The sequence below is a fragment of the Alicyclobacillus fodiniaquatilis genome, from assembly GCF_042678105.1.
GTDB lineage: Bacteria > Bacillota > Bacilli > Alicyclobacillales > Alicyclobacillaceae > Alicyclobacillus > Alicyclobacillus fodiniaquatilis.
This window is the reverse complement of the sequence record NZ_JBHUCX010000024.1, coordinates 115,343-158,873: the sequence shown is the minus strand read 5'-3', so window position 1 is coordinate 158,873 and position 43,531 is coordinate 115,343. Positions and strand designations below refer to the sequence as shown.

Below are 43,531 nucleotides of genomic sequence, written 5' to 3'. Positions count from 1 at the left end.
TCGACGTGACCTATAAAAACCTGATTAGACTGCACTTCGTGGTTGATTCCAGGCTGGATGCATGAGCCACGGAGAAAAAGAAGGTACAACTGCGTGTTCATCTCTTGTCTGTTGCAGCATCCACATGGCGTACACACCATATCCACGAGTCGGATCAGACACGAACACATGGGTAACCGCTCCGATGAGCCGTCCGTCTTGCAGAAGCGGACTGCCGCTCATGCCTTGAATAATGCCGCCCGTTTCGGCCAATAGGCGTGGATCTGTGACTTTGATGATCATGCTTTTGGTGGCAGGTGAATGTTGATGCGCCACATTGTCCACACGCACATCAAAGGCTTCCACCTTGTTTCCATGTACGACCGTGTACATTTTTGCGGGTCCCTCGTGCACTTGCTCTGGCAAAGCCACCTGCACTAATGAGGAAGGAGTGTATGGCAGTGGCGCGCTTGGCATAGAACCAAACACACCGTAATCTGTATTTTCCGATATGAGTCCGATTTGTGATTGTGTACCTGCCGATGAAAACGTTCCTCGTTTTTCGCCCGGAGCGCCAATTTGACCACGCTTGAGTCCTGTAATCATGGCTTCATACAATTGCCCGCTGCCGTCAACCCGCTGTCCTGTATCAATATCTGTAATGACATGACCGAGTGCGCCAAAGGCGTGGTGAACCGGATCATAGAAGGTCAAAGTCCCAACGCCAACTGTTCGATCCCGCACATATAAACCAAGTTGACGGTGACCTAATCCATCATCCGGCACATTGACTGACAGCTGGCGCTTCGTATGGCCGCGCTGGATGGTCAAATGGATTTGTTGCGGAGCTTGACGCAATACTTGCTGTAAATCGCTTGAAGAATGTACTGCGTGTTGTTCAATCGAAACAATCATATCCCCGATTTGAACATGGGCACGGGCGCTTGGCGATGAACCATCGGACAATCGGCGAAACCCAACCACCACTGGACCTTTAGACTCTAAGCGAATCCCGACTGCCTGCCCGCCAACCACCACTTTGGCGCCAGGCGTCACGTGGACATGTGTTTTCCAAGGGATAAATCCGAACAATTTGCTTGCGATATCAAAATTGCCTGGGTCATTTGACTTGACTGTTGTCCCTGTTGTTGTTTCACTGGTGGTGGCCACCGCATGATTCGACGATGTTGGCGCTTGATGTGGTTTTACGATTGGCAATGAAACGGTATCGCCTGCAGCCATGTTCAACTCGGTTGGCGTGCTGGCCAACTTTTGCGCTGCTGGAGTAAAGCAACTTGCAGTGATCGCAAGAAGACCGACGAATTTTAATGTACGTAGGCGACCAGCCATAACTGCGTTCCCCCCTCGACCATGGCACCTCATTGAAGCGTAGTCCTAAGGTTCCCGCAGTGCGCCGTCTTATAATGCAAAAAAGCTCCCACCTAGGGCCTTGTGCTGGGTTCAATGCGGAAGCTTTCCAGCAGTGCATCCGCATGGAGCAACGCTGTATTATCCGAAACACTGGCACCAAGCAGGCGGCCAACCTCCAAGCGGCGCTTTTTCGTGTTCAAAGCGTAAATCCTGGTATGCGCGCGTCCATCCACGTTATCCTTGACAATCTGAAAGTGGGCATGCCCAGCTGCCGCCACTTGCGCAGCATGCGTGACACAGAGAACTTGCCTGTCTTCGCCCAGTTGACGCAACATCACCGCAACGCTTTGGGCCGCTTCACCGCTCACGCCAGCATCGATTTCATCAAAGATGAGCGTGTCGATCTGTTCGAGATCCGCAACTACAACTTTCAATGCCAATAGTGTGCGCGATAATTCCCCACCCGATGCAACTTTTTGCAATGGCATCAAATTTTCGCCAGGATTGCCGCTGAACAAAAAATCCACCTTGTCATAGCCATCTTCACTGCATTGATTCTCATCGGCCGTCACCTCGACGACAAAGCGCGCGTCTGTCATTTGCAAACGATGCAGTTGCGCCTGCACTTGCGCCTGCAGACCCGAAGCGGCCTTCACCCGACACTGGTGCAATTGCCGCGCCATTTGCAGATAATCGCTGCGGCTTTGTTCAACCTTCATGCGGTGTCGTTCCAACAGTTCATCATGCGCCAATAATTGCGCATACGTCGCTTTGGCCGTCGCCAAGTGCGCCAGGATCTCTTCGCTGCTCGCGCCATATTTGCGCATGAGCGTCCGCAATGCCGCAATGCGCGTTTCAATTTCATCAAGTCGCCTTGGATCCGCCTCAATCTGCGCGGCGTATTTATTCAGGCCAAATGAGGCCTCTTCGGCATTCACACGCGCGCTTTCCACCATCTGCCGGATATCGTCCAAGGCATCAACACCAGCCGCAATCTCCCTTGACGCCGCTTCAGCCGCAGACAACTGCGCAATTGCGCCAAAGGATGGATCTTCGAGCGCCGCCAACAGTTTGTCCAAATTGCTCTTCAATTTGTCAAATGCAAGCAGTTGATGCCGCTCCTCGCGCAAAGCGTCCTCTTCACCCGGCGTCAAGTTCGCGGCTTCAATCTCCTCAATTTGAAATCTGAGCATGTCGATTTGGCGAGCGCGCTCCTGCTCGCTCACCTGCGCTTGCTCCAGCGCTCTGATGTCGTCCTGCCACGTTCTGTAGCACGCGGCCGTCTGAGCAGACAGATGCGTGTGTTGGCCGTACAGATCTACAATATTTCGCTGATACCTGTTGCTCAACAGTGCGTGAGACTCATGCTGCCCCTGCATTTCAACAAGTGTGTCCCCCAGTTGTTTGAGCATTTGCACGGTGATGGTCCTGCCGTTTACACGACAGATGGAGCGGCCGCTCGTATACAATGTCCGCGATACCACAACCGTGCCTTCGTCCACAGTGATGCCCCAATCCTGCAAATATCCATATGCAGGATGGGTCGGTGGGACGACGAAAACCGCCTCCACAAGCGCGTGATCGAACCCGCGCTGCACGTTGGCGGCAGAGGCCCGATCCCCCAAAATCAGACGTGTCGCGTCGAGGAGCAGGGATTTTCCGGCGCCCGTCTCGCCGGTGAAAACATGCAGCCCCTGGGTAAACTGCAGACGGAGGGCATCAATCAAAACAAAATGTTCAACGTATAATTCAGTCAACATGACAGGTTCACCGCCTTTTAATACGTGGCTGACGTGTACGCTGAATTGTGCAACTTACTTCTTAAAACATCAAAAAATTCGCGATCCGGCAAGTGCACGAGCGTCGTGTCATAAGGCGCTTGACGCACCACAATCTCATCGCCGCTTTCGAGCATCATCCCGTCCTGACCGTCCACGGCCAGGGCGACGTCCTTATGCCGTGCACGCACCTTTACCCGCACGGTCTGGCTGGCATCAATGACACACGGTCGTGAAAACAGCGTATGGGGGCATACCGGTGTAATGACCATGACCTGCAATTGCGGGGAGACAATCGGTCCGCCACACGACAAAGCGTATGCGGTTGATCCAGTTGGTGTGGAAATGATGACGCCATCCCCGCTATATGTATCCATATACACGCCGTCCACGTGAACATCAAGCGTGGCCATGCGCGCGAAAGAAGCTTTACCAATGCCCGCCTCATTGAGCGCAATCAATTTTGCAATTTCCTTGCCTTGTCGATAAACAAATACTTCAAGCATCATTCTTCGCTGCAATTGATAATCATGCTTGATGATCCGTTCAATTGCGGGTCCCAATTGCGAGGGATCCGATTGGGTGAGAAAGCCCAGATGGCCCATATTGATGCCTAAAAGTGGAATGTGGTGCGGCGCAAGTTGCCGAGCAACCCCTAAGAGTGTACCGTCGCCGCCGAGGACGATGGCCATCTCCACGGTTTGTACACTTGGTTCCACCTGTAAAATTTTTGTGTCATAGTCGACTGCTACATGTGTGACGGAAATTTCTGCTGCTTGCAGCAATTCGTCAATTTCTTCTCGAACCGAGCAAGCCAGCGTTTTATGCGGATTGAACAACAACGCCATGTGCCGCAAGTGCACACCTCCAACTCACATGCGGTGTATGCAGGCAAATGTGAATAACATCCCACCAGCGAACCACAAGCCACGGTAAAACATGTGGCGTACGTGATAACGGCGAGATCGAAACACAGTGAAATCGACATGATGAACGGATTCATCCGTCAAGTTCAGAAAAATTAACCCGTGCACACCCAAAATTACAAACAACGGAAAGTAGCGTTGGCAAATTTCTTCTCGGCTGGGACAATCCAGCCCCACAAACACAGCATACTCGTGCCCATCTTTGCGCGCAATAAAATGCGCCTTTTCGCGATAGGCGATGGACGCCGCATCGACATAGCCAATATACTTCGCTTCATTTTCCGCCTGCAGCACCTCATAGCCGTTTTTGACCAACCAACGCGCTCCAGCCTGGGGCACACCCTCTGGGGTGGACTCATCGACTTTTTCCAATCGCTGACTGATCATTGATTTCCCAACGAAGTAAACAAGCAAGGCGGCAGCCACGATGCCGAGTACCGTCAGCATCCTTTGGACACCTCATCTTGTCACGTGATTATCCATGTGTCGCCAGTTTGTCGCGTACATCAGTGTCAGCCAGTTTGGCCCATGCGTCAATGACTACTGTTTTGGCAACTTCTTTCCATTCATCAATGGCAAGCATCTGTCCGGCATGCCACCAAGCCAAAAACTCAATATTGCCATCGCCGCCGGAAATCGGCGAATAGTCGAGGCCCTGGCACGACCAGCCCATGGATGTGACATGATCCAGCATGTCCATTAAAACGGCATAATGAACCTGTGGGTTGCGAACAATTCCGCCTTTGCCCACTGCTTCGCGCCCTGCCTCAAATTGCGGTTTGATGAGACTGACCACATCAGCTGCTTCTGTGCAGACTGTCTGCAGCTTTGGCAACAGCAACCGGGTCGAAATAAAAGAGACGTCCATCACCGCGAGACTCGGTTGCGGATGAAACTGCAGTTCATCCACATGGCGAAAATTTGTCCGTTCCAAGACAGTCACGCGCTCATCCTTGCGCAAAGACCACGCCAATTGACCGTACCCGACATCGACTGCGTAGACATGCGCTGCGCCATGCTGCAATAGGCAGTCCGTGAAACCACCCGTAGAAGCACCGACGTCGATGGCAATCCTGTCCTTGACCGCCACGTTGAATCTGGCCAGCGCCCGCTCCAACTTGAGTCCACCCCGCGACACATATTGATGCTCCGGCTTTTCGACAGACAAAGGGATGTCCACATGCACCTTTGTCCCCGGTTTGTCCAGACGCACCCCTTCGGACATCACCAGACCGGCCATCACAGCGCGCCGCGCCGCTTCGCGGCTCGGATACAATCCGCGCTCATGCAGTAACATATCCAATCGCATTTTTTGCATGCCGCTCTAGTGCGCCTCCGTTTGATCAATTTGGCGGCACAACGATTTTGCCGCCTGCACGACACCATCCACCGTGAGTCCAAGCTCTTTCAACATATCGCCGCGGCTGCCGTGCGCCACAAACGCATCTGTGATGCCGAGGCGCTGCACTTTTGCGCACACATGCGCATCAGCCAGACATTCGACGACAGCAGCGCCCATGCCGCCAATCAGCGCGGCCTCTTCCACCGTCACAATCGGCATGTTCCGAGCACAGGCGAGCACACATTCTGTATCCAACGGTTTGACAAAGCGCATGTTCACCACCTGGGCGCGAATGTCGTGATCAGCCAGCAATTTGTCCGCTGCTTGCACGGCGATCTCGACCATAGGCCCCAATGCCAACAGTGCGACATCTGTCCCTTCCCGCTCGATCTTCGCTTTTCCGACTTCAAGGATTTCCAGCGGTTTGGCCGGCTCCTCTGTCATTTCTTCACCGCGTGGATACCGTACGACAACCGGGGCGTTCAGCGTGAAGGCCGTGGCCAACATTTGGCGCAGTTCGATTGCATCCTTTGGCATCATCACCGTCATATTGGGAATCGTGCGCACAAAGGAGATGTCAAACGCGCCCTGATGCGTTTCGCCGTCAGGACCGACAATGCCGGCTCGATCCACCGCAAAAACGACGGGTAAATTTTGAATGGCGATATCATGAATCAACTGGTCGTAAGCGCGTTGCAAAAAAGTCGAATACACGGCAAAGACCGGACGCATCCCCTGTGTGGCAAGTCCTGCGCAAAACGTCGCTGCATGTTGTTCGGCAATCCCCACATCAAAGCACCGATCCGGGAAATCCACAGCAAAACCAGTCAGACCTGACCCCGGCACCATGGCCGGCGTCACAGCCACAATCGACCTGTCCGCACGAGCCAAATCACTTAAGGTCTCAGCAAAAATCTGACTGTACGATTTTAGCCGCTTATCCCCTTTTTTGGCACTCGGCCAAGCGTGGAATTTGTCGGGGGCATTTTCCGCCGAAGGATACCCTTTGCCTTTTTCCGTCACCAGATGCAGCAGCACCGGTCCCTTCAACTGTTTGGCATCTTCCAACGTGTTCAACAACAGCGGCAGGTTGTGCCCATCCACAGGTCCGAGGTAGCGAAAGCCAAATGCCTCAAAAAATTGTCCAGGCACGACAATATTCCGCAAACCATCCTTGAATCGCTCAATGGTATTCGTCAAACGATTGCCAATCGCCGGCACACGCCGCAATAACTGTTCGACGTCTGCCTTCATGCGCGCATAGGACGGGTCTGAGCGCAGTTTCGTCAAATAGCGCGACAATGCGCCGACATTTTCTGAGATGGACATCTCGTTGTCGTTTAAAATCACCATTAAATTGGTGCCGAGGTGCCCCGCATGGTTGAGCGCCTCCATCGCCATGCCGCCAGTCAACGCGCCGTCCCCAATCACTGCGACGACGTGATGATGTTGATGTTTCAAATCACGGGCAACCGCCATACCCAACGCGGCCGAAATCGATGTGCTGGCATGTCCAACCCCAAACTGGTCGTGATCACTTTCTTCACGTTTGGGAAAACCAGCCAAACCATCCTTTTGCCGCAACGTCGGGAAGAGCCCTTGGCGTCCCGTCAACATCTTATGTATATAAGCTTGATGACCAACATCCCAAACAATCTTGTCATTCGGACTATCAAATACGCGGTGCAAAGCCAGTGTCAATTCAACCACACCAAGGTTAGCACCAAAATGCCCACCTGTCTCAGCGATGGACTTGACGAGAAATGCGCGCACTTCCGTAGCCAACACCAGCAATTGTGAAGTATCGAGCGCCTTCAATTGTTTTGGGTCATGTATGTGTTCCAGTAGCGTTGTCAACACCCCATATGAAAAATGGATGTCCGTCAGAGATACATTGCATGTACCCTGCCGGATATTCCTTACTTCTGCCGTTTTCTCTGCCCCCGTTTAAAAAAGAGCGCAGACTCCAAGACGCGTGCAGCCACCAGAATGATTGGCGTCGGCGAATGAATGGCAATGGTTTTGCCGACCGCCTTGCCACCGACTGTCAACGATGTAATCACGGCCGTAATGGCAATCTTGACAGCCTCTTGCCGCCATCCTTCGGTGTGAATGGTCGCGAGCAATTGCACACTGACGGCAAGCGCTCCAGCGCCACTCAAGACGCCTGCAATATCACCGACCACGTCACTGCAGATACTCGACACTTTTTCAGCGTTGCGAACGATCATAATGGCGCGGCGTGCGCCAAAAACACGTTTAGATGCCATTGCGTGAAATGGCGTCTCACGTGCTGCAGCAGCTGCCATGCCCAACATGTCAAATAACGCACCCACAAAAACAATAAATACAACGACAATCGCGCCGATAAACCACGCAGTTGTATTGAGAAATATGGTCGCAGTATCGAAAACCGCACTGATAGGTAGCGTCAGTGCGGCAATGAAAAAAACAAACCCGTAATTTGATTTGTGATTAGACGATTTCTTCATTTAAACCCCACAATTAAATATGAAAGGGTGGCAACTCCTTGAGTAAACGCTGTGGCTTAGGTCTAGTAGGTTTTCCCAGACGCGCACCAAAACGTCGCCGTTCTGGCGGTTACCCTTTAAGCACGTCTTGACAGCGTCACCAACTGTCAGACTAGATTACCACTTAGTCCACACTATAATCCCCAAGGCGTCTCGCTTTATAGCGAACAGTCTAGGCGTTTTCCGCAACAGCCGTTACCGCGCCCTAGCCTCTTTTGCAGTACGGATTTCACCCGGCACCAGCAATATGACCGTGGCCGCGGCATACTGCCTGTTTCCCAGGATCCTTCAGCACCACTCAAGGCAGGCTACGCTGCACACAGATTGCCTCCGCATGCAGGTTCATACCCCAAGCCGTAACCCTTCCACCTCTCGGCAGACTGCGAGCCACGCACTTGGGCCTCCGCGAGAGCTGGGGTAGGTTCCGCATGCCATTGCAGATTACCCAACTCTCTTAACTCCCAGCATAAGCCCAGGGCTGGGCGCCCCAAGCCAACACCAGGAACTTCATCGATGTGCCCTTTGACGGATTTTTAGCCCCGCCTTCAGGCGCGGACGGCTGACTAGAATACTGCGCCACCGTGATGAGTGACCTCAAGTTAATACCAGTATACCATATGCCAAATAAATCGCTAGGATTCCTTCTCACCAGAATAGACATTCCTTAGATCTAGATGCAAAGGCATGGTGATTTAGCGGGATCGTTCCAAAATGGTGGTCTGCAGTTCGAAGAGATATGGCGATGTGATCCCCTCGCTTTGCAGCGCTTTTTGTCCATTTGAAATGATTTCCTGTGCGCGGCGAAGGGTCTCCTCCACGCCAATAAATTTCGGAAAGGTCAACTTGTCCACCAGTGCGTCTTTTCCTGGCGTTTTCCCCAATTCTTCCGCAGAGCCGACCACGTCAAGGACGTCATCTACCATTTGAAACGCCAGTCCCAATGCTTCTCCATATACGCTTAGCGCATTTCTTTTCGCTTCTGATATGTCAGGAAAAAGCGCACCCAATTCTATGGAAGCTTGGATGAGCCGCGCCGTCTTATGTAAGTGAATAAAGGCGACATCGTCCAATGTACCGCCTTGTCCCGTCTTCTCAATATCGACGGTTTGACCACCCACCATGCCCGCTGCCCCAGCGCGCTCTGCGACGATTTGCACCATTTTCAATTGTCGATCCGGCGGGATTCCTGGGGTTCTTTTCGCCAACTGAAAAAACGCCTCTGTCAAAAGCGCGTCTCCCGCCAAAAGCGCCACAGCTTCGCCGAACACACGGTGGTTGGTCGGTTTCCCGCGGCGCAAATCGTCGTCGTCCATACAGGGCAGATCATCATGTATCAGAGAATAGCAATGGATGAGCTCCAATGCGACTGCAACGGGCAGCACCTGATTGCGTGCGATACCGAATGTCTCTGCTGTCGCCAGACAAAGTGTCGGGCGCAACCTTTTGCCATCTGTGAGCAGACTGTAATTCATCGCATCATAAAGGACTTTTGTGGGTCCCTGTGCAGGATATAACGCCGCCAAGAACGTATTGACTTCAGATTTGCACATTTCTAAGTAGGACGTCATTCATCTTCCTCATTCTACAGTGAAAATATGTTTTGCCTGCCACCATCCGCGCTCCTGCATGTTTCTATACAGTGCGAGACGCATGACAGGCTTCACTTTTTTAAACCTCTTCCTGAACAGACGCTGCACCTTCATCAAATGACAATTGTTCCAATTGCAACTCTGCTTTGTCAAGTTGCTCTCTGCAAAACTTGACCAATTGCATCGATTCTTGATAGCGCTCCAGAGACTCAGCCAAGGGCAACTCGCCCGCCTCCAATTGGCGCACGATTTCCTCAAGCCGTTTCATCGCCTGTTCAAATGTCCAATCTGGTTTGTTCTCCACTTTGGTATACTCCCCCATCTGTGACTTTCGCACTCACCAATCCATCTGCAACCCGCAGACGAATGGGTGTTCCCACAGGTAAATCCTTGGTGCTTGAAAGAATTTTTTGTTCACTTTCATCATAAACAACACTGTATCCGCGCCGCAAAACAGCAAGTGGGTTCATGGCCTCCAGCATGCCAATCTGCCTGTCCAGACGATGGCTCTGCCGTTCGATGATGCGTCGCGTGGAATCGATGCTGGAACGTGCCAAAGCCTCTGTCTGAAATCGTCTGGCGACCAGGCTCTTGTGCAAGTCAATGCCAGCCAAACTCCGTTCCGCATCACCTAGGCGACGCTCTGCCGCGCGAAGCGGGCGCATCATGGCATCACGCAACCGCCCCTCGATGTAATCGATGGTTTGGCGATGGACCTGCACGATGCGCGCAGGCTGCCGCAAAACAGGCCGCTCGCGCAATGATTTGAGCAATTCCTGCCGCGTTGTGACGCGGTGGCGAATCGCGCCAAAGGAGCGCGAGAGCGCTTGGCTCAACTGATATGCGATGTCCTGTCTATGCGGCGCGACCAATTCAGCCGCCGCCGTCGGTGTGGCAGCCCGCACGTCAGCGACGAAATCGCAAATGGTGACGTCCGTTTCGTGCCCGACCGCTGAGACGACCGGTACAGGGCTTGCGGCCACAGCACGCGCGACCATTTCTTCATTGAACGGCCACAGTTCTTCCAGCGATCCGCCGCCGCGCCCGACAATGATCACATCCACCGGCTCACGCAGCGCAGCCAACCGCCGCAAACCACGCACGATGGTCTCTGCCGCCCCCGGCCCTTGCACAAGCGCTGGCGCTAAAATCAACTTCGCCAAGGGAAAACGACGTTCCAAGGTGGTGTAAATATCGCGAATGACAGCCCCCGTAGCTGAAGTGACAACCCCGATGCGTGTAGGATAGACAGGCAGAGGACGCTTTTTGTGTTCTGCAAACAGCCCCTCAGCCTGCAGACGGTTGCGCAATTGCTCGAATTGAACATACAAAGCGCCAATGCCATCAGGCTGCATGTCGTCTATGTACAATTGATACGCGCCATCGCGATCGAACACGCCGATGTTGCCGATACACACGACGCGCATGCCGTCTTCCGGACGAAAGCGCAAACGTCGATTGCGTCCCGCAAACATCACTGCCCGCACCCGGCTTTGCTCATCTTTGAGCGTAAAATACATGTGACCACTCGAATGATGCTTAAAATTCGAGATTTCACCAGTCACGTGGCATTGAGCAAGCACTGGATCAGATTCAAGACGCGTTTTGATGATGCGATTCAGATCACTGACTGTGTAAATGGTCGCCGTTTGCGTCATAGCACTCCATACCTCAATTCTTCAACCATATCTACCGAAAAGCACATCTGTGCAATTGGCCAACAGTGAAGTTGGTTCGTCGTATTTTGTCGATTCCACGCACATATCGATACACTTGATTACAGTCTATCATATCTATCGACATACAGCTGAATACAAAAGAAAGGACTGCCCCGCAGCTTACGCCACTTGGGACAGCCCTCTCCAGAAAGAGATCAGTGCTTCATGCTGGTACTGTGACCAGGGAACAATCTTGCTTTTGGATCAATAAATGTCTTGGCATTGTTGACTGCAGTCGGCGCCTCGCCAAAGCCTGTCGCAATCAGTTTGACCTTGCCAGGGTAGGTGACCACATCGCCCGCAGCATAGACACCAGGAATGTTGGTCTCCATTTTGCTGTTGACGACGATGTCGTTCTTCTCAATCTCCAAGCCCCATTCCTTAATCGGGCCCAGTGAAGCTGTGAAACCGAGGCCGCTGACGATGGCGTCCAGCTCAATCTTTTCGGTTTCTTTTGTCTGGTTGTTTACCAATACCGCTGATTCTATCCAGTTATCGCCGTGCACCTCGGCCAACTCGCAAAACGTCTTAATATGAACGGAGGATTCGTGCAGCTTGGTGACACTTTCTTCATGTGCCCTAAACTGATCCCGGCGGTGAATCAAGGTGACAGATGCCGCGACCTCTTCAAGCATCAGCGCGTAGTCGACAGCCGAATCGCCGCCGCCAACCACCAAAACCCGCTTGCCGCGATAGCTTTCCACACGATTGATGTAGTAAGCCAGTCCGCGCCCTTCATACTCGTGTGCCGTTGGCGCAGGCAATGGACGAGGTGTAAAAGCGCCAATCCCAGCACAGATGATGACCGCTTTGCCGAGGTGAACCGATTTGTCGGTGTGCAATTCGAACAGTTCATCCTCCCGCTTCACCAAAGTTTTCACGGCTTCATCCAGATGAATGCCCGGCTTGGATTGCATCGCCTGTTCAATCAGTTGGCTGACCAGCGTACGCGCTTGAATCTTCGGAAAACCTGCCACGTCGAAAATGTATTTTTCCGGATACAAAGTGCTCAATTGGCCGCCCAATTCCGGCAGACTATCAATAATTTTACAAGATGCACCACGCATTCCACAATAGAATGCAGCGAATAGTCCAGTCGGACCACCGCCGATAATCAGCATGTCTGTAACCTGCTCAAGCACAGGTGCTTGTTGCTCCACCAAGCGTAAAACCTCCTAATAATTTGATCGCGGCAGAAAATTTGATAACCACGATTTTTTCGCTCCATTATACAGTAGAGAAGATAAAATGACTATAAATAAAATTCATTTATATGAATATTTACGCAACCACCCATTCCTATCGAGAAAGAAAGCGCTCGGCAATGACGGCCACACCCAACGCGTTGTCGCGCGCATACAGTGGCGGAGCGAATTGAACGGAGACTCCGCGCACGCGCTTTTTCAGGCGTTCGACCACGCGCTGGCGAATGGTGGCATTGGCTGCGACGCCACCTGCGACGATGACATCACGTGTAGGGACAGAGGCGTTTCGCACTGCATATTCAATCGCTTTCGACACATTTTGCGCAACACACAATTCCACCGCGCGAGCAATATCCGCCGGATTCTCGCCTGCTTCAATCGCTCGTACGGCCGCGCTCAGTGGGCCCGAAAAGCTCATCTGTGCGCCGCGAACAGCGCTCGGCAACAAGAGCGCTGTTCCTTCAGCGGTAGACGCCAGCGCCTCTAACGCCGGGCCAGCTGGAAACGGCAAACCGAGTTGGACACCAACGCGATCGACAAATTGCCCTGCGTGTAAATCTAGCCCTTCGCCGACAAGTTGTATGGCATAGCCGAAATCTGTCCGTCGGGCCAGCATCACATCGGAAGTCCCGCCGGATATATGTACTGCCACGAATGGCCCCATATTGGGTCTGAGAAAGTATTCCGCCGCGGCGATGTGCCCCTCCTGATGCGACGTCCGCACAACTGGTATCCCCAGCGATTGGGCGAAGACAACCGCGTAATTGGCCCCTGCATGAAAAACGGGCATATACGAAGTTGCCTGCGGTCGAGGACGCACGGAGGCGCCGACCCCCACCCAGTCAGGGTGAATCTGTTGCTCGTGCAATTGGCACATCAAATCAGCCATCACATCTGGCAACTGTCGCACATGAAAAAAGAGCGCATCGGACTGTCGAAGTCCTCTTTGCCCCTTTGTCACAGGCAACATACATCTCGCAGAAGCCAGTAGCCGGCCAGTCCCCGCACTGACCACTGCAAGTGATGTCGTATAATTGCTGGTATCAATTCCTAAGATGCACTCCATGTTACCCTTGTGTCTTCCTGTCTGTCTGCGTTTTATCCGTATCATTTGGTCGTGCCACAGGCAACAACTTGGCCAATACACCATTGACAAATTTGCCGGATGTGTCTGTTGCAAACGATTTAGCCAAACGAACTGCTTCGTCGACAATGGTCGCCGTGGATAGGGATTCATCGTGCAACAACTCATATAGGGCCAAACGCAACACGTTTAATTCAACACGGCCAATCCGCTCCGTGGACCAACGCTCCATCACACTGGTCAACTGCTCGTCCAATTCAATCAGATGTGAACGCGTTCCTTCCACCAGCGTGCGAACATAGGCCAAGTCCGCCTCGTTGACCTGCCGTTCCTCTAGAACGTACACCAACGCATCGTGAATTTCGCCATTACTGACATCAATCTGGTACAGCGCTTGAAGCGCGCATTGTCTTGCCTCATGTCGGGTCAAACTTCAATCACTCCGTAAATCGTTCTGACAATAGTTTTTCCAGCACCTCACGCCAGGACTGATTCGCCTCAAGAACGCGGCCGACAATGTAGCCTACAGCACCAAGAACCAGCAGTAACAGCGTACGCCAGAAGCCAAAGATCATCCAAAAAAGCCAAAATGCACAGCCCACCATCAAGCCGTGATAACGGCGCGGCAAATTCACAAAGACGAGGAGTGCGCGCCGAAGCCAGCTCATGCTCCATTCCACGCTTTCCCCTGTTTTGATGCATTGGAAAGTTCGGTTACATGAACCAGTACCTGTTCAACCGTGACACCCGTCGCTTTCTCGACGTAGTCCTTGATGGACGACTGCACCTCACGGCTCATAGCAGCAATATCGACATCTGGCAAGGCTTGCATACGCGCAAGAACGACGATGCCCTCTTGCCCTTGACGGATCCTTGTGTCAAACCCCTCGGCACCTTTGATTTGGGCGCCGCGACGATTTGCCAGTTGACGGAATGTGTCATAGGAGATGCGAATATGGCCATGTTCGCCAGTCAGTGCGACAAAATCCGAAACAGGTGAGGAACGGCTGATGCGATAAAACAAAAACCGGAGGGCAATGAGCACAATGATAATGCCTGCGACAATTGCAACAATATTCGTCGGATATGTCTCAACATCGAACACATACGCAGGGCCGAATACGTTTGCGCCAATCAATGCCAAGGCAACCCCTAGACACAGACTTGCCACAGCAAGCAAGAATAGAAGAATTCGATCCAATACGCTCACATTATCCCTCCGCCAAAGGTTTCCTATCGCTTACAATTGAAGACTTTGCTCAATGTTCGCGACTTGATCCGCATCTTCCAGTTTATCCTTTTCTGACTGGAAGACAATGCCCACAACGTGGATATTGACGGAACTGACACCCAATCCCGTCATGTTTTCAATCGACTGCTTCACCCGTTCTTGAATCTGATAGCTGGTGTCCGGGATACTGACGCCAAACTTGAGCACCACTGAGATATCGATAAGACAATCGCGACTGTTCTCGGTAAACTGTACTTTGACCCCTTTGGCCAGGTTTTTCCGACCTGTCAAGGATTCTGTCAGCCCGCCAGCCAGAGAGCCGCTCATACCAGCGACCCCTTCCACCTCATTGGTTGCCAAACCGGCAATGATCTGTATTACCTCGTCTGCAATATGGACAGTCCCATGTTCGGTCAATTCATATTCCATGTCCGCCACGCGACACTCACTCCTCACCATCGTTGTCTAACATCATATGACAAGCAGTGCGAAGGATATGACTGGCTGTCCGCCGCTTGCCTTTACATTATTTGATTTTCTTCTAAAAAGCGAGTCGTTATATCCCCATTGCGGAATTTCTCGTTCTCCAACAGTGCCAAATGGAATGGAATGGTGGTTTTGACGCCATCGATGACAAACTCGTCGAGCGCCCGCAACATGCGCGCGATGGCTTGCTCCCTGTCCGGCGCCCAAACGATCAGTTTAGCGACCATCGAGTCGTAAAACGGTGAGATGCGATAGCCCGCATAACATGCCGAGTCAATCCGAACGCCGTTGCCGCTCGGCGGCAAATAGGATGTAATCGTCCCAGGTGAAGGCATAAATTGACGTTCAGGATCTTCTGCATTGATGCGGCATTCAATTGCATGGCCGCGCAAGACGATATCTTCCTGCCGAACCGAAAGTGGTTCTCCGGCAGCTGCCAATATCATTTCCCGAACCAAATCAACACTCGTAATCCATTCTGTGACCGGATGTTCAACTTGAATGCGCGTGTTCATTTCCATGAAATAAAACGCGCCGTCATCCGTGTAGATAAATTCAATTGTGCCAGCCCCGACGTAATCGACCGCCTTAGCTGCGGCGACAGCAGCTTCGCCCATACGGTTGCGCATTTCTTCACTTAGAACAGGACAAGGCGCTTCCTCAACCAATTTCTGCAGACGCCGCTGTACCGAGCAATCCCGTTCGCCAAGGTGAATCACATTGCCATGTTTATCCGCCAAGATTTGAATCTCGACGTGCCGCATGCGTTCAATGTACTTTTCGATGTATACGCCCGCGTTGCCGAAGGCTGACTCTGCTTCACGCTGGGCGGTGACGACCGCCTGACGCAAAGCAGCCTCATCGTGCACCACGCGAATGCCCTTGCCACCGCCGCCGGCCGTGGCCTTGATGATGACGGGAAAGCCAATTTTTTGTGCGATTTCGACGGCTTCATCAACACTCTCTATAAGTCCATCACTGCCTGGCACGGTGGGTACACCGGACGCTTTCATCGTCTCTTTTGCAATCGCTTTATCGCCCATTGTATCAATGGCGCGCGGGCTAGGCCCAATAAACGTGATGCCGCAAGCCTCACAAGCTTCTGCAAAATCGCTGTTCTCTGCAAGAAACCCATAACCAGGATGGACCGCATCGACATCGCGCAAGGTCGCTACAGACATGATACTGGGAATGTGCAGATAGCTTTGCTTTGCCGGAGTCGGACCAATGCAATATGCCTCATCTGCCAAACGAACATGCAACGAATCTCTGTCCGCAGAAGAATAGATGGCCACTGTTTCGATCCCCAACTCGCGACATGCGCGAATAACCCGAACAGCAATTTCGCCGCGGTTGGCAATCAATACTCGTTTAAACATCGTGCGAATCTGCTCCTTATGACAACCGGATTTTAAACAGTGGTTGACCGTACTCTACAAGTTGGCCATTTTGCGCCAAAATTTCTACGATCTCACCGTTCATTTCAGCTTCAATCTCATTCATCAGCTTCATGGCCTCCACGATGCAAACGACCGTCTTATCGTTCACCTTCGCGCCGACCTCAACAAATGAGGGCGCATCTGGAGAGGAAGCACGGTAAAAAGTTCCGACCATCGGTGATGTAATCACCTGAACGTTCTCGTCTGCTTTGCTTTCGTTCACCACAGTTGCTGGCGCAGTCGTTTGCACCGTTTCGACAGGCGTCGTTTCGGCAGATGCCTGCGACACTGCGACTTGAGGCATCTGATTTGATGTTGGCTGAATGCTCAAAACCCGTTCGGATTCCGGTTTTTTCAAATGCAGCTTCAGGCTGTCTGATTCCAAATGAATTTCAGACAGGCTCGTTTCATCAAGCAAGCGAATCAATTCTCGAATTTCACCAATTTTCAACACGCGTATGGTCACTCCTCGACAACACATCGAACAAATTGCTCGTCCTAGTATACCATATCGTTGACAACCGCTCTAGGAAGGTCGGTAGAAACGCAATCATCACAATCTTCCCACTGACAACGGCGCATATTCAGCCATTTTCAAAATGTAGATTCGGAGCGCAACCTCGTAAATTGGTGAGTAGTTGGAAATAACAGGAGACAAAAATACCCCGCATCACCTCACCTGCAGTGATTTGGGGCATTTTGCCGGTTGATCTTCCAGTCTCCAGAGGGGGCATGCGGCGCTCCCCCTCGCGCGTTATCTAGCTTACGCATGTGCCTTTACAGATATATCTAGCATCGAGATATCCAACTGTTGGCTGACAATATTCATAATCTTGATAGCGTCGTCCTTTTGCAGGCTGTTTGCTTCCACCCACACCGTGAACTTCTCCTGGTTGTTGTCGGGTACAATCACTGCGGATTTATATCCATCCGCTTTGATGGCGTCGATTGCGTAATCCATGCCGCCATCCAAGCTCTGCAGTTTCTGCAGTTGGTTTGAAGCTTTGGTAATCTGCGCGTCAGAAGCTTTGGTGTTCGTCATTTCGGCTTTCAGGTTGCTCTCTTGTTCCGAGAGCTGTTGTTCCACACTGGTCTCTGTGTTCGTAAAGAAATCACTTGCGGAGGTCGTGGTCACATCACTGCTCGTTGCCTTTGATGTCTTCGACGACGGCGCTGTATTTTTCTTTGTGTCTGACGTCGATGAATTGCTCGTGTCATTCGCTGGCGGATTGACTGCAGCCGTGGAAATCGATTGATTGTCCGCCGTAGACGACGCTGGGCTTGTCTGATTGTTCATGGTGTAGTACCCAATCAACATGAGTGACAGCACCATCATTGTCGACAGCCATACAGTTTGACGTTTTACCATATTTGGCATCCTCCTAGTTTCGCATCTAGTTTTCCTTTTGAGGCTCTACACTTATCTTATATGCAGGCACGTCCAACACATTCGTAATTGATTCAATAATTTCTGCTTTTGCTGTCGCAAAATCATCTGCATTGACCGTGACCAGCACGCCGCGAACGCTTGGTTGCTCATTGCCCACCACAAAAGGAGAGGAATCGCCCTCACCGTTATTGGCGCTGTAAACTTGATCATTCTCGGTCGTTGTCGTGGAACCGCCGCTATTGGCCGTTTTCGTAGATTGGCGATTTTGCGCAACTTTCAAGGTACCCGTAGAGTCGACAGTCACCATCACTGTAACAGCGTTGATCCCCTGAATTTGACCCAATATCTGTTCCAGTTGTTGATCATAACTTTGCTCGACAAGCGCAGCCTGAGTTGGTGTGTTGCTACTCCCATTATCACTCGTTTCGGTTGAATTGTTCTCCTGCCCCGTACCGCTTGTCATGGCCGATACCGTCGGTTTTGCTTTTTGTGGGGGGAAGAAAGAGCCAATGAGCAACAACAGCATGCCAATGGCCGCAATGGCAAGCAACCATTTGTTTTTCGCAAGCGTCTTCCAATCCATATCAACCACCTCCACCGATTTGCACCGTCACCTGACGACTGTCGACGTGCAACGTACGAGCCAACGACTGTACAATCGCTTGTGTAATAGCGTGATCACTCGTGTCAAGTTTGACTGTCACAATCATTTCATCAGGATTTTGCGCATTTTCAATTTGTAAATGCGTGACATGCGCACGTTCAGATGGCACCAGCGCAGCACTTGCGGCATCTGCGAGCAGTCGATCAGATTCGGCCGACGTTTGCGATTGCAATTGCTGACGGTACGCGGCAAACGATGTATCCTCGTTCGCAGACGTTCCCCCCAGTACGCCCGTTGAACCATTTGCACGTGTAATTTCGTTTATCGCCTGCTCCGCAACCTGTTTCGCCCAATCGCGCTGATACATTGGCGCCAGCGGCTGAATCATCGCAGCAATAATCGCAATGCCTAGGACTGCGCGAACGTATTTCTGCATCGATTTTGTCGGCAGCAACAGGTCAGCGATGACGCTGACAAGCACAATCAGGATAATGTGTTTCAACCACACGCCAATTGCAATCATGCCGTAATCACCGCCAAATTTGCCGTGACAAGCAGGATGCAGATGGCAAAGAAGAACATCAACCCTACCGCTGCAACACAGGCAAACACCAACACGAGCGTCTTGCCAAGTGTCGCAAGACAATCAATCATCGGCGTATCGCCCAAAGGTTGCATGAGGGCGGCGCTGCCACCATAAATCATCGAGACCGCCAAGATCTTCAATGCCGGGAATACTGCTATCAACGCCAGAATCACAAGCCCCGCGATGCCCACCGCATTTTTCACCAACAGTGACGCGCTCAACACGGTCTCTGCCGCGTCGGAAACCGCTTTGCCGATGACGGGAACAAACGTGGTGAACGAGAATTTCAACCCACGCAACACGACGCCATCCGCAACGCCTTTACCCGCCCCTTCAACAGTCGTGATTCCAATGAAGACAGCCAGCGAAAAACCGAGAATCGCAATGCCCACTGCGCGCAACAGCCCCGCCAATCGCGTCAACTGATAGCGAACAGATAACGTGCTCGTCAAATCCAACACCGCCGAGAAAAAAATCAGTGGGAAGACGATGACAAAGACAATGCTGCTGATAAAGTGGATGGCAAACAGCAGAACTGGCTGAAAAAAAGCAGCTGATGCAATCGCCCCCGACGCGGCAAGCAACGTGACCGTCAAGGGAATGGTAGCCAACATGAAATCGTTCATCGTCTCTATGGCATGTCTTGCTGCACCCATCGCCTCCATGAAAGAGTGCACCGCCAGCATCATAAGCACAAAGAAGACAACCATATAAGCGACTTGACTTACCGTCTGCCGTTCAAAGGCGCTCTGCATCGATTCCAATACCGCCGCCACCACGGACAGGACGAGAATGCCGCCAAGCAACTTCGCATCATCGAACAATTCCGTAAAAAAGTACTGCAATAACCCATGTGTGATGTTGGCAAACGACGGACCACCATTGCCAAGGATGGCGCGAACGAGACTTCCCCCAGACAAATCTGGCAAATATCCGCCATATTGCGCCTGTAAATCATGCCAATAATCATCAATCTTTTCGGTTGGCAGATGGTCCAATTGTGACTCCGCCGCTTTTTTAATCGCGTTTCTGGCCGCTTGTTCCATACCGCCACTGACGCCGGTTTGCTCAGCCCCCGCGCCATCCGCAAAGGCAGACGCATTGCCAGTATCATTGCTTGTCCCGTCTGTCGATGGAGCGCTGACTGGCGGTGGCGGTACACCTGATAAGGTAGAATCGGCCGATGCATGCGGCACCTGCAAAAAGCAGATGAAACATGTAAATAGGAAGATGATGGCATATCCGATGCGACGCCGCACGCCGGTGACCTCCTTCATCACGGCAACAAATGGACAAGAGATTCGACAACATCCGTAATGATGGGCATCGCCAGAACAATAATCCCAATTTTGCCAGCGAGTTCGATTTTGCCGCCAAGCGCGCTCTCGCCCGCATCTCGCGCCACCTGAGCTGCGAACTCCACAATGTAGGCAATGCCGATGATCTTTAGGACGATCGCGATAAAGCCGTGATCGAGCTTGGCCAAATTGGCTAGGTTTGATAGGCTTTGAACCACGCCGCTCATGTTGTGCACAACCATCGTCAAGAGAATCGCACCGGCTAAAATCGATACCAGCATCGCGAATTGTGGCGCCTGTTGGCGGAGCACCGAAACAAGCACAGTTGCGGTTAATCCAATGCCAACGAGCTGAAAAATGTGCACAATCTCACCTACTGAAATAAAGTCGATACCATCTATGTGCGCCATCCGCGATGCCCGATTGACTGGCATGTTCACGGTCCCTGTTGATGCCAAACAGGCGCATGAAGTTCTACTGAATCAGAAAAACACTGGTGATTTCGTGGTACAGATTGTCGACGTAGCCAATGACGATGGCGAGTACGCCGATGAATCCTGCCAGTGTCGCCCAATGTGCAAAATCCTCTTTGCCGCTTTGTTTAAGCACAGTGTGTAAAATCGCTGCGATAAATCCCACGGCGAAGATTCGAAACACGTCTCTCATCTCCGGAGACATTGTCCGCCCTCCTCGATAACCACGAGGTCACATGAATTGTGCTGTCCTACTGAAATCAAATCGTATGTTTTTTATCTGCGCCTACCCTGTAAATAAGGTCGGCACCTTTGCATGCGCCATCCGCGATGCCTCGATTGACTGGCAGTTTCATGACTCTGCTGGTACGGAACGCATCACGCATGGCGGTCTAATAAAGCAATATCACGAGCAGCACCCCTGATAAGACCCCAAGGTATTGCCACAGTCGGGCGTTTTTCATCCCTTGTTCGCGAGCGTCTTCCTCCGCTTGACGCAAGTGGTCAATCGTAAATTGAAACTGGGTATCCAGATGCGCCCTGTCGGTGGTTGCCAGTGTTTCCGCCAGCATTTGAACCAACTCACAATCGCCCGCCTTGAGCGCGCTTTCGGCCTGCAACCAGGAAAGCGCACTGCGAAACGCTTCGGATACGCCCTCGTTTTCTGCAGCCAACCTTTCACCGGCTCGCTGAAACATCACACCGCATGGCGGCGAGCAACGGGCGGCCACATGCTGCAAAGCACTCGGCAATGGCGTTGTCTGATACTCCACTTGCGCCTGCAAATGGGTCACGGCGCGGATGAGTGCACGCAACTGGCGGGTTCGATCCCGATAAGCGCCTGCCATCTTAAATCCCACCAGCGTCGTCGCCAGCACAAGCAGCATCGCACCGACCAGCTTCAGCAAAGCCAAACCAATCCTCTCCTACCCTGAAAATAATGCGGCACCCTGGTGCTGCGCCATTCGCGATGCCTTGATTGGACTGGCGTTTTCATCATTCTGCTGATGTGGAATGCATCACGCATGGCAGTCTATAAAAGTGCTCGCCCACCCTCATCCAAAATGGCCTCGATTGTCCCTGGACCTCGTCGTCGGCTGAGGATGACATAGCGCGAAAAGGCGCGCGCTGCGAACAAGGCATCCATATGCGGCCGCTTGCGCCAATCCTCGATAGAGAGCGCGTGCGCGCTGGTGATGACTGCCACCCCCGCATGCGTGGCTTCCATAATGGCCACTGCGTCATCTTCTCGCCCAATCTCATCTGTCACGATGACATCCGGCGATAAACTGCGAATGGCCATCAACATCCCCTCTGCTTTCGGGCAGGCATCCAAGACGTCTGTACGTGGCCCCACGACAAACTGCGGGATCCCTTCCACGGCGCCGGCAATCTCAGAACGTTCATCGACGATGGCCACTTTGACGGGCAGGTCGCGGCGCGTGAGCAAATTTTCGCTCCACTGGCGGGCGATGTCGCGCAACAGCGTGGTTTTCCCACACTGAGGCGGTGACAAAATCAACACGTTCTGTGGTTGGCCGTCTGTCTTGCGGTAAAGATAAGGCCGCAAGTTGTTTGCCACGCCAGGGAATGCCCGCGCGATGCGGATGTTCAACGATGAAATCGCGCGAATGGACTTCACTTGACTCCGCCCATCCACCACGACGCGCCCTGCCACTCCCACCCGATGCCCGCCAGGAATCGTGATAAAGCCGCGACGCAACTCTTCTTCCACCGCGTAAAGTGAATGCTGCGAGACGTTCTGCACAGTTTGAGTCAAAACATCGTGCGTGGTGATGAACCCATCTGCTGCGTGCTGTGTAATCCCATCTTTTTTGTGTAAAAAGCAGCTTCCATGTTGCCCGCAAAGTTCCAATGGCTGTCCCACGCGCAAACGAAGTTCCTCGGTCCCTCGCAACAAGGTCGGATCAAGTGTCAACAAACGTTTTTGAACCTCTTGAGGCAAAATCCCCATAGCGGGCCATCCCTGTGTTGGTGGATGCATCTGTGTGCGAGTTGTTGTCACAGTGTTTGTCCACCTCCAAGGTCGTTCAACTGTACTGGCCGGATCGACATGTTTACTGGTTTAGGAAACAAAACAGCGTGTTATAGTCCATGTATATGGACAACCAGAAGCGCGTATGCGAAGTTTGCACGCTTTCGAAACGGAACGTTTTACTGTCCTACTGCATTCACTGAGTGAGGATCTTGCATGAGGAGGGTCGACAAATGGATATATCGATAATGATCCGATGGATTGTCGTGTTCCTCGTGATTTTTGTGTTACTGATGGCATTGGTGTTTAGCTTCATCCGCAAAAAATCATAAAAACCACGCTGGGACAAATCGCGACGCGAGGTGGCATTCTAAGAACGAGACGCATATAGAATCAGGCCAACGCCAATGAGCAGCAGCACAATGCGACGAATGTTCACCGCCTCGCTCGCAATCCCGACAACGCCAAAAGCGGTCACGCCCACAAGGACAAACGGCCCGACCAGGGCGAGTATGCCATTGACTTGCAGTGCACGTTCGGAAGTTCCGAAATACAGCATCAAGAGCCCACCCGTCAATTCGCACAATCCGGACAGGAACCTAAGCGAAGACATGGCGTAAACCCACTTATCAACGACATGAAACATGATTCGCTTCCTCCTACCCCGAAAAGAATACGGTACCTTTGCGCACGCCATCCGCAATGCTTCGATTAACTGGCATTTTCTTGATTCTGCTGGTTTGGGATGCATCACGCATGGCGGTCTAACGCGTGCTGTCTCGCTAGTTGAATATGCGAAAGGAAGACAAGCCAGAACCCGATTCTGCATATCAGGCTGTTTTATCTTAGTGCTGCGACATTTGCGCTGCCTTGATTGACGGGTATTTTCTTGATTTTTGCTGTGGGGCGCATTAGGCACGGTGAGCTTAGTGGGAAAATGTGCGGAAAAACGTAAAATCGCGCGCCAAGCAAGGATACTTGGCACGCGATTTTCACGAACATCTATAAGTGATGGTTTACGCGCGGGAGACGTACGCGCCAGAACGCGTATCAATCACCAATTTATCACCGATATTGATGAAAAATGGCACTTGCAATGTATAGCCGGTTTCCACCGTAGCTGGTTTGCTGCCGCCTGTCGCGGTATCGCCGCGAATCCCCGGCTCGGTTTCCGTGACTTCCAGCGTAACGCTGTTTGGCAAGTCGATCCCGATGGTTTGACCTTGGTACATGACGATATAGCAATTCATATTCTCTTTCAAGAAGTTGAGCTCATATTCCAGTTGGGCGCGCCCAATGGTAATTTGCTCATATGTCTCGGTGTCCATGAAGGTGAACATGTCGCCATCGTTGTACAAATATTGCATTTCACGCGTTTCAATGCGTGCGCGTGCCACTTTTTCGCCGGCGCGGAACGTCTGCTCTTTCACTGCGCCTGTTTTGACATTTTTCAACTTGGTGCGGACAAATGCAGCACCCTTGCCAGGCTTGACGTGCATAAATTCGATGACACGGAAAATGGAGCCATCATATTCAATGGTTGTACCTGTGCGAAAATCGTTGCTTGAGATCAATATCTGGTCCCTCCACAATCTGAATTGAACAATTTATATTTTCCACACGAACGCGCTTAGTCAATCCGTAAGACTGCGCTGCTGCTGCCAGCGTTGGCACAATGCCTCCGCCGCATATCGATAGCCATCGGTCCCCAAGCCGACGACTTGTCCCAAGACGACGTCCGACAGTACAAGCTGGTGACGAAATGACTCTCGTTTATGCACATTGGAAATGTGTACTTCAACAGTAGGCCTATCGATGTCTTCTAAGCAATCGCGCAGTGCGTAACTATAATGACCAAATGCGCCGGGATTGATGAGAATCCCCACCGCTTCTGGACCATGTTGTTGCAAAAAGTCGATGAGTGCGCCTTCGTGGTTTGACTGTACATCGCGTACATCAAGGCCGTATGCATCAGCCACCGTCTGAACCATGGCAATGACATCTGGCAGCGTTCGTCGGCCGTATGTGTCTGGCTTGCGAACACCTAGACGATTCAAATTTGGTCCATGCACGACAATCAGATATGGCTTTGCCATCCGTACGCCTCCTTGCTCAATCCGAAAAGACCGCCAAAACCTGACTTATTGTACCATAGGTGCGTTCAGCTTGCTATACTAGGAATGTAAAGCAAAGGAGGTCTCGGTATGGATATCTGGCTCATCCGCCACGGCGAGACGGATTGGAACATACAAAAACGTGTGCAAGGATGGACGGACGTACCGCTCAATGCGACAGGCCACAAACAAGCAGAACTGCTTGCTGCAAGTTTAGAGGGTATCCCATTCAAACATATCTATTCAAGTGATTTAATCCGCGCACACGATACGGCAAAAGCCATCGCACGCCGCACGGGCGCCGCAATCACGACGACCAAAGCGCTCAGAGAACAGTATTTTGGTCAAGGTGAAGGTCTGTTGGCCAGTGAAAAGGAGCGTCGTTTTCCCAACGGCGCGCCTGACGAGGAAAGCAGACAAATGCTTGAAGCGCGGATTGGACAATTTCTCCAACAAGTTGCAAAGGCCCATCGAACAGGCCGCATCATCCTCGCAGCACACGGACGCGTCATTGGCGCAGCGCTGACGTGGCTTGGCCACAAGCGGGTCATCATGAACAATACGAGCATCACGCGACTTCGTGTGGCAGACGGCGAATTTCAAATCATCGCCGTCAACACCACACCGCACTTGGATACAATCAACACCGATACACCCGGAGATGAACCGTTACCGGCTGCAAAAATGTCGTAAAATTGGCGTCCTGGCCGCACTCACCTCGTCTAATCGACTGACGATGGTGTTGTGCGGTGCCGCCAATACATACGCTGGCTGCTCCGCAGCTTCCCGCGCAACCTGCCGCATGATGGAAACAAATTGGTCTAGCGTCTCCTTGCTTTCACACTCGGTTGGCTCAATCATCAAGCACTCTTCGACAATCAGCGGAAAATAAATGGTCGGCGGATGAATCCCGAAATCGAGCAAGCGTTTGGCGATGTCCAATGTCCGCACACCATTGGCCTTCTGGCGATTGCCTGACAGCACGAATTCGTGTTTACAAGGCCCAGCAAATGGCGCATCATAGTCCTCTTTCAGCTGGGACAAGAGATAATTTGCGGCCAACACAGCCGATTCCGACACTTGTTTCAGCCCGTCCGGCCCCATCGTGCGAATGTAGGTGTACGCGCGAACAAGAATGCCGAAGTTGCCGTAAAATCCCTTGACCTTCCCAATCGACAGCGGCCTGTCCCAATTGAATTCAAATCGCCCTTGACGCGCTTGAATGGTCGGTTTGGGCAGATAGGGTTCCAAAAACGATTTGACGCCAACGGGGCCTGCGCCAGGGCCGCCGCCGCCATGCGGTGTCGAAAACGTCTTGTGCAAATTCAAGTGAACGACATCAAAGCCCATATCTCCCGGACGGGCGTAGCCTAAAATGGCATTCATGTTCGCCCCGTCGTAATACAGCAAACCGCCTGCCTCGTGCACAATGCGCGCAATCTCCACAATTTGCGATTCAAATAAGCCAAGCGTGCTTGGATTGGTGAGCATCAGCGCCGCTGTATCCTCGCCTACAGCTTGCTGCAGCGCTGCCAAATCAACACTGCCATCGGAGTTCGAAGGAATGGTCACTGTCTCCAACCCAGCCATGCTCACACTGGCCGGATTGGTTCCATGCGCGGAGTCCGGCACAATCACTTTTGTCCGCTTCGGCTCGCCCTTTTGCACGTGATACTGACGAATCATCATCAGACCCGTCCACTCGCCCTGCGCACCCGCAGCCGGTTGCAGGCTGACATGGTCCATACCCGTGATCGCAGCGAGATCGAGCTGTAATTGATAGAGAAGCTCAAGGGCGCCTTGAACGGTTTCTTCCGGTTGCAGCGGATGAATTTTGGCGAACCCATCCAGTCTAGCCGCGCGCTCGTTGCGTTTCGGATTGTACTTCATCGTGCATGAACCAAGCGGATAAAATCCCGAATCGACACCGTGGTTCTTTTGGGACAATGCTGTGAAATGGCGAACCAAATCCAGCTCGCTCACTTCCGGCAAAAGCGCTGCATCTGTCCGAATCAGCCCGGCCAACTCTCCCATATCCGCTTCAGGAACATCCAAATCTGGCAGGCTGTACGCCCTTCGGCCCGGCTGACTGATCTCAAATATGAGCTTTTCTTCGCCTTCGCGTTGAATGGTCATGCAAGCACCTCCCGTAAAGCCTCTACCATCGCGTCCATTTCGTCTTTCGTGCGCACTTCCGTCGCATTCAACAGGACAGCATCCCCCAGTTGCGGATGACTTTTTCCTAAGTCATAGCCAAAAAGAAAGCCCTGGTCGAGCAGCCGTTTTTGCACACTGGCCACAGGTTGCGGCAAGCGGATGACAAACTCGTTGAAGAATGGCGACGTGAACAACGCTTCGACACCTGGCAGTTGGACAAGGGATTGCTTGAGGTAATGTGCCTTGTGATAGTTCTGCAAGGCCAGTTCGCGCATCCCCTGTTTTCCCATATAGGCAAGAAATACAGTCGCCGCGATGGCGCACAACGACTGATTTGAACAGATGTTCGACGTCGCTTTTTCACGCCGAATATGCTGCTCGCGCGCCTGCAAAGTCAAAACAAAACCGCGTCGACCCTGCTGATCTTTTGTCTGGCCGACAATCCGCCCCGGCAGCTTGCGCATCAACGCTTGTTTCGCTGCCATGATGCCGAGATATGGTCCGCCATAAGCGATGGCGTTGCCCAGCGACTGCCCTTCCGCGACAACAATGTCCGCGCCAAGCTGCCCCGGCGCTTCAAGCAGGCCCAAGGCAATCGGATAGGTGTTGACGATCAACAGCGCACCTGCTGCATGAGCCGCTTCCGCGATTTGCCTGACGTCTTCCACGGCGCCAAAGAAATTCGGGTACTGGATGAGCACGCCCGCGATGCTGTCATTCAATTGCGCCGTCAAGGCGTTCATATCAAGACAGCCATTTTTTTGCTCGATATAGCCAATTTCCACACCCTGCCCAGCGGCATACGTCTCCAAAACCGCGCAGTATTCGGGATGAACGCTGTCCGCGACGAGCAGCCGATTGCGCCTTGTGTGCGCACAGGCGACCAAACCTGCTTCGCCAAAGGCAGTTGGCCCGTCGTACATGCTGGCATTCGCCAAATCCATGCCCGTCAATTCGGCAATCATCGATTGATATTCAAATGTTGCCTGCAACAACCCCTGGCTCATTTCAGGTTGGTAAGGGGTATAGGATGTATAAAACTCCGAGCGACTGATGATGGCATCGACCACGCTCGGTTGATAGTGTTCATAGGCGCCAGCCCCCAAAAAACCAATGACTTTGCCCAGGTGCTGATTTTTATCTGCTAACCTTTGCAAATGGCGCATCAAATCTAACTCGGACATCGCTTTTTGCAGCGGCAAACCGCCCTGTAATCTGATCTCCTCCGGAATGTCCGCAAAGAGCGTTTCGACACGTTCAATGCCCAGCGTTTCCAGCATGGCTTTTCGATCCGCCGCTGTATGTGGGATATAGCCAAATTCGTTCAACAACGATTGCCCCTTTCGTAGACATCAGACCTCATGACTGATGACGCTTGTAAAACGGTGTCGGTATGACGTGCGCCGGATGGCGCTTCCCACGGATGTCAATTTCTAGTTGCTGTCCAACCTCTGCCCGCGTTGCGTCAATCAGCGCCAACCCCAGCGGAAACTGCAAGGTTGGCGAGAGTGTGCCGGACGTCACCGTCCCGACGACGTCGTCACCTACAAGCACTTCGTAGCCGTGCCGGGCAATCGCTTTATCATCCATGCGAAAACCAACCAGTTTGCGCTTGACGCCCTGCTCTTTTTGCGCCGCCAGCGCATCGCGGCCGATAAAATCGCCTTTTTTCAACTTGACAAACATACCAAGTCCCGCTTCGTACGGCGTCACATCGCGAGACAACTCGTTGCCGTAGAGCGCCAACTTTGCCTCTAAGCGCAGCGTGTCCCGTGCGCCAAGCCCGCAAGGGGTAACGCCGGCATCGAGCAGCAATTTGAAAATATGTGCCGCATCTGCCGCCGATACGTACAGTTCAAACCCATCCTCCCCGGTATACCCTGTACGAGAGATGAGCGCCTTCTTTTGCGAAACCTGGCTAATGGAAAAAGAGAAAGGTTTCAATTCGTCCAACGGCAACGGTGTAAACGCCTGTAAGACGCGTGTTGCATCTGGCCCCTGCAGCGCAATCAGTGCAACCTCTGCTGAGATGTCCGACAGCTTTACGTCAAAATGTCCTTGATGTTCTGCAATCCACTCGTAGTCCGCTTGAATGTTGCCCGCATTGACGACCAACATGAACCGATGGGGCTCCAACTTGTATACGAGTAAATCATCCAACGTCTTTCCATGCTCATCTGTCATCAGGGTGTACAAAGCTCGGCCGTCAGAGAGACGTGTGACGTCATTGGTCACCATATGTTGGATGAATGCCTCTGCATCGGGGCCTTCCACCAGAAACTCCCCCATATGAGACACATCAAAAACACCCACATTTTTCCGTACAGCATGATGTTCGTGCACGATACCTTGGTATTGTACGGGCATTTCCCAGCCATGAAAGTCAATGACTTTCGCTTGGCTCGAAACATGTACATCGTACAACGGAGTGCGCTTTGCAGCCACGAATTCTCCCTCTTTTCAACATAACTTCGTCGACTTTTTTCGACACAATGAAAAAAAGCAGTCCACTTGTCACATACTACATAGGTAATGTGAGAGAAACAAGCATGTCGGAGGAAACTAAGTGGACAGCCAAATCATAAGTCGCCATCATTTTAACACAAACATCACCCCATCAAGCGAGATGCTTGCCGTACCTGACATCGCTTGGAGCGGTGAGGAGATACCAGCGGCAATTGAGTCATTTGTAGTAGAAAGTGCAAATAAGCAAACAGACGTCGACAGCCGTCAGTGGGATCTATTTCGTTTGGCGGCGACAGCGGCACAATCGCGCATGGCGCCAACGTTTGAATCCCTGCTCGTGATGGATCACATTCATGGCTTTACCCCCTTGCCACACCAGATTGAGACCGCAAAACGCGTGCTACAGGAATTGCGCGGACGCGCGATCCTCGCCGATGAAGTCGGACTTGGCAAGACGATTGAAGCTGGTCTCATTCTCAAGGAGTATTTGCTGCGTGGCCTTGTGCGCAAAGCGCTCATTCTCGTACCTGCGTCGCTTGTATTGCAATGGACACGGGAATTGAACGAAAAATTTCGCATCCAGGCAACACCTCAACGCAATGTCTGGACATGGGAGCAGTACGAGTTGGTCGTCGCCTCCTTGGACACGGCAAAGCGCGAACCCCATCGCGAAGCCGTGCTTGCCCAACCGTGGGATCTCGTCATTGTAGACGAAGCCCACAAACTCAAAAATCAGCGAACGAAAAATTGGCAAATGGTGAATCAAATTCCCAATAAATATTTGCTGCTGCTTACCGCAACACCAATGCAAAACCAGTTAAAAGAACTGCATACTTTGGTCACACTGCTCAAACCCGGTCATTTGGGGAGTATGTCGGAGTTCTCTTCCAAACACATGGCGACCAGGCGAACACCGCGTGACGCGGATCGATTGCGGGAGACGATGGGTGACGTGATGATTCGCAACCGACGCAAAGACGGTGGCACCACGCTGCCGCCACGCAGTGTGCAAGTGGTCTCTTTAGAACTGAGTGACGCCGAACGCGTGTTTTATGAAGAAGTGCAGACACTGCTGAAAAAAGAATATGATTTGCGCAAATCAACCAGAAGTTCGATGTTGCCCTTGCTGACATTACAGCGAGAAATATGCAGTTCTCCCTACGCCGCCTTGATCTCACTCGAAAAAATGCAAAAAAAGGCGTCGAGCGAACAAGCAAAAATTCATTTAAGCGAATTGATTGAGCTCGGCAGCCAGATTTCCAGCTACACCAAAGTCAACAAGGTGATTGAACTGGTCCAGCAAATTGACGACAAGTGCATCATTTTTACGGAATATCGAGCGACACAAGATTTTATTTTGTACTTGCTCAAGAAAAACGGCATTTCAGCTGTCCCGTTCCGCGGCGGCTTTAAACGCGGGAAAAAAGATTGGATGAAAGATTTGTTCGAGAAAAAAGTCAAAATCCTGGTGGCGACCGAGTCAGGCGGAGAGGGAATCAACTTGCAATTTTGTAGTCACATGATCAACTTCGACCTGCCGTGGAACCCCATGCGCCTTGAACAGCGCATCGGCCGCATTCATCGCCTGGGTCAAACAAAAAATTGCCATATTCACAATCTCGCGACAAAAAACACCATTGAAGAACATATTGTCGCGCTGTTGCACGAAAAGATTCGCATGTTTGAAATGGTCATCGGCGAGTTGGACTATATTGTCAGCGAACAGCAATTTGCCGATTGGGAAAAGAACTTGTTCGAAGTTGCCATGACAAGCAAAAATAAAACGGATTTAGCGGCGCGGATCGAACAGATAGGCGAAGCGTGGCGTCCGAGCGACCAGAAAGCGCGAGGTGTAGACAAATGAAACAGATTCCACTGCGCACAGCAGATGAATGTTTCGCGTTTTGCGACACGTATTTTCAGGCCGTCGGCGCAAAAGCGCGTCAGCACAGCGATATGTACCAAGAATACGTGCTGCCGCTGGATATCGATAAAGAACTGACCGACAGGCCGTTCTACTGGATGTGGGTTGAGAAAACCAATCAAACCGTCGAACCGACGACACTGCGCTTGGCCTTTACCGACGCGGCGAAAATGCGCGAAGACGAGCGGATGATGCGCGAACACCAATTGGAATTGGAAAACCATCCACCACAATCCCCCTATGAGCGGATGTTCAAGCGCGCGCCGCAGGCAGAACTCGTCAACCTCGGTTCGTTTCGCTTAAATAAGATCTGTGAAAGCGCGATGACCCGCGGTCAATTCGCCTGCGTCAAACCAGCGCACGCCAGCCCACTGACCCAAACGATTCCCTGGCTGATGCTCAACGGCATGATTCAATATGTCACAGATTCCATGCAGGAAGAATGGTTCTCTGTGGGTGTCTGCCTGCTCAATCGACAAACGTTGTGGAATTTTTACGATCACGTCCAGCACATCGAAATGAACAGTTGCACCCCAAAGCCCTTGCTTGACCAGGCTTCGATCTCGCCCGCAGACGCGACGCGCATCGCCAAACAGGCGGTGGAGCATCGACTACAACTGCGTGAGCACACATGGGCGCAGGATGCACAGACCAAATTAGTCGATGACTTGGCACAGCTCGACACGTATTACACGAGTATCCTGCCGGATCATCCGTCAGAAGAACAAGCGCTGATTCGCGCTGAACACGCGCGCAAACGGGACGAACTGATTGCCAAAAGCAACCCCCACATCAATATCGAGTGGACACAGATGGCGCTCGTCGGCCTCTCTTTACGCAACCATCAGGTCAGTGACTGAAGATTTTTTTGCCGTGCGTCAGGGCCGTCCAACCTCGCCATTTTGCACATTTTCATAATGCGCGAGCGCAGCGGATCAACCGTATCATTCACGTCGTCGCCGCCTCTGCGATACGCCTGCGGCGGCGCATAATTGCTCGTAAACCATGTGGGCAATTTTGCATGAAACCGATGGTTGACAATGCGGAACAGCTTCTCCATCGTAAAATCGTTCGCTCGCTCTTGGGCGAACTCGTCCAAGCCGAGGACAGGCACTGTTGACAAGGTTTCCAGGAACGGTTCGAGATCCTGATTGTCAGCAATCAAATGGCGCATTCGATCAAACAAAGAATCTGACCGCACCACAAGGCAAGGTATATTGCGAGCGCGCAACTGATTGAACACGGCAAACATCAGGTGTGTCTTTCCCACGCCCGGGGGTCCAAAGAGATATACGCCTGCGCGAATTTGCTCGGCTGCTTCATTGGGATCATACTGGCGTGCAAAAGTTGTTGCGTAACGCATCAAATCCGGGTATTTTTTCATCTGTTCGGCTGGATAATTTTGAAACCGAAAATCTTCATCCAGTTCCATCATGCCTGCCAACGACACAAAGCGTTCGACACGTCGTTTGGCCATCGCTTCTCGATATGGCTGACAGCGCTGGACACTGACAGCAAGCTGATTCTTATAGGGTTCCAGCACTTGCGTAAACCCCTGCATATCATCCGCTTTACCACACTTTGCGAATCCTTGGCAGGCAGCGCAAATTGCATCTTGACGCAAATACTCCAACAGTGTCGCGCGATAACGAACAATAAACGCGTCAGAAATTTCATAGCGGTTCAACTCTGGGATCCGCTTGCGAAAATAGGCAGCATCATAGCCTCGATCACGGCCCGCAAACGCCTTTGGTATGACATTCTGAATATGCTGCATCAGGGGTCACCTTTCCAATCTCGTAGTTCAGCGCTCTGCAAAACGCGCATCCAACCAGTCTACGATATACTGAACGATCATCTCGACGCTGAATTCGTCTACTTCTATTGTGACATCAGCCACTTCTTCATACCAGTTCTGGCGCTGTGCCATCAATGTGCGAATACGCACATCCGGATGCTCATCTTGCAGCAATGGGCGTTCTGTGGCGTCTTGCAGGACGCGCGCAAGGATGGTTTCTGGTGTGGCGCGCAGATAGACGGCCTGCCAAGCCTCTTTGAGCAGCGCTCGACTCGGCGCTTGGGTAACAACACCACCGCCCGTGGCGAGAACAACACCCCGCGACTGGTTGCCTAAGGCGTTCAATGCCTCCTGTTCACACTGACGAAAGTGTGCCTCTCCCCCGGTGGCGAAAATGTGTGGGATGGACATTTGCGTACGATTTTCGATAAAAGTGTCGAGATCGACAAATGTATAATCCAATTTTTCTGCTAGCTGCGCGCCGACGGTAGATTTGCCGCTTCCCATAAATCCGACCAGCGCAATTCGCCCCATTGTCACTTGCAATCACTCCACGATGCCTGGACTATTATCTTGCCAGTTGCGTAATCTATGAGCGATTGTATCATAAGTGAACGAAATCGTATTGGTGACATTGCCCTCTACCGCCTGGATTTTTACATCTAAGACGCCACTTTGTTCCTGCTCGGCGTCAATTTGCACAGGTACGCCGTGAAAAACTTGAGTCGTGGAGGCAATCGTATCCCCTGTTGCAAGTTGTTGCAAAATCATGTTTGCCACACTTTTTGTCAGCGCATAGCAGGCGGTTTGTGCCAAATATCGTGTACCGACTGCCAACGATATTTGGGCTGCGCTCACCATCGACGTCAATAAGAGCGCCATCGCGCCAACCCAAGTTAACACCGAAACGAGCGTAAAGGCCTTTTCCTGTTTCAGCAATTGCATCACTGTGATGCAGCTCCTAACGCGTTCGCTTGTAATGCATCAAAAGATGACGTTGTGCCATCTGCCAGTTGCAGTTGTAAATGAACCATTGCCCCCTGTACGTCAGCGTTCAATTGTACAACGTGGGCGGCGACGACCGCATCGCCGCCGCCCGCCTGCGTTCGAATCAGTTGATCTTGTTGATTGACGTAATAAGTGAACTGCCTTGCGTCGGCCATTGAGACAAACAGCTCTTGATTGTAAAACGCCACACGTGTTGAACCATGTATGTCCTGTCCAATTGTCTGTAGTGCATGCTGAAACATGGCGTCATCTTCCAGGTTGATGGACTGGTGTTGATTCAACTGCCATACAGTCAATAAACCACTGACGCCAACGACAATGCAGATGGATGCGAGTGCGATGGACAAACACACTTCAATCAGTGAAAACCCCGCTTGGGCAAGCTGGTATTTCAATCTTTTCCTTTGGCGCCTGTGACGATGGAAGCGAGATCTCTGCCGAAATATATGTGCACACACCATCACCTGACCGCGTGATGGAAATGGTGTACATTTGATGATTCTCTTCCATCTGCGCAGGGACAGATTCCCCAGCGAGCAATCTATCGAGAACGCTCCTTGCAACCATATTTTCATTGAGTGTTTGCGCCCCTATTTGCAATGCATGCGTGATATTTGTCTCCGAAATGGCAATCAACGGCACAGCGCAAGCGAGTACGAAGATGGCGACGATGTTCTCCCATAAACTCATGGCTGAATCCAACCGGACACCTGCAACCCGGTTCCCATGTAGAGATGAATATCACGTTCTGCACCATCTGATGTCAGACGAATCACACCCGCAACCTGCGAATCGCCCAAGCTGTCGTAAGCGATAGTGGAATGGGGCAATTGCAGATAGCCGTCGAAATACTGTACATCGGGCGCATTTTGATACGCCCCCAACCATGTGATCCCCTGTGACAAGCGATAGCCTGTATCATATGGATCCATCCAGATGATCCCATCCTCGGATGAAGTGGTGCCAAGCATTTGGGCGAAGCGCATTCGACCAATGAGCAACTGTGCCGATGCGTTCAAATTGGCTGCGTGCATCAACGGCAAGCCAACTGCAAGCGCTGAGCACAGCGCCATTGCCGTCAAGGCCAACGCGACAAGTGTATCCAGATAACCAAAGCCACGTGCATCATCATGCAGGGCTTTGCGGCGTTGAACATGATGAGCAACACGTTTAATTCGCTGTCTCATTCGTTGCATCCCCCGTGCAGGTTACCGTGATATTGTCGGGATCGGTATCATCGATGGTAAACTGACTGCCATCCACATCTTTGTCCAGCAAGTGATCCGCTACAAGCGCCTGAATCTGTACAACCGTGTCCCCGGTCGGAAGTTGTTGATGAATCAGGTCGTATTCAGCCAATGCCGCTTCAATCGTCTTTTCATTACTTTGGCAAGCAGTGTCAGTCGCCTGTTTAGAGGCCCCTAATAGATGTGGTGTCAATACCGCAATCATGATGGCCACAATCGCCACCGCCACCATCAGTTCCAGCAATGAAAAACCTTGTTGACCGCGTATTTTTCGCAATTGTCGCTGTTCTTGAGACATCATGCGTCCCTCTTCGATATAAGCCATACGCAAACCACTCCTAAACTCCTCATCACACCATCGCGCAAACCTTGCGCAGCAGACAAACTCACCTCACATGGCTGTCCACCTATGTAAGTGAAGACCCGTTGGACAAATCTGATACGGTACTGTACATCGGACCAAACACACTGTACATCGTCGCGGCGACGACCACCCCCATCATCGCCATTGCGCCAGGTTCCAACCATGCGGTGAACTGTTGCAATTGCCGCATCAGTTGCGCTCGCAAAACTGTGCTCGTCCGCTCGAGTGCACCTGCAATGTCACCGGTTTGCTCGCCTGTGAGACATAGCTGCAACAATATGGGATGGCAGCCTGGAAAGAGTGCGTCCACAAACCGTTCGCCAGCCAAAATCTTGATTCGCATGTAGGCGCTGTGTACACTGACTCCCCTTCCTTGGCCTGCCGTTTCCATGGATTCCAGCGCTTCCACAACAGATAATCCCGCCGCAAGTTGCACATGCAATAAATAAGCAAGACGTTCGCTATGTACGGCCCGGAAGTACATATCGCCAGGCAGCGCAAACGAAAGGTGGAATCGTGTTCTGAGCACCCGCAAACCAATGTATGCCAGCGGCAACACCACAACGCCATCTACAACGAGCAAAGGCAAATTCGTGGCGAATTTTGTAATCATGGATCCGTGCGTTTGCGGTGAAGCGATTTGCAATTGAAGATCACGCAGTTCAGGCTGTATTTGAAATCGCACAAACACAGCTAGCGCAAGGCAGGCGAACAACAGCAACACAGGATATACGAGGGCTTTGACACACTGCTGGCGCCAGTTGCGACGCGCCTTGTCCCTTTGGACATAATCCCCCATCGCTTCAGGCAACGAACCGATTTCTTCCGCCAAAGACAGCACTGTTAAAGTAATCGGATCCACATAGGGCGCAAAGATAACTGCAAGGGGCAGCCCTCGTTCCAGCCGCTCTAAGCCACGTTGACCTAAGACGCGTTCCGTTTTCCTCCCTTGACTGGCCAACGTCGTAAATGCGCTTGCCAAATCTACGCCGGCTGTCAACATGTCCGCCAACTGCTCCAAAGCAAAGGTGGCGGTCACGCCACGCTGGCGCATGCGCTTGATGAGTTGCACGAAGCGTTTAAATAGCATCTTTCCTTGTTGAGGTGACAGTTTGGCGCTCTTCCCTCCAAACGGCATAATATTCACCACCAGACACGCTTCCCTCTTCAATTTGAAACTCGTGTTTATATCGCCGGGATTCCAACCGACTACGGTGTACATTTTGTATGATGACTGCACGTAACACGTCATCAAGCAGGTGAGCTGGCACTCCTAAATCGACGAGACGGCTGACTGTAGCTTGAAAATTGGCAGCATGGGTTGTCGCCAACACGAGGCGTCCAGTCAGCGCCGCACGAACCGCCACACGCGCTGTCACTTCATCACGAATTTCACCTATCATCAACACATCCGGATCTTGGCGCAACAGTGACCGCAGGCCAACCTCGTAAGACAAGCCTGTTCTTTCGCGCACTTCCACTTGTCGGCAATGTGGAATTGGCACTTCTACTGGATCTTCAATGCTGAATACCTGACGACCCTGATTGGCCAAATGGTGCATCATGGCATAAAGCGTAGTCGTCTTGCCCACACCAGTCCGCCCAGCCACCAAAACGAGGCCAACTGGCTCTTCAAGTAAATGAACAACCTCATAGAACTGTTCCGCTGTCAGTCCCACTTGGTGCAACTCCAATACCCGCAGAGGCTGCTGGAGCACGCGCAAAACAACCGACTCACCGCCGTAAATCGGCAACGACGACACGCGAATCCGCACAGATCGTTCACCATTCCAGGAAAAGACACCTTCCTGTGGCATTTGTCGATCCGTCACATCCATCCGGGCCATGGCCTTAATACGACGCACTATTTCCTCCGCTCTGTCCGTCAACTGTACAAAAGGACGAAGCTCCCCTGCGACGCGTAAATCGACTTGCAACTGTTTTCCAGTGCTGCACAAATGAATGTCGGTTGCGCCACAATCAATGGCATAATCCATCATTTGTTGCAGAATACGGGCTGTCGTGAACACTTCCATGCAAAGTCCCCCTTTGCATAAGAAGATTCGCTGCAACACAATGAACGCCTGTTCACTTGACGCGTTAAGCTATGTAGTTTTGCATAAATTATCCAAAATGATGATGAACTGTACGTGAAGGGAAGACAAAATACATGGACAGAAACGGTCAACCCGTTCGTCTTGATCACTAGAGTGAAAGGTGGCGGCAGCATGCGCTCACGACTGGCATATGCCGGCATCCTCGCAGAAAATGAGACTGCCACCCACGGTGCTACCGGCAACAGAAACACGAACATGCCATTCAATCCGGACACCGTAGGTGGAGCATTCGAAGAAACCATTTTATTTTGAAGGGAAGTAATGCACAGTACTAATCAACAAAGTCAAACACCATGTCGGCGATGCGAATGCTGTCGCCACTTTTGGCGCCGCGTTTGCGCAGTGCATCATCGACGCCTTTTTGTTTCAGAATGCGCTGGAATCTTTTCACAGCGTCAAATTGCTCAAAATTCGTCATCGCCACCAACTTCTCGAGCTCTTTGCTTTCGACGATGAACTGCCCGCCATTATGGAGAATGACAAATGGTTGAATCGTCTCCAAACGATAAACCTTGTGTGTCTCCTCTTCAACATCCTCCACTGGCTCCAAATCTTCTGCAGGCAACGAATCCAGCACATCGGCAATCCGCTGCAACAACAAATCCAGCCCCTGATGCGTGGCGCCCGAAATGCGAAAAACCTCAAGTTCCGGATAAGCTTCCTCAAAACGTTGCAATCCTTCTTGGGCGTCCGGCAGATCCATCTTGTTCGCTGCGATCAATCTCGGTCGTTCTGCAAGTTTTTCATCGTACGCCGACAACTCGTTTTCAATGATTTGAAAATCCTCGACCGGATCGCGCCCGTCGACCGATGCCATATCAATGACATGGACAATGACCTTCGTTCGCTCAACATGACGCAAAAACTCGTGGCCTAGTCCATGTCCCTCGTGCGCGCCTTCAATCAGCCCCGGCAAGTCAGCCAGGACAAAAGATCTCCCGTCTGCCACTTCAACGACACCGAGTTCAGGACTGAGCGTGGTAAAGTGATAAGCGCCAACTTTCGGTCTCGCTCGTGTCACTGCGGCGAGCAAAGTTGATTTTCCGACAGATGGAAAGCCCACAAGCCCGACGTCCGCCAGCACCTTGAGTTCCAATTCAATCCATCGCTCTTCGCCCGGTTCACCTTTTTCCGCCATATCGGGCGCTTTGTTTGTCGCAGTGGCGAAGCGCGTATTCCCGCGACCACCGCGACCACCGTGCGCCACAATCAGCTTGTCGCCGTGGCGTGTCAGATCACCGAGGAAAACGCCACTGTTCACATCTTTGACAAGTGTCCCTGGAGGAACTTTGATGATCATATCATGCGCATTGGCGCCATGCCGATTCTTTGTGCCACCGTGATCGCCGCGCGTCGCCTTAAAATGGCGTTGATAGCGAAAGTCGACCAATGTCCGCAAGCCTTCATCGACAATCAGGACGACATCCGCGCCATTGCCTCCATCGCCGCCAGCCGGGCCACCCAATGGAACATATTTTTCTCTTCGATAGGAGACGATCCCGTTACCACCATCGCCTCCTTTAACATAAATCGTTGCGTGATCTGTGAACATCAGACTCACCTCCCAAAGTTCGCAAATTTTCATCCCAGTCACTTCTTCAAAGCGTGTTGAAGTGCAAGGTTTCGTACGTATTATGCCAGACTTCAAGTGGCAGGTTTGGCGCTTGCGAATCCAGCAGAATCGCAAAGCCCTTACCCTGAGCCGAAATGGACAGATACACATTGCCGCCTTGCTGCGCCAACAAATGCTGCACCGCAACCAGCCAAGCCTCAAGTTCCGTTAGACATTCATCCGTCAGCTCCAATTCCGATGCCACGTCCTTTAAATACACATTGGGACATGTCGCCGCAACCCACATCAGACGCTCGCCAAAGTATCCAAAGTTAATCTGCCACAATGCCAGTGATTGCAACCACTGTGCAGTCTGATCAATCATCGTGATGGCATCTTCTGTACGCTCCATCTGAAGATAAGCTCGTACCAATTGCAGCTGATTCAATACATCATGTCGATGACGTCGAAACGAAGTGGCGTTAAATTCATCTGAATCTGTCGAAAGCACCCTTTACCGCCCACCTCTCAAAAAGGGTCTGGCACGAGTGCCAGACCCCTGTGTATTTCTTTGATAAAAGAACAAGCAAGTATCAGGTAGTCCTATCTCACTCCAACTGAAAAACAGAATCAGCATCACGTACCAGCCTGCGTTTCTCAATACGGACCAAGATTGAACACCAACGCAAAGACAATTATTGCGCAACTTCCTCGACTACAGGATAGATGCTAACACGTTTGCGCTTGTGACCAAATTTTTCAAAACGTACGCGACCTTCCACCTTGGCAAACAAAGTGTCGTCCTTGCCAATCCCGACATTTGTACCTGGGTGAATTTTCGTTCCGCGTTGGCGAACGAGAATGCTGCCAGCCGATACAACCTTGCCGTCGCCTTCCTTCACGCCAAGGCGCTTCGAAACGCTATCGCGGCCATTTCGTGTACTTGATACACCTTTTTTATGCGCAAACCGTTGGAGGTTTAACATCAACATGCGAATTCATCCTTTCCATATTCATCAAGCATTCATCGTCTTTATGCGGACATATTCAGGATACTGCTCCGCAACTTGTTCAACACCGTAAAACAAACTGTTGATAAGCAAGCGCACTGCATCTGTAGGATGCTTGGGCAATCGACAGATGAGTGTGTCGCCCTGGTCTTGTACGTCTAGCGCCAGGTCTGCAAAGCGCTCACAACTGTTAATCGCATTATAGACCAGCACAGAAATTGCTGCACAAACAATATCTGAGCCAGACTCTGCATAACCGGCGTGGCCAGTTACTCGAAAACCGGAAACTCGATTCTGCTGTTGCGCAATTTCAAACGTGACCATCCGCGTTACGCTTCAATCGCTTCAATCGTCAACTTGGTGTAAGGTTGACGATGACCTTGCTTCTTGTGATAGTTTTTCTTGGACTTGTACTTGAACACCACAATCTTTTTGCCGCGGCCATGTTCAATCACTTTGGCCACAACTTTGGCACCTTCGACATATGGGCTGCCCACGCGAACGGACCCGTTGTCCTGAACCAGGAACACCTTGTCCAACGTCACAGTCTCGCCCACCTCATGTGCCAATTTCTCGACATAGATGGTGTTCCCCTGACTGACTTTAAATTGCTTGCCGCCTGTTTCAACAATTGCGTACATCAACAAATCTCCTTCACTCAGACTCGCTGCCTAAGGTATGGACAAATCCATTTAAAACCTGTTCAGCATGCGGTTGTAGTGCAATACACACGTTCATTATTTTAGCATGGCAACCGATGCGGTGCAACCGCCCTGCACTATTTATCCAAGAGTGCGCCTACAGGCTCCAACCAACGCCCTTCAAACACGGCGTCCAGCAGTTCAACTTCTTCGATGACCGCGACCACCAACCCGTCTTCCGCCAACACATATACAATATGATACCTATCAGGAGAAAATTGAACCACAATCTCACGGATCTTCGTGCTGCTTGAGACCGCGAGCGAATGAATTTTTAGCAACGAAGTGCTTTGGCGGCGTTTTGCATCTAAAAAACGCATGGTTTCTGAACGCACATCGCGCCGACCGCGAACCGCCGTGACCAAAAGGAATAACCCAAGCAGCATCATTCCAAGGTGAGGATGACCGATAAACAGCGCCAGCACACCTGTGCCCATCAGCAAAATTGCAAGTGCAAACGCCACTCTGTACGCCTCCAATGTCGCGCGTTCGTAGCCCACTTGTCGAGATCTCGCAGCACGCAAAATTCGTCCGCCGTCAAGCGGCAATCCCGGCAATAAATTAAAAATGCCTATCCAGCAATTCAGTTGCATCCACTGTTGATAAAAATCGGCATTCATAAGATGGATCGCATATAAGACGGTCGCCAAGATACATAGCAGGAAATTCACAAATGGGCCAGCGATGGCCACCACCGCTTCATCCCGCGGCGAAAACCCGAGTCTCGCATAAGAAAGTTTGGCAACCCCACCGAACGGAAGCAAAGATACCTCTTCGACCTCATAGCCCAGCCACTTGGCTGTCAACGCATGACCAAACTCATGCAGGATGACAAAAGTGAACAACAGCAGTGCAGCGTTCAATAAACCGACAAAGTACGCTGCGATAAGCAAGGCGATAAAAAGCGGGTGCACCCGCACCCGCCCGACCCCGAAAATATACCCTATCTTCTCTTCAAGTCGGCTGACAAAGCTCATTGTCCATCTCCAGGAAAATCAATGAATTGATGTGGATTTTCGTATTTTCCGTTTTTAAGCATGGAAAATTGCAGAATAGGATGGCTTGGTTTTGCCGGCAACTTGCCAACCACCTCGCCGGAACTCACATATTCATGCAGCTTGACATTGATACTGCCAAGTCCTGTGTATACCGATGTACCAAAATCACCGTTGTCGATTTTTAAAATTTCCGCATTGCCGCTCTTGGTCACTGCGGTGACCGTGCCCGAGCCTGCCGCTTTCACAGCTTGGTTCGCACTTGCTGAAATCGAGATTTCTGGATGGTTTGAAGAATAATCTTCCGTGATATCACCGGCGATGGGCGTGTGCAATTGAACCGCGCTGCCGCCAAACGAAGGTACAGTGACGTGTAAATCCTGAAAAGCCTTCGTGATTTCAGGCTGCACTTTCGCCGTATAGTCCGTTTGAAACACACCTTGCGATTCGGATGCGATGGTTTGGGCAAGTGGCTGTGGACTATGCTCTACAAAGTATCCAATGCCAACCAGCATCGCGGCGCAAAAAGCCTGCCAAAGCAACGTGCTCGCATAACTCTTCTGTTTCACCCCCCCACCAGTTCCTGACGGTGGTGAAGTAGAGGTCGTTCGAGCGACAAAACGCTTTCCGGTCGGCTGAGGGCGTTTGGCGCCAAATGCATTGCGCCATGTTCCACTTTCCACCTGTCGCATCCCGCCATCCTCATCGACGAATCCATACGGAGACAAGTCCCCGTTCCCCTCGCTCACCCAACGTGAAGGTGCAGGCATTGAGTCGTCAATGGCTTCAACTGAGGTGGTATTTGGCTCATCTGATGCGGAAGTATCAGAAAACCGACGCCTGGACGAGGTGTCTGCATCTATCTCCGAACGACTTTGTAGGTTGGCCCCCGTTGTATGCTTCGCTTGCCACGGCCACTTCCTTTTGACATCGGCCATCGGCGCAGCCTCCTCTCATTCTCACCACATGGTTATGAACGAAAGTGGACAAGTATGATCAAAAAAGTGGACTGGCCATTCACCAGTCCACTCGACACACATTCGGCGACGCCT

General features: G+C 51.7%; 53 protein-coding genes and 1 other annotated feature (1 of these 54 only partly in view). Of the genes, 4 read left to right on the top strand and 49 right to left on the bottom strand.

Annotated features, from left to right (window positions below; all coding sequences use genetic code 11):
• Positions 1-24 precede the first annotated feature (24 nt).
• From spoIVB to ACFSB2_RS09975, 29 genes are all read right to left on the bottom strand, one after another.
• The gene (spoIVB, locus tag ACFSB2_RS10115) at positions 25-1,329 is read right to left on the bottom strand and encodes a SpoIVB peptidase (RefSeq protein WP_377942914.1); all 1,305 of its coding nucleotides are present in this window, start codon (positions 1,327-1,329) and stop codon (positions 25-27) included.
• Between the two features lie 92 nt (positions 1,330-1,421).
• Positions 1,422-3,110, bottom strand: coding sequence for a DNA repair protein RecN (recN, locus tag ACFSB2_RS10110; RefSeq protein ID WP_377942913.1), 1,689 nt, complete (start codon positions 3,108-3,110; stop codon positions 1,422-1,424).
• Positions 3,111-3,127: 17 nt separating this feature from the next.
• Positions 3,128-3,976: an NAD(+)/NADH kinase gene (locus ACFSB2_RS10105; protein ID WP_377942999.1), complete on the bottom strand. Its 849-nt coding sequence runs from the start codon at positions 3,974-3,976 to the stop codon at positions 3,128-3,130.
• A gap of 24 nt (positions 3,977-4,000) precedes the next feature.
• Complete coding sequence (locus ACFSB2_RS10100; RefSeq protein WP_377942912.1) at positions 4,001-4,501, bottom strand: hypothetical protein; 501 nt, start codon at positions 4,499-4,501, stop codon at positions 4,001-4,003.
• 28 nt (positions 4,502-4,529) lie between these two features.
• Positions 4,530-5,372 (bottom strand): TlyA family RNA methyltransferase, encoded by an 843-nt coding sequence (locus tag ACFSB2_RS10095; protein ID WP_377942911.1) that lies wholly within the window; start codon positions 5,370-5,372, stop codon positions 4,530-4,532.
• Positions 5,373-5,378: 6 nt separating this feature from the next.
• Positions 5,379-7,256: a 1-deoxy-D-xylulose-5-phosphate synthase gene (dxs, locus tag ACFSB2_RS10090; protein ID WP_377942910.1), complete on the bottom strand. Its 1,878-nt coding sequence runs from the start codon at positions 7,254-7,256 to the stop codon at positions 5,379-5,381.
• A gap of 59 nt (positions 7,257-7,315) precedes the next feature.
• Entirely contained in the window at positions 7,316-7,888 is a 573-nt protein-coding gene (locus ACFSB2_RS10085) for a CNNM metal transporter family protein (protein WP_377942909.1), read from the bottom strand.
• A gap of 731 nt (positions 7,889-8,619) precedes the next feature.
• Entirely contained in the window at positions 8,620-9,495 is an 876-nt protein-coding gene (locus tag ACFSB2_RS10080) for a polyprenyl synthetase family protein (protein WP_377942908.1), read from the bottom strand.
• 100 nt (positions 9,496-9,595) lie between these two features.
• The gene (gene xseB, locus ACFSB2_RS10075) at positions 9,596-9,820 is read right to left on the bottom strand and encodes an exodeoxyribonuclease VII small subunit (protein ID WP_377942907.1); all 225 of its coding nucleotides are present in this window, start codon (positions 9,818-9,820) and stop codon (positions 9,596-9,598) included.
• The gene (xseA, locus tag ACFSB2_RS10070) at positions 9,792-11,174 is read right to left on the bottom strand and encodes an exodeoxyribonuclease VII large subunit (RefSeq protein WP_377942906.1); all 1,383 of its coding nucleotides are present in this window, start codon (positions 11,172-11,174) and stop codon (positions 9,792-9,794) included. Before xseA ends, xseB begins: the two co-directional genes overlap by 29 nt.
• 215 nt (positions 11,175-11,389) lie before the next feature.
• Positions 11,390-12,355: an NAD(P)/FAD-dependent oxidoreductase gene (locus tag ACFSB2_RS10065; RefSeq protein WP_377942998.1), complete on the bottom strand. Its 966-nt coding sequence runs from the start codon at positions 12,353-12,355 to the stop codon at positions 11,390-11,392.
• A 178-nt stretch (positions 12,356-12,533) separates the two neighbouring features.
• Positions 12,534-13,505: a Kae1-like domain-containing protein gene (locus ACFSB2_RS10060; RefSeq protein WP_377942905.1), complete on the bottom strand. Its 972-nt coding sequence runs from the start codon at positions 13,503-13,505 to the stop codon at positions 12,534-12,536.
• 1 nt (position 13,506) lies between these two features.
• Entirely contained in the window at positions 13,507-13,953 is a 447-nt protein-coding gene (gene nusB, locus ACFSB2_RS10055; protein ID WP_377942904.1) for a transcription antitermination factor NusB, read from the bottom strand.
• A 7-nt stretch (positions 13,954-13,960) separates the two neighbouring features.
• Positions 13,961-14,191 (bottom strand): DUF2273 domain-containing protein, encoded by a 231-nt coding sequence (locus tag ACFSB2_RS10050; protein ID WP_377942903.1) that lies wholly within the window; start codon positions 14,189-14,191, stop codon positions 13,961-13,963.
• Positions 14,188-14,733, bottom strand: a complete 546-nt coding sequence (gene amaP / locus ACFSB2_RS10045) for an alkaline shock response membrane anchor protein AmaP (RefSeq protein ID WP_377942902.1) — start codon at positions 14,731-14,733, stop codon at positions 14,188-14,190. The genes ACFSB2_RS10050 and amaP overlap by 4 nt, the downstream gene beginning before the upstream one ends.
• Before the next feature lie 30 nt (positions 14,734-14,763).
• The gene (locus ACFSB2_RS10040; RefSeq protein WP_377942997.1) at positions 14,764-15,183 is read right to left on the bottom strand and encodes an Asp23/Gls24 family envelope stress response protein; all 420 of its coding nucleotides are present in this window, start codon (positions 15,181-15,183) and stop codon (positions 14,764-14,766) included.
• Between the two features lie 92 nt (positions 15,184-15,275).
• Positions 15,276-16,619 carry an acetyl-CoA carboxylase biotin carboxylase subunit gene (accC, locus tag ACFSB2_RS10035; protein WP_377942901.1) on the bottom strand — a complete coding sequence of 448 codons (1,344 nt, stop codon included), beginning with the start codon at positions 16,617-16,619 and terminating at the stop codon, positions 15,276-15,278.
• A 16-nt stretch (positions 16,620-16,635) separates the two neighbouring features.
• Positions 16,636-17,133, bottom strand: coding sequence for an acetyl-CoA carboxylase biotin carboxyl carrier protein (gene accB, locus ACFSB2_RS10030; protein WP_377942900.1), 498 nt, complete (start codon positions 17,131-17,133; stop codon positions 16,636-16,638).
• 309 nt (positions 17,134-17,442) lie between these two features.
• A complete protein-coding gene (locus ACFSB2_RS10025; protein WP_377942899.1) occupies positions 17,443-18,048 on the bottom strand; it encodes a SpoIIIAH-like family protein in 606 nt (201 codons plus the stop codon).
• A gap of 25 nt (positions 18,049-18,073) precedes the next feature.
• Entirely contained in the window at positions 18,074-18,652 is a 579-nt protein-coding gene (locus ACFSB2_RS10020; protein ID WP_377942898.1) for a hypothetical protein, read from the bottom strand.
• Position 18,653: 1 nt separating this feature from the next.
• Positions 18,654-19,196, bottom strand: a complete 543-nt coding sequence (locus ACFSB2_RS10015; protein WP_377942897.1) for a stage III sporulation protein AF — start codon at positions 19,194-19,196, stop codon at positions 18,654-18,656.
• On the bottom strand, positions 19,193-20,518 hold the full coding sequence (gene spoIIIAE / locus ACFSB2_RS10010) for a stage III sporulation protein AE (RefSeq protein ID WP_377942896.1): 1,326 nt from the start codon (positions 20,516-20,518) through the stop codon (positions 19,193-19,195). The genes ACFSB2_RS10015 and spoIIIAE overlap by 4 nt, the downstream gene beginning before the upstream one ends.
• Positions 20,519-20,535: 17 nt before the next feature.
• Positions 20,536-20,991, bottom strand: coding sequence for a stage III sporulation protein AD (gene spoIIIAD / locus ACFSB2_RS10005; protein ID WP_377942895.1), 456 nt, complete (start codon positions 20,989-20,991; stop codon positions 20,536-20,538).
• A 40-nt stretch (positions 20,992-21,031) separates the two neighbouring features.
• On the bottom strand, positions 21,032-21,235 hold the full coding sequence (spoIIIAC, locus tag ACFSB2_RS10000; RefSeq protein WP_377942894.1) for a stage III sporulation protein AC: 204 nt from the start codon (positions 21,233-21,235) through the stop codon (positions 21,032-21,034).
• Between the two features lie 187 nt (positions 21,236-21,422).
• A complete protein-coding gene (spoIIIAB, locus tag ACFSB2_RS09995) occupies positions 21,423-21,944 on the bottom strand; it encodes a stage III sporulation protein SpoIIIAB (RefSeq protein WP_377942893.1) in 522 nt (173 codons plus the stop codon).
• Between the two features lie 119 nt (positions 21,945-22,063).
• Positions 22,064-23,005, bottom strand: coding sequence for a stage III sporulation protein AA (gene spoIIIAA / locus ACFSB2_RS09990; protein WP_377942892.1), 942 nt, complete (start codon positions 23,003-23,005; stop codon positions 22,064-22,066).
• A 391-nt stretch (positions 23,006-23,396) separates the two neighbouring features.
• The gene (locus ACFSB2_RS09985; protein WP_377942891.1) at positions 23,397-23,672 is read right to left on the bottom strand and encodes a DUF2619 domain-containing protein; all 276 of its coding nucleotides are present in this window, start codon (positions 23,670-23,672) and stop codon (positions 23,397-23,399) included.
• A gap of 370 nt (positions 23,673-24,042) precedes the next feature.
• A complete protein-coding gene (gene efp, locus ACFSB2_RS09980) occupies positions 24,043-24,600 on the bottom strand; it encodes an elongation factor P (protein ID WP_377942890.1) in 558 nt (185 codons plus the stop codon).
• A 60-nt stretch (positions 24,601-24,660) separates the two neighbouring features.
• Positions 24,661-25,122 carry a type II 3-dehydroquinate dehydratase gene (locus ACFSB2_RS09975; protein WP_377942889.1) on the bottom strand — a complete coding sequence of 154 codons (462 nt, stop codon included), beginning with the start codon at positions 25,120-25,122 and terminating at the stop codon, positions 24,661-24,663.
• A 108-nt stretch (positions 25,123-25,230) separates the two neighbouring features.
• Here ACFSB2_RS09975 and ACFSB2_RS09970 point away from each other — a divergent pair, with 108 nt between their 5' ends.
• Entirely contained in the window at positions 25,231-25,833 is a 603-nt protein-coding gene (locus tag ACFSB2_RS09970) for a histidine phosphatase family protein (protein ID WP_377942888.1), read from the top strand.
• Here the strand turns inward: ACFSB2_RS09970 and gcvPB are convergent.
• Genes gcvPB through gcvT form a run of 3 tightly spaced genes read right to left on the bottom strand, consistent with a single transcriptional unit; the run spans position 25,810 to position 29,742 of the window.
• Positions 25,810-27,276 (bottom strand): aminomethyl-transferring glycine dehydrogenase subunit GcvPB, encoded by a 1,467-nt coding sequence (gene gcvPB / locus ACFSB2_RS09965; RefSeq protein WP_377942887.1) that lies wholly within the window; start codon positions 27,274-27,276, stop codon positions 25,810-25,812. The two genes, ACFSB2_RS09970 and gcvPB, sit on opposite strands and share 24 nt — an antisense overlap.
• Entirely contained in the window at positions 27,273-28,625 is a 1,353-nt protein-coding gene (gene gcvPA / locus ACFSB2_RS09960; protein WP_377942886.1) for an aminomethyl-transferring glycine dehydrogenase subunit GcvPA, read from the bottom strand. The genes gcvPB and gcvPA overlap by 4 nt, the downstream gene beginning before the upstream one ends.
• Positions 28,626-28,656: 31 nt before the next feature.
• A complete protein-coding gene (gene gcvT, locus ACFSB2_RS09955; protein ID WP_377942885.1) occupies positions 28,657-29,742 on the bottom strand; it encodes a glycine cleavage system aminomethyltransferase GcvT in 1,086 nt (361 codons plus the stop codon).
• A gap of 181 nt (positions 29,743-29,923) precedes the next feature.
• On the opposite strand from gcvT, the gene ACFSB2_RS09950 reads away from it, so the two are divergent.
• Positions 29,924-31,627 carry a DEAD/DEAH box helicase gene (locus ACFSB2_RS09950; RefSeq protein WP_417281886.1) on the top strand — a complete coding sequence of 568 codons (1,704 nt, stop codon included), beginning with the start codon at positions 29,924-29,926 and terminating at the stop codon, positions 31,625-31,627.
• Entirely contained in the window at positions 31,624-32,547 is a 924-nt protein-coding gene (locus ACFSB2_RS09945; protein WP_377942883.1) for a YqhG family protein, read from the top strand. The genes ACFSB2_RS09950 and ACFSB2_RS09945 overlap by 4 nt, the downstream gene beginning before the upstream one ends.
• Here ACFSB2_RS09945 and zapE read toward each other — a convergent pair.
• From zapE to ACFSB2_RS09900, 9 genes are all read right to left on the bottom strand, one after another.
• The gene (gene zapE / locus ACFSB2_RS09940; RefSeq protein WP_377942882.1) at positions 32,532-33,464 is read right to left on the bottom strand and encodes an AFG1/ZapE family ATPase; all 933 of its coding nucleotides are present in this window, start codon (positions 33,462-33,464) and stop codon (positions 32,532-32,534) included. The genes ACFSB2_RS09945 and zapE overlap by 16 nt on opposite strands.
• 27 nt (positions 33,465-33,491) lie before the next feature.
• The gene (locus ACFSB2_RS09935) at positions 33,492-34,019 is read right to left on the bottom strand and encodes a shikimate kinase (RefSeq protein ID WP_377942995.1); all 528 of its coding nucleotides are present in this window, start codon (positions 34,017-34,019) and stop codon (positions 33,492-33,494) included.
• 12 nt (positions 34,020-34,031) lie between these two features.
• A complete protein-coding gene (locus ACFSB2_RS09930) occupies positions 34,032-34,433 on the bottom strand; it encodes a hypothetical protein (protein WP_377942881.1) in 402 nt (133 codons plus the stop codon).
• Positions 34,430-34,888, bottom strand: coding sequence for a type II secretion system protein J (locus ACFSB2_RS09925; RefSeq protein ID WP_377942880.1), 459 nt, complete (start codon positions 34,886-34,888; stop codon positions 34,430-34,432). Before ACFSB2_RS09925 ends, ACFSB2_RS09930 begins: the two co-directional genes overlap by 4 nt.
• Positions 34,848-35,183 carry a hypothetical protein gene (locus tag ACFSB2_RS09920; RefSeq protein ID WP_377942879.1) on the bottom strand — a complete coding sequence of 112 codons (336 nt, stop codon included), beginning with the start codon at positions 35,181-35,183 and terminating at the stop codon, positions 34,848-34,850. Before ACFSB2_RS09920 ends, ACFSB2_RS09925 begins: the two co-directional genes overlap by 41 nt.
• Positions 35,180-35,680, bottom strand: coding sequence for a prepilin-type cleavage/methylation domain-containing protein (locus ACFSB2_RS09915; protein WP_377942878.1), 501 nt, complete (start codon positions 35,678-35,680; stop codon positions 35,180-35,182). Before ACFSB2_RS09915 ends, ACFSB2_RS09920 begins: the two co-directional genes overlap by 4 nt.
• On the bottom strand, positions 35,664-36,065 hold the full coding sequence (locus tag ACFSB2_RS09910; RefSeq protein ID WP_377942877.1) for a type II secretion system protein: 402 nt from the start codon (positions 36,063-36,065) through the stop codon (positions 35,664-35,666). The genes ACFSB2_RS09915 and ACFSB2_RS09910 overlap by 17 nt, the downstream gene beginning before the upstream one ends.
• 82 nt (positions 36,066-36,147) lie before the next feature.
• Positions 36,148-37,242, bottom strand: coding sequence for a type II secretion system F family protein (locus tag ACFSB2_RS09905; protein WP_377942876.1), 1,095 nt, complete (start codon positions 37,240-37,242; stop codon positions 36,148-36,150).
• Positions 37,184-38,140, bottom strand: coding sequence for a GspE/PulE family protein (locus ACFSB2_RS09900; RefSeq protein ID WP_377942875.1), 957 nt, complete (start codon positions 38,138-38,140; stop codon positions 37,184-37,186). Before ACFSB2_RS09900 ends, ACFSB2_RS09905 begins: the two co-directional genes overlap by 59 nt.
• 192 nt (positions 38,141-38,332) lie before the next feature.
• Between ACFSB2_RS09900 and ACFSB2_RS09895 the strand changes: the two genes are divergently transcribed.
• On the top strand, positions 38,333-38,473 hold the full coding sequence (locus ACFSB2_RS09895; protein ID WP_377942874.1) for a hypothetical protein: 141 nt from the start codon (positions 38,333-38,335) through the stop codon (positions 38,471-38,473).
• 19 nt (positions 38,474-38,492) lie between these two features.
• On the opposite strand, the gene obgE is transcribed toward ACFSB2_RS09895, so the two are convergent.
• The 8 genes from obgE to minD all read right to left on the bottom strand — a co-directional run.
• Complete coding sequence (gene obgE, locus ACFSB2_RS09890) at positions 38,493-39,773, bottom strand: GTPase ObgE (RefSeq protein ID WP_377942873.1); 1,281 nt, start codon at positions 39,771-39,773, stop codon at positions 38,493-38,495.
• Positions 39,774-39,819: 46 nt separating this feature from the next.
• A complete protein-coding gene (locus ACFSB2_RS09885; protein ID WP_377942872.1) occupies positions 39,820-40,284 on the bottom strand; it encodes a Spo0B domain-containing protein in 465 nt (154 codons plus the stop codon).
• Between the two features lie 184 nt (positions 40,285-40,468).
• Positions 40,469-40,765: a 50S ribosomal protein L27 gene (rpmA, locus tag ACFSB2_RS09880; protein WP_377942871.1), complete on the bottom strand. Its 297-nt coding sequence runs from the start codon at positions 40,763-40,765 to the stop codon at positions 40,469-40,471.
• Positions 40,766-40,789: 24 nt separating this feature from the next.
• Complete coding sequence (locus tag ACFSB2_RS09875; RefSeq protein ID WP_377942870.1) at positions 40,790-41,107, bottom strand: ribosomal-processing cysteine protease Prp; 318 nt, start codon at positions 41,105-41,107, stop codon at positions 40,790-40,792.
• A 5-nt stretch (positions 41,108-41,112) separates the two neighbouring features.
• Positions 41,113-41,424, bottom strand: a complete 312-nt coding sequence (gene rplU / locus ACFSB2_RS09870) for a 50S ribosomal protein L21 (RefSeq protein ID WP_377942869.1) — start codon at positions 41,422-41,424, stop codon at positions 41,113-41,115.
• Between the two features lie 9 nt (positions 41,425-41,433).
• Positions 41,434-41,509, bottom strand: a sequence feature (ribosomal protein L21 leader region).
• A 52-nt stretch (positions 41,510-41,561) separates the two neighbouring features.
• The gene (locus ACFSB2_RS09865) at positions 41,562-42,461 is read right to left on the bottom strand and encodes a M50 family metallopeptidase (RefSeq protein WP_377942868.1); all 900 of its coding nucleotides are present in this window, start codon (positions 42,459-42,461) and stop codon (positions 41,562-41,564) included.
• On the bottom strand, positions 42,458-43,417 hold the full coding sequence (locus ACFSB2_RS09860; RefSeq protein WP_377942867.1) for a peptidoglycan DD-metalloendopeptidase family protein: 960 nt from the start codon (positions 43,415-43,417) through the stop codon (positions 42,458-42,460). The genes ACFSB2_RS09865 and ACFSB2_RS09860 overlap by 4 nt, the downstream gene beginning before the upstream one ends.
• A gap of 113 nt (positions 43,418-43,530) precedes the next feature.
• Position 43,531, bottom strand: partial view of a septum site-determining protein MinD gene (gene minD / locus ACFSB2_RS09855; RefSeq protein ID WP_377942866.1) — a 1-nt sliver only. 794 nt of this gene lie beyond the right edge of the window; a 1-nt sliver of its 795-nt coding sequence is all that appears in the window; its start codon lies beyond the right edge, outside the window; the stop codon is cut by the window's right edge — 1 of its three bases falls inside, at position 43,531.

Coding starts and splice junctions, on each gene's coding strand:
- ACFSB2_RS10105 (WP_377942999.1), bottom strand. CDS start 3,976: ATGGCGTTGTTGTTCAATCCGCATAAAACGCTGGCTTGCTCGGTTCGA.
- ACFSB2_RS10040 (WP_377942997.1), bottom strand. CDS start 15,183: ATGGAATATGAATTGACCGAACATGGGACTGTCCATATTGCAGACGAG.
- ACFSB2_RS10100 (WP_377942912.1), bottom strand. CDS start 4,501: ATGCTGACGGTACTCGGCATCGTGGCTGCCGCCTTGCTTGTTTACTTC.
- ACFSB2_RS10080 (WP_377942908.1), bottom strand. CDS start 9,495: ATGACGTCCTACTTAGAAATGTGCAAATCTGAAGTCAATACGTTCTTG.
- ACFSB2_RS09905 (WP_377942876.1), bottom strand. CDS start 37,242: ATGCCGTTTGGAGGGAAGAGCGCCAAACTGTCACCTCAACAAGGAAAG.
- ACFSB2_RS09935 (WP_377942995.1), bottom strand. CDS start 34,019: ATGGGGCGAATTGCGCTGGTCGGATTTATGGGAAGCGGCAAATCTACC.
- rpmA (WP_377942871.1), bottom strand. CDS start 40,765: ATGTTGATGTTAAACCTCCAACGGTTTGCGCATAAAAAAGGTGTATCA.
- ACFSB2_RS09945 (WP_377942883.1), top strand. CDS start 31,624: ATGAAACAGATTCCACTGCGCACAGCAGATGAATGTTTCGCGTTTTGC.
- spoIVB (WP_377942914.1), bottom strand. CDS start 1,329: ATGGCTGGTCGCCTACGTACATTAAAATTCGTCGGTCTTCTTGCGATC.
- ACFSB2_RS10065 (WP_377942998.1), bottom strand. CDS start 12,355: ATGCTGATTATCGGCGGTGGTCCGACTGGACTATTCGCTGCATTCTAT.
- ACFSB2_RS10050 (WP_377942903.1), bottom strand. CDS start 14,191: ATGAGCTGGCTTCGGCGCGCACTCCTCGTCTTTGTGAATTTGCCGCGC.
- ACFSB2_RS09975 (WP_377942889.1), bottom strand. CDS start 25,122: ATGGCAAAGCCATATCTGATTGTCGTGCATGGACCAAATTTGAATCGT.
- rplU (WP_377942869.1), bottom strand. CDS start 41,424: ATGTACGCAATTGTTGAAACAGGCGGCAAGCAATTTAAAGTCAGTCAG.
- spoIIIAA (WP_377942892.1), bottom strand. CDS start 23,005: ATGGGGATTTTGCCTCAAGAGGTTCAAAAACGTTTGTTGACACTTGAT.
- ACFSB2_RS09865 (WP_377942868.1), bottom strand. CDS start 42,461: ATGAGCTTTGTCAGCCGACTTGAAGAGAAGATAGGGTATATTTTCGGG.
- spoIIIAC (WP_377942894.1), bottom strand. CDS start 21,235: ATGTCTCCGGAGATGAGAGACGTGTTTCGAATCTTCGCCGTGGGATTT.
- ACFSB2_RS10085 (WP_377942909.1), bottom strand. CDS start 7,888: ATGAAGAAATCGTCTAATCACAAATCAAATTACGGGTTTGTTTTTTTC.
- ACFSB2_RS09895 (WP_377942874.1), top strand. CDS start 38,333: ATGCGCTCACGACTGGCATATGCCGGCATCCTCGCAGAAAATGAGACT.
- ACFSB2_RS10025 (WP_377942899.1), bottom strand. CDS start 18,048: ATGGTAAAACGTCAAACTGTATGGCTGTCGACAATGATGGTGCTGTCA.
- obgE (WP_377942873.1), bottom strand. CDS start 39,773: ATGTTCACAGATCACGCAACGATTTATGTTAAAGGAGGCGATGGTGGT.
- ACFSB2_RS10060 (WP_377942905.1), bottom strand. CDS start 13,505: ATGGAGTGCATCTTAGGAATTGATACCAGCAATTATACGACATCACTT.
- ACFSB2_RS09900 (WP_377942875.1), bottom strand. CDS start 38,140: ATGGAAGTGTTCACGACAGCCCGTATTCTGCAACAAATGATGGATTAT.
- recN (WP_377942913.1), bottom strand. CDS start 3,110: ATGTTGACTGAATTATACGTTGAACATTTTGTTTTGATTGATGCCCTC.
- ACFSB2_RS09970 (WP_377942888.1), top strand. CDS start 25,231: ATGGATATCTGGCTCATCCGCCACGGCGAGACGGATTGGAACATACAA.
- xseA (WP_377942906.1), bottom strand. CDS start 11,174: ATGACGCAAACGGCGACCATTTACACAGTCAGTGATCTGAATCGCATC.
- spoIIIAD (WP_377942895.1), bottom strand. CDS start 20,991: ATGCCAGTCAATCGGGCATCGCGGATGGCGCACATAGATGGTATCGAC.
- ACFSB2_RS10095 (WP_377942911.1), bottom strand. CDS start 5,372: ATGCAAAAAATGCGATTGGATATGTTACTGCATGAGCGCGGATTGTAT.
- ACFSB2_RS10015 (WP_377942897.1), bottom strand. CDS start 19,196: ATGATTGCAATTGGCGTGTGGTTGAAACACATTATCCTGATTGTGCTT.
- ACFSB2_RS09985 (WP_377942891.1), bottom strand. CDS start 23,672: ATGTTTCATGTCGTTGATAAGTGGGTTTACGCCATGTCTTCGCTTAGG.
- zapE (WP_377942882.1), bottom strand. CDS start 33,464: ATGCAGCATATTCAGAATGTCATACCAAAGGCGTTTGCGGGCCGTGAT.
- ACFSB2_RS09915 (WP_377942878.1), bottom strand. CDS start 35,680: ATGAGACAGCGAATTAAACGTGTTGCTCATCATGTTCAACGCCGCAAA.
- ACFSB2_RS09920 (WP_377942879.1), bottom strand. CDS start 35,183: ATGAGTTTATGGGAGAACATCGTCGCCATCTTCGTACTCGCTTGCGCT.
- accC (WP_377942901.1), bottom strand. CDS start 16,619: ATGTTTAAACGAGTATTGATTGCCAACCGCGGCGAAATTGCTGTTCGG.
- ACFSB2_RS09910 (WP_377942877.1), bottom strand. CDS start 36,065: ATGGCTTATATCGAAGAGGGACGCATGATGTCTCAAGAACAGCGACAA.
- ACFSB2_RS09860 (WP_377942867.1), bottom strand. CDS start 43,417: ATGGCCGATGTCAAAAGGAAGTGGCCGTGGCAAGCGAAGCATACAACG.
- ACFSB2_RS09950 (WP_417281886.1), top strand. CDS start 29,924: ATGCTTGCCGTACCTGACATCGCTTGGAGCGGTGAGGAGATACCAGCG.
- gcvPB (WP_377942887.1), bottom strand. CDS start 27,276: ATGACCATTCAACGCGAAGGCGAAGAAAAGCTCATATTTGAGATCAGT.
- ACFSB2_RS10020 (WP_377942898.1), bottom strand. CDS start 18,652: ATGGATTGGAAGACGCTTGCGAAAAACAAATGGTTGCTTGCCATTGCG.
- ACFSB2_RS09875 (WP_377942870.1), bottom strand. CDS start 41,107: ATGGTCACGTTTGAAATTGCGCAACAGCAGAATCGAGTTTCCGGTTTT.